Consider the following 56,728-nt stretch of genomic DNA (forward strand, 5'->3'; position numbering starts at 1 on the left):
GAAAAGGAGCCAACCAGGCGGTAGCCGCGGCAAGGCTGGGCGCGGACGTTTCCATGATCGGACGGGTCGGCGACGATTCGCTGGGGCAGACCATTTTGGACAATCTGAAACAAAACGGGGTTTGTACAGACAATGTGGAACCGGTTACACATTGTGAAAGCGGAACAGCGCATATCATTTTGGCGGAAGGCGATAACAGCATCATCGTCGTCGAAGCGGCCAACCGCCACGTAACGCCCGAATATGTGGAGAAAGCGCGCGCAGTGATCGAACAGGCCGACATCGTACTGATTCAGCAGGAGATTCCGGCCGAGACCGTGCTGCTGGTCAGCCGCATTTGCAAGCAGTCCGGCGTTCCTTTGCTGCTGAATCCCGCGCCTGCTCGCCCTGTGGAAGCGGAAGTCATCGACAACAGCGCCTATTTGACCCCGAACGAGCACGAAGCGAGCCTGTTGTTCGACGGAGCGGAGCTCGGCGAAAGTTTGCGGAAATATCCGAATCGCCTGATCGTGACGGAAGGAAGCCGCGGCGCCCGTTATTTCGACGGACAAGAAGAAGCGGTCGTGCCTTCTTATCCGGTCAAAGCCGTCGATACGACGGGGGCGGGCGATACGTTCAATGCGGCATTTGCGGTCGCTTTGGCCGAAGGGAAAAGTATCGCAGACAGCTTGCGCTTCGCCAATCGTGCAGCTTCGTTGTCCGTCACGCGCTTCGGGGCGCAGGGCGGCATGCCGAAGCGTGCCGAAGTGGAGGAGGCGCTGGCATGAAAAAACACGGCATACTGAACAGTCATATCTCCAAAGTCTTGTCTGATCTGGGGCATACCGATTATATCGTCATCGCCGACCTCGGCCTTCCGGTGCCGCCGGGCGTGCCCAAGATCGACCTGGCGTTGACCTACGGCGTTCCCGGTTTCGAGCAGGTGGTTGAAATGGTGGCTGCCGATATGGAGATCGAGAACGTCATGATCGCAGAAGAGATGATCGGGCAAAACGAAGCGGCTTACGCGTTCATGCACGAGACTTTTGAAGCATCGTCGATCGAATCATGCCGTCACGAAACGTTCAAGAAGCTGACCGCGGGCGCCAAAGCCATTATCCGTACCGGCGAAGCCAAGCCTTATGCCAACTGTATTTTATACGCCGGCGTTTGTTTTGGAAACGAAGAATAGGAGGAAGCCGCATGCATATCGAAATGCAGGGCATTCATAAAGCTTTCGGTACGAACCAGGTATTGAAAGGTGTCGATTTCGAACTCAGGGCAGGCGAAGTGCATGCGCTGATGGGCGAGAACGGCGCGGGCAAATCAACATTGATGAATATCTTGGTTGGGCTGCACGCGCTGGACGAAGGCCATATTACGGTCGACGGAAAAGAAACATATTTCCCGAATCCCGGCGAAGCCGAAAAACACGGCATCACGTTTATTCACCAAGAACTGAATATTTGGCCGGAAATGAGCGTGCTCGAGAATCTGTTTATAGGCCGGGAACTGAACCTGCCGTACGGACTGCTGGATACGCGAAAAATGAAACGCCTTGCCCGTGAGCAGCTTCAGCGCTTGTCCGTCGACCTGCCGCTGAACAAGGAAGCCGGTGCTTGTTCGGTCGGACAGCAGCAGATGATCGAAATTGCCAAAGCGTTGATGACGGAGGCCAAAGTCATCATCATGGACGAGCCGACAGCGGCATTGACCGAACGCGAGATCGTCAAGCTGTTCGAAATCATTCGTTCGCTGAGAGCCGAAGGCGTGTCCGTCGTATACATTTCGCACCGAATGGAAGAGATCTTCGCGATCTGCGACCGGATCACCGTGATGCGCGACGGCATTACGGTGGATACGCAAGAGATCCCGGCGACGAACTTTGACGAAGTCGTTCGCAAGATGGTCGGACGCGAACTGACCGAGCGTTATCCGAAGCGGAATCCGAAGCCCGGCGACGTCATACTGGAAGTGAAAAACGCGACGCGACGCGGATTGTTCGAAAATATCAGCTTCAACGTCCGGGCCGGGGAAGTCGTCGGCTTTTCGGGTCTGATGGGCGCGGGGCGCACGGAAATCATGCGGGCGATCTTCGGTCTCGACAAGCTCGACGGCGGCCAGATCGTACTGCGGGGCAAAAAGATCAATATCCGCCGCCCGGAAGACGCAGTACGGCATGGAATCGGCTTCATTACCGAAGACCGCAAAGACGAAGGTCTTGTGCTCGACTTCTCGATTCGCGAAAACATGGCGCTGCCGAACCTGTTCAGTTTTACGTCCAAAGGCTTTATCTCATCGCGCAAAGAGCGCGAGTTCGTGGATACGCTGATCAAGCGATTGCAGGTCAAAACGCAGTCTGCCGAGACGCCGGCCAGCAGCCTGTCGGGAGGCAACCAACAAAAGGTCGTCATCGCCAAATGGATCGGCATCGGACCGAGTCTGCTTATTCTCGACGAACCGACGCGCGGTGTGGACGTGGGCGCCAAGCGTGAAATCTATCAGTTGATCAACGAGCTGACGGACCGCGGCGTGGCGATCATTATGGTGTCCTCCGAGCTTCCCGAGGTACTGGGCATGAGCGATCGGATCATCGTGGTGCATGAAGGCCATATCGGCGGCGAGCTTGCGGGCAGCGAAGCGACGCAGGAAAATATTATGACTTTAGCGACAGGAGGACAATAAGATGCAAAAATCAGCTTCCGCAGCCGACTCCGGCAAACGCTTCAAATTATCGGAGGTTACGCAAAAACTCGGTCCATTGCTCGGGTTTATCATTTTGGTTGTGATCGTGTCGATATTGAACCCGGCATTTTTGGAACCGCTTAATATTTTGAATCTGTTTCGCCAGGTGGCGATTAACGCGCTGATCGCGTTCGGCATGACCTTCGTCATTTTGACCGGCGGCATCGACCTTTCGGTCGGATCGATCCTGGCCTTATCCAGCGCGTTCGTAGCCAATCTGATGCTGGCCGGCGTCGATCCGATCTTCGCGATTCTGATCGGCTGTATCGCCGGCGCGATCATGGGGGCGGTGAACGGCCTGTTGATCACAAAAGGCAAAATGGCTCCGTTTATCGCGACGCTTGCCACGATGACCGTTTTCCGGGGCTTGACGCTCGTCTACACCAACGGAAATCCGATCACGGGTCTGGGCGACGATCTCTCGTTCCAATTGTTCGGCCGCGGTTATTTCTTGGGGATTCCGGTTCCGGCGATCACCATGATGATCGTATTCGCGATCCTCTGGACGATTTTGCATAAAACGGCTTTCGGCCGCAAAACGTACGCGATCGGCGGCAACGAAAAAGCGGCCATCGTATCGGGCATTAAAGTACACCGCGTCAAGATCATGATCTACAGCCTGGCCGGTCTGCTGTCCGCCTTGGCGGGCGCCATCCTGATGTCCCGTCTGAATTCCGCGCAGCCTACGGCCGGACAATCGTACGAACTGGATGCGATCGCGGCGGTCGTACTGGGCGGAACCAGCCTGACGGGCGGACGCGGATGGATCGTCGGTACGCTGATCGGCGCGCTGATTATCGCCACGCTGAACAACGGTTTGAATCTGCTCGGCGTCTCCTCGTTTTTCCAGATGGTGGTCAAAGGCGTCGTGATCCTGATTGCCGTACTGATCGACCGCAAGCGGTCGGCTTAAAACAGAAAGAAGGTGGCCTTATGAAAAAATTAACGACTACGCTCGTCGCTTTACTGGTTGTCTTGATGCTCGGCGGCTGCTCCATGCAGCCGCCGGCATGGGCCAGAACCAATCAGGCATCCGACTCCGGCAAGATCAAAATCGGATTGTCGATCTCGACCTTGAACAATCCGTTCTTCGTCTCGCTCAAAGACGGCGTAACGGCGGAAGCGCAAAAGCTGGGGATCGAAGTGATCGTCGTCGATGCGCAAAACGATTCGGCCAAACAAAGCAACGACGTAGACGATCTGCTGCAGCAGGGCGTGAACGCGCTGCTGGTGAATCCGACCGACTCGGCCGCGATCTCTTCCGCGGTGCAGGCAGCCAACGTGCTGGATATTCCGGTTATCGCGCTTGACCGTTCCGCCGATCAAGGCGACGTGAAGGCCCTTGTCGCCTCCGACAATGCCAAAGGCGGGCAAATGGCGGCCGAGTATCTGGTGCAGCAGCTTGGCAAAGGTGCTAAAGTGATCGAGCTGCAAGGCGTGCCGGGCGCGTCCGCGACCCGTGAACGGGGACGCGGCTTCCACGAGATTGCCGATGTGCAGCTCGACGTGATCGCCAGTCAGGCAGCCGATTTCGACCGTACCAAAGGACTGACCGTCATGGAAAATCTGCTGCAAGGCAATCCGGGCGTGCAGGCCGTATTCGCGCATAACGACGAAATGGCGCTCGGCGCGATCGAAGCCATCCAAAGCTCGGGCAAAGATATTCCGGTCGTCGGCTTCGACGGAAACGACGATGCGCTGACCTCGATCCGGAACGGCAAACTGACCGCGACCGTGGCCCAGCAGCCGGATCTGATCGGCCAACTGGCCGTGAACGCCGCGCGCGACGTGCTTCAAGGCAAGGAAGTGGAGGCCTCCATTCCGGCACCTTTGAAGCTTGTGACTACAGAAGATTCGCAGCCGTAAAGCCGAACACGACCTCGCGATCTGCAGGAGAGCAGAAAACGAGGTCGTTTTTTTCGTCATGATACGGGTAGCCTGAAAACTAGAATTGAAGGAAAACGGCACGTGCAAAAGCGCGAAAGAGATTTAAAATGGTTTGGTTTTACAATTAGATAAGATAAAAAGATAAACCCGCGTCCAACGCGAGTTTTTTGTATGAGGATCAGAACGTTTGTTCCTAATTCAAAGTTGTTATGTTAAAATAATTGTAAAGGAACTCAAATCAATTATCCTGAAGAGACGTTAATTATTGGAGACTTGACTACCTGTATGAATTGTATGGAATTGGATTATAGTGAAGAGAACGATGATAGATTTAGACTAAACGTTTAGGAGAACTCTACCATGTACCCGATTATTGATATCTCTTCTTGGGAGAATGAAGAAATCTATGTTTCCGGATCAAAGGAAAAACGTTGGTACAGAAATCCTCAAACTAGAAAGCTCCATCTTTTTAAGCTGCCGGTTTCTCTTACTAATGATAATTGGAAAATTGCCGGAGAGCATACAGGAGAAATGTGGTCAGAAAAGATTTGTTCGGAATTGGGAAAAACTATAGGGTTAGATATACATGAGTGTAATATAGCTCGCTTAGAATTAAGTGAAGAATCTATAAATTATTATGGTATTAATACAGGAAAGCTTGAAGGAAAAGAGCTTTACGGAGCATTATGTACATCGTTTTTGATTGAAGAAAAAGAAAGTCTGATCGAAGGCGCGGATATGATCATGGAGATCGATCCGAGCTACGATAGAAAGACTTTGCGAGGAGAAACCGAGGTTTACAGCTATGATTTGCTTGAGCGTCTTTTTTTACAGTATGGAGAGTTGGAGTATTTGCACAGAATGATCATTTTTGATACTTTAGTCGGCAATACAGATCGTCACCAAGATAATTTTGGGATGATTAGAAACGAACTTACCAAAGAGGTGAGAATGGCCCCTCTATACGATAACTCTTCAAGTTTAGGGAGAGAGCTGCCTTTGCGTAAGGTAGAGCTTATGTTTAAAGATTCTAAAATGTTTAATTCCTATTTATTTGGGCGAAAAGCATCTTCTTTAATTAAATGGGGAAACTCAGAAAAAGTTGAAAAGCTAAATGCCTTTGAACTGTTTAAAAATGTAAAAAGTATAAATCCCCAGATCGTAACCTACATAAAAGACTTGAAGATATTGACGGATAGTCAGATAGAGTCGATAGTGAATCAGGTACCGACCCTTGTAATGGACGAAGTAAGAAAAAGGTTTGTCTCTACTGTTCTAAAGAAGAGGAGAGATCTTATCTTAAAGGAGCTCTAATATGCCGGAAAAACATACTTATCATAAATTACTGCTAGTTTGGAAAAGTCCAAGGAATAAAGCGAATTATGCAGTAGGAACGCTTGAATTAAAGGATGAGCAATATTTCTTTTATTACAACCACGAAATTTATAAACAAGCAGTCAAAGAAGGATTCGTACCTTTTGTGGGCTTGAGCGACGTCGAGACCATTTATCAAAGCAATAAACTTTTTTCTTCATTCGAAAGAAGAATTCCTAATACCGATCGAAATGATTTTAAAAGATTTTTAAAAAGCCACAAAATTAATTCTTCAAACGTTGAATGGGAATACTTGTGCATTACACAAGGACGACTTGCAACTGACCAAATCTCTTTTATTGCGCCTATTATCTATGCATCCAACTCTAATGTTGCTTTACTGAATGTTGATATTGCAGGTTGGTCTCATACTAAAGATGAAGTACAGGATTACCATATCGATGATCCAATCAGCGTGCAGTGGGATGCGTCAAATGAGAAGGATAGAGAAGCTGTAGAAGTCGTGTTAGATCATAGGGAAAAATTGAGGCTTGGTTATATTCCAAAACCTTTCAATGCATTCTTTTATAAGGTTCTAAAAGACGGGTTTGATATTCATGCGAGAATCCAAGCCAAAATTCCTGAAGAAAACCGTCCATTGATTTTGGTTGTTTGTGAGATGGATGAGAATTCTTTTGAAAAATTAAAAGAATTGCATTATATGTTTGAGGTTCGGAATTGGATCTGAGATTTGATGACGCAGAAGCAAGCGCCGTCCGCCAAAAATCATTCGGAAGGAAAGTGAAGCATGAAAGACAAGTTTTTCGAATTCGGGCGCAAGTCGGCTGTAGAACTGATCCGCACCTTGTTCTATGCGGGCACGCTGCCTATTTTGTACGCTTCTTATCGATTCGGGGAGCATTTCGCTTTGGCGCATCCGGTTCTGGGCACGGTTTTTCGGCAGGACGATTTTTATCGGGTAGGCGAGAAACCCGGCTGGATCCTGGGTTTGATGATGGGCGGCGCTGCTTTGATCATTCTGGTCACGCTGTGGAAAGCGCTCTGCGAGATGCTGCTGATTGTGCTGAGATACTTCGAGCGGGGAACAGGCGGCGCGATTGCTTCTGGCAAGCGGACACGGAGGAAGACGCGGCGCAGTCGGCCCTGAGCAGGAGCGGCTTGCTTGGGCAGCGGCCCACTTGGGCGGCGTATCGGTTCATTGGCCGGCGATGGACAAGCTGATGGATAAGCTGCACGCTGGGTTGCCTGGCGTAGGCGCCTGCTTGGAAGGTATGGACATGGAACAGGCCGGCTTGTCGATGGACAAGCCGGCCTGTTTTGGCGCGTAACGAACCGTATGATGGCTATTTGCCGCTTTTTCGCTTTTTTGAAAATCTAACGAATCGTCATAGCCTTATTGGCCGTGATCCGGTCGGTTTGAGCCGTTTTGGAGCAAATAGCGTGATGACGATTCGTTGAATTTGGAGAAAAGCGGCCTGGGAGGCAAATAGCGGGATGAGGGTTCGTTAGAGTAGGGCTCCCGCTACCGCTACCGCCATCGCTCCGCAAATTCCGCCACCTTCCCACCTTCCCTCACTCCCGGCCCCGGTTTACCCGGCGAAATCCAGCTCCGGCTGCAGCCTGCCGCGCAGCATCCACAGCAGGATGCCGCCGACGGCAAAAGCGACGACGTCCGCGATCACGAGCGACCAGACTACACCGTGGAAGCCGTATGCGGCGTTCGCGACGAACAGTACGGGAATGAGCGTGACGCCCTGAATGACGGACATGACCAGCGCGGCGGTTCCCTGGCCGGTCGCCTGGAAGATGCCCGTGAACAGGGCGGTCGCTCCCGAGACGAACAGCGACAGGAACGTCACCCGGAGGATGTAGCTGCCCATCTCGATCAGCTGCGGATCGCGGGTGAACCAGCCGATCAGGTGATCGGACGTCAGATAGACGACGAGGCCGAACAGCGCGGCCAGCAGGGCGATCGCTTTGACGGTGAAGCCGATCGCCTGCTTCATGCGCAGCCGGTTGGCGGTGAACGAGAACGCGATCAGGGGCACGACGCCTTCGCACAGCCCCATCAGGATAAACTCGGGGAACTGCAATAGGCGCGACGAGAGGCCGTAAGCCGCGGTCGCCCGGTCGCCGTATTCGATCAGGAAATGATTCAGCAGCAGCGACATGGCTCCCAGAAACACGCTCATGATAAAGACCGGAATGCCGATTTTCAGCACATTGCCGACGATTTCCCGCGTCGCTTTGAACCATTTGACGGAGATCGTCAGAAACGGGCTTTTGACTCCCATATGGAACAGGTAGAACACGCATGCAACCAGGTTGGCGACGACGGTCGCGGACGCCACGCCGATAACGCCGGCATGCAGCACGAAGACGGCCAGCGCGTCGAGCGTGATATTCACGATGACGCTCAGGATCATGCCGACCATGGAAGTGACGGCGGCGCCTTCCGAGCGCACGATATTTTCCAGCGTAAAACAGAGCACGACGACCGGCGCGCCGATCAGCATGACCGTGACGTAGTCTTTGGTGAAGCCAAAAGAACCGGGCGTCGCGCCCAGACCGTGCACGATCGGATCGATCAGCGGAAGACCGACAGCGATCACGATCAGTCCGAGCAGCAGGCTGCCGTAAACGGCGAACGCGGAGACGTGCTTGATCTGGTCGTACTTTTTCTCGCCGAGCAGGCGGGAGATAAACGTACCTGCGCCCATGCCGATCAGGTTGCCCAGCGCCATGATCAGTGCAAATAAGGGCAGTGTCAGCGCAAGCGCGGTCAGCATCGCCGTGTCGTGCAGCGTGCCGAGGAAATAGGCGTTCAGGATCGAATAGATGACGCTCATGGACATGCCGAGCATCATCGGTACGGCAAAGTGCGCAACGGCTTTCGTGATCGGTGCTTTTTCAAAATAATGGAGGTTTTCTGCATCCATGACGATCCCAACTCTCTTCGTGTATTTGGGGAAAATCTAACCGGCGAGAAACAATCTAACGGCGTTAGTTTGTACCTTACAGTGTTAGATGATATCATGGGGATACAGGATTGTAAACAACAAACTTACAGTGTTAGATGAAAATGGACGCAGAAAGGCGGAACGGAATGAAAAAGCAGCAGCCGCAAATTTCGGAAGACAAAATTTTGGAAGCTTCCTGGGAACTTTTGCGCGGGGGCGAGATCGAAAAATTCAGCATGCGCAAACTGGCCGAACGCCTGGGCATCCAGGCTCCGTCCATCTATTGGCATTTTAAAAGCAAACAGGATCTGTACCAGCGAATGGCCAATCAAATCTCCAAAACGATCGTGGACGAATTCGAGCCGGGCGGAGACTGGAAAAAACAGCTGACCGGACTTGCGCTCACGATGCGAAGCGTGCTCGGCCGGTACCCGTGCTCGGCGCAGCTCATGATGATGACGCTGCCGCACGAACCGGACACGATCCGCTTCACGAACCGGATGCTGTTCTGCGTCGAGGAGACGCCGCTCGCGGAAGAAGAGAAATTCCAGGTCATCCTGACGCTGGCCAACTATGTCTATTATTTCGTGCTGGACAACGATCAGCATCGGCGGAACATAGCGGCGCTTGCGGAAGAAGGCGCGCCGGAACCGAAAGGGCAGATCGACGGGCTGCTCGATACGATGGGCGAATCGGAAGCGGGACTGTTTCGCCGGCTGTACAAAAGCGGGATGTTCGAGGTCATGGGAACGTCCGGCGCTTTCGACTTCGGGTTGAACTTGATTCTGCTGGGCACCGAGCAGGTGATCGGGGAGCGCAGCGCTGAATCGAAGTGACACGCAGGCTTCTTATTCCCAAAAATAGCGCATTTCCTGATAGGTGATGTCCCAGGCTTTTTGCTGCCCCTCGATCGTCAGCGTCAGCTCGTGCGCTTGGTCGAAATACCACTTGAACGAGGAAGGTTCATGCGGCTGATCCTGGTCGGAACTGTAGAAAATTTCATGTCCGTCGACGGAAAGGCTTATACGGCCGTGAAACTCCGATTCATCGGGAATTCCGTACTGCAAAGCGAACCAGAGTTCTTGGCCCGTTAACTTGTACCGATACGTCCGGACTTCCTCGTCGCCGGCATCGTACACGCGGAATTGGGGCGTAATCGTGCGGCCGCCGATTTCGAAAGCGTAAGGCGGCATTCCGGCCGACGCCTGCCCGTCACTGTCCTGCCACTCGTTCAAAGCGGTCGGCGGACCGGGATGTTTGGTCGACGCTTTGTCGATGCCGCTGCCGATTCCCCATACGACGATCAGCATCGCGGCGATCGACGCGCCCGTCACGAACAAGCGGCGCCAGGCGGTCGGAGCGCGGCGTCCCATCTTGTGCGCCCCGAAGCCGATCGCCGCGCCCAACGTATTTTTGAGCACGTCGTACATATCGAAACTGCCCAAAAAAGTGAGCGCCTGCACGGTCTCCAGCACGAGAATGGACAGCAGGAACCCGATCAGGAACCGAGCGAAAGAGAGCGGGCGAAGCCGCGGAGCGAGCAGGCCGGCAGGAATAAACGCGGCGATATTGCCCACGCTGACGAGGTCCATCACGGAAGGATGGATCAGGTCGGCAGGGTCCGGAAGCTTGAAGAAATTGCCGGGCGCGAAAATAAACGTATAGCGATCGCCGTTCGCGGCATTATCGACTCGACCGAAAGCGAAAAACATGAAATAAATGATGGCGCACGCATACAGCAGGGCGGCGGTTAACAGAATCTTGCGTTGTGTGGACATGGGGTTCTCCTTTGGGATGCTTTTTTCCGAATCTCTTTTACAAGACGGACTTTGACCTTTTTTTATAGCAGGGGTCAAAGTCCGTTTTCCGAAAAAAGCCGGAGGCGTCTAGCCCAATACGTGCCGGATATAGGCCTGCGCGCTGCGTTCCACTTCCTCGTCGCTCGCCTGAAACGAAGCGCCGAACAGCGCGAAGCCGGGCAGCTCGACCGCGCCGACGTGGCGAAGGCTCGCCTTGAACGGGGCCAGAATCTCGTCGACCGTAAACGAAACGCCGCCGCCCGGCGAATAGTTCAGCCGCTTGTCGCCGATCGAAATCGCGGTGCCGAATCTTTTGCCCCGAAGCCGGTCGACGCCCGATCCGTAAGCCCAGCCGTGCGCGAACACGTCGTCGAACCATTTTTTCAAAAGCGGAGGATAGCTGTACCAGTAGAGCGGAAATTGCAAAATGACGCGGTCGTGCCGCTCCAGGTGCTCCTGTTCCCGGCGAACGTCGATTCGTCCGTCGGGATATTCGGCATACAGGTCGTGCACTTCGATCTGCCGGGGATGAAGCAGAAGTTCCTGCTGCCAGCGTCGGTTGACGCGGGACGATTCCAGATTCGGGTGAGCCAAAATAACGAGTGTACGCGGCATGATTGATTCTCCTTTTGCGTGCTTTTGTAAGGATCGCAGAGCTTGCGTCCCACGATCTCCGGCTTATTATGCACCGAATGGCTTCCCGCGCAAATACGCACAATGAAGTAAGAAGCTTACCTGGAAGTGCGTACTGTACGCGGACAAATTGTTGTGTCAAAATAGGCTTTTAGCACCTGCGCAGTTACCGAAACGGAAAGGGAAGCGATCATGAAAACCTATAACCAGGGCATCGAAGCCACGCTTGAGATCATCGGCGGCAAATGGAAAGCGCTGCTGATTTGTCTGCTCATGACCGGCGTGAAGCGAACGGGCGAGCTGCGCCGCGGCATTCCGGGCATCTCGGAAAAAGTGTTGATTCAACAGCTGCGCGAGTTGGAGCAGGACGGCCTGGTCGAGCGCAAAGCCTACGAGCAGATGCCGCCCCGGGTAGAGTACCGCCTGACCGAATACGGCGTAACCGCCAACCGGATCGTCGAAGTGATGTGTGCATGGGGAACGGACAATATTCGGATGCGGCAGCTTCGGGGAGAAGACATCCAATTGGCGGACACCGATTGAGCGCAAGCCGCCCCGGCCCGGCGATTGACGCAGCGCACTTGACTTAGAGTGAACTCCAAGGTGTACAGTGAACGAAGCAACGTTCGGAGACAGCCAAACGAAAAGGAGAGATTCACTATGGAACAGCTGTATGTGCAGACGCCGCAGCACAAATTGAACTCGGGCTTCGGTCTGCGAAGCACGGCGGAAGAAGTGCTGCGCGGGATCGACCTGTCGGGCAAACTGGCGCTCGTCACGGGCGGTTATTCGGGTCTCGGCCTCGAAACGACCCGAGCGCTCGTACGCGCCGGAGCGCGGGTCATCGTGCCGGCCCGCCGGCCGGAAGCCGCCCGGGAAGCGCTGGAAGGCGTCGAGAACGTGGAAGTGGACCGCCTCGATCTGTCGGATCTGGACAGCGTCGAAGCTTTTGCGGACCGCATGCTGGCAGACGGCCGCAGTATCGATCTGGCGATCTTGAACGCCGGTGTAATGGCGAGTCCGGAGACGCGGGTCGGTCCGGGGTGGGAGCTGCAGTTCGCGACGAATCATCTGGGCCATTTCGCGCTGATCAACCGGCTGTGGCCGCTGCTGACGGCAGGCGAAGGCGCGCGGGTCGTGGCGACTTCGTCGACCGGCCACCATTTCTCGCCGATTCGTTGGGACAATGTGAACTTCGAAGGCAATTACCACAAGTTCGAAGCGTACGGCCAATCCAAAACGGCCAATTCGCTGTTCGCGGTTGAACTGGACCGGCGCGGCGCGCGGCAGGGCGTGCGTGCGTTCGCGGCCCATCCGGGCGGTATCCTGACGCCGCTTCAGCGCCACCTCAGCCGGGAAGAGATGGTCGCGCTGCAATGGGTCGACGAAGACGGCAACGGCATCAATCCGGGCTTCAAAACGCCGGAACAAGGCGCGGCGACCCAGGTCTGGGCCGCGACTTCGCCGCAGCTCGAAGGCAAAGGCGGCGTCTACTGCGAAGACTGCGATATTGCCGAACCGGTGCCGGCGAGCGGCGAGCGCGTCGGCGTGAAGGCGTACGCGGTCGATCCGCAGGAAGCGGAGCGGTTGTGGGAGCTGTCCGTGAAGCTGACCGGAGTCAGCGGCGCGTAACGGTTATAGGGGGCGAAATGGCGCAGCTAGCGGCCGCCTTGGCGCAGCGGAGAAATGGCCGCGGTCGCTGCAATCGCGCAGCGGAGCCGCGCCGCAGAACGCACACGAAAAACGCCGTCCCGGCAGGGGACGGCGTTTTGCGATGTGCGTTTTGCGATGTGCGTTTTGCGATGTGCGTTTTGCGATGTGCGTTTTGCGATGTGCGATGTGCGATGTGCGGTCGTGCGTCGTACGGCGGGCGGGCGAAGCGCTACGCTTGCCGCAGAGATCAGGCTCCGGGCAAAATTTCGCCCGTATTTACGGTCAGGCTGGCCGGGGCTGCGTAATTGCCGGCGTCTTTGCCGCTCAGCGTGTAGACGACGGTGACCGCTTTGCCGGTTCCGACCTGCGGATCGGCGTAAGTGGCGGACGCTTGGACGAATACTTCGTCTCCGGCGACCACGTTCGTCAACGTGCCCGGCGCGACGACGGCCGTCAGCGTGCCGTCGTACGGCTTGGCCGTCAAGACGGGCGCGGAAATCGTTAACGGCCGCGCGGTAATGGCGCCCGAATCGAGAACGAAAGAAGCCGGGGGATCATAGTTGGGACCATCCACGCCGCTCACCGTGTACGAGACGGTGAGCGTTTTGCCGGTTCCGACCTGCGCATCGGCGTAAGTGCCCTGCCCTACGACGGTCGCGTCGTCGCCCGGATAGATGCCGCCTCCGCCCGGCCCGCCTGCGCGGGACCCGGCCCAGACGTCGGTCAATGGGCTGCCGTCGTACATTTTGGACGCGGCGATCACGTCGAGGATCGTGCCCATGTCCGGGTGCGATTGGACATAGACGACATAGCCGGTGTCCGCAGCGGGCGCGGCGTAGTTGGCCGCGTCGGCTCCCGCTATGTTGTACACGATCGCAAGCGGTCTTGCTTTGCCGGCGGCGGAAAGGTCGTAGAGCGCTTCCGCGCTCACCGTGACCGTCTCGCCCGCAATCGTTCCGGCCAGAGCGCCGGCCGTCACCCGGATCTCCGAGTTTCCGGCGGAAGACTCGACGACCGACACATTCGGCTTGTCGATCTTCAGCGGGGCGGGAGCGATGATGCCCTTGTCGGTGCGATAAGGCACCGGAGCGGCGTAACGCCCCGCATCGGCTCCGCTTAACGCGTAGGTCACCGTGACCGTTTTGCCGGCGCCGACCGAAGCGTCGTCGTAAGCGGCCGAAGCGGTGACGGTCACCGCATCGGTTCCGATGACGCCGATCAGCGCACCGACCGTTACGGACGCCGAAGCCGTGCCGTCATAGCTTTTGGGCGCGCTCAGACCTGTCGGCCCCGCGACGGCCAACTGCTTTTGGCCGAGGATGATCTCGTCGGAAGCCGCCGAGACGTTGCCGGAAGCGTCCACCGCGTATACGGCGTATCGGCCGAGGGCCAAGCTTCCGGTCGGAAGGCTCGCGTTTGTACCGGCGGCTGCGGACGTTTTCACGCCGAGCCGGGCTTCGACGGCTTCGTTCAAGTTCGCGAGCGAAGCCGTTGTCGTCACGGGAACGAGGTACAACGTCCCTGTCTCGCTGCTGACGGCCTGCACGTTATCCCCGAGCGGGAGAAGTCCCGTCTTGACGCCGGACAGCGCAGGAGCCGTTCGGTCGATAACGGGCGGCGTCGAAGGCGTCGAAGGCGTCGAAGGCGTCGAAGGCGACGACGGGAAAGTCGGTTCGGGCAAGATCGGCGGCGCAGGGTTCGGGTTCGGCACGGAAGGAATCGGGGTCGGAGGCAGGGGCGGAGCGGTCGGCATCGGAGGTTCGACAGGGATCGTCGGGCCGGGAGGCGTGGTCGGCGAATCGGCCAGGCTTTCTTTTACGACAACGGAGCGGTACAAGACGACGACCGCTTCCGCGCGTGTCAGAGGCTGACGGGGCTTGAATCCGCTCTGCGCGGTATAGCCGCGGATGATGCCGTTGGCGACGACCGTGGCGACGGAATCGCGGGCCCAGGCGTCGATCGAACCGGCGTCGGCCAAGCCGATAGGCGGACTGTCCGCGTCTTCGAGCTTCAACAGCCGGGTGACGACCACCGCGGCTTCCTGCCGGCTGATCGGTTTGTTCGCGCCGAACGTGCCGTTCGAATAGCCGGTGACGTAACCCGCTTTGACCGCTTTGGCTACTTCTTCATGTATCCAGCCGGAAGCGGGAATGTCACGGAAAGCGATCGGCGTCGTTTCGGTGAAGCCGTACGAACGGTTGATCAGGGCGACGAACTCGGCGCGGGAGATCGTATTGTCCGGCTTGAAGCTGCCGTCGTCGTACCCGGTGACGTATCCCCGGTCGATCCAATTGGAGATTTGGTTTTCTGCCCAGGTGCCTTGAATATCCGTTTTGGAAACGGGAGCGGCGCCGCGGGCGTGCGGAATCGATGCGGTGAGCAAAATAGCGAGGAGCGAGGTGGATACGAGGGTTTTCATGCGAATCATGGGCGTGTGCCTCCTTGTCGATCATCGTTCTTTTTGAGTCAATGCTTGCCGGCCGACGCCGTCTACGAACCCCTCTCAAAAAGATTTACCGTACGCGCCCGATGTCAAAAGTCTGTAATTCCCCTGTTAATAGGCTCTCTTACTATAGCATTACAGTGCCTTAACGCAATAGAGGGCTAAATCGATTTTGAAACAGAAAATAGAGCCTAAAAAAATAAAAATATCGCTTAATCTCTTGCCTGCTTTGTCCGATATCTATAAAGCGGTACGTACAAGCGTGCGATTAAGAAATGCCGTTCACCGACAGCGTTCTACATCAACGGGATGCACCGCAACATGAAACAACGAAAAGGACGGGGTCGGGAATGGATCGTAAAGATGTTATCCTCTGGAAACGCAACAAATTAGTGAGCTACATGATGTGGGCAATTCTCTCGATCAGCGCGACGCTGGCGATTGTCGTGCCGGAATTTTTGACGGTCGTTCTGGTCTCGATGATTTTGCCGATCGGGGTTACGCTGGCCAACATTTTCAAAAAAGGAATTCGCATCGTTCCGTGGGTCGTGACCGCATGGGTTATTCTCAGCGCGATCGTAATCAGTCTGGAGCAAATCAGCATCATTCAGGGCATCCTGATTCTGCTGCCGCTGCTGCTGTATCCGAATGTCAGGCACTATAATATCTCGTTTGGCGTCGTGCTTGCGTATTACGTCGTGCACATGCTGCTCAAGCCCGCGGCGGATACGACGGTGCTGTTCAACGATCTCGTCAACCTGAGCATGTTCGCGGTAGCCGGCATCATTCTGATCACGCTGTCGAGCGTCAACAAGAAGCTGTTCCTGAGCAGCGAGAAGCGCCGGGAAGAAGTGGAGAAATCGCAGGTGCGCGTCGAGTCCATGCTGAATCGCGTACGCGAATCGGTGGAAGGGCTGACCGAATATACGGAAGAATTGAAGCGCAAAGTCAACGACACCGTCTCGGTCTCCGACGAGATCACGCTCGGCTTCGGCGAAGTGGCGCGCGGCGTCGAGCTGCAGGCGGCAAACGTCGCGGAAATTTCCGAATCGCTGGCGATGACGGACGGGCATATCCAGGACGTGGCTTCGTATTCGCAGCAGATGAAAGGCATCTCGTCGGATATGGCCGGCAGCACGGAAATCGGCAGTTCGAAGATGGACCTGCTCAACACGCAGATGGACGACCTGTACGAGGCGATGAAGACGACAGCCGCCGACATGCAGAACTTCAACAAGGAAAGCGAATCGATGACCGAGATCCTGAACGGTATTTCGGACATTGCCCGGCAGACGAACCTGCTGGCGCTCAACGCCGCGATCGAAGCGGCGCGCGCGGGCGAACACGGCAAAGGCTTTGCCGTCGTGTCCGACGAAGTGCGCAAGCTGGCCGAGCACTCCGGCAAATCGGCGACAGACATCGCTTCGATTCTGTCCAAACTGCAGGGCCGCACGCGCGAGCTGACCGATCGGTTCGACCGCATGCAGCTTTCGCTTGAAGAAGGCCGCGAAGTGGTGCATACGGCGGAAGAAGCGTTCCGGACGATCAACGACAGTTCGCGGGAAGTGCTGCTGCAGGCTTCGAACATGCAGAGCAGCTCCGTAATCATGAAAGATTCGTCCAGCCGCGTCGTCGGCGAAGTGACGGAAATTTCGAGCCTGACCGAGCAGTCCAGCGCCGCTTCGGAAGAAATTTTGGCGGGCATGGAAGAACAGCGGAACCTCACCCGCCAGATGGTAGCCAGCTTCCGGGAACTGGAAGGGCTGATCGTCGGCCTGAACGAACTGGTAGCGGATTCGCACGACGAAGCTCCGGCCGATCTGCCGCTGGTCGGCGCACCGGCCGCGCGCACCCGTCTCTCCGGCGAACGGATGCCCGCTTAATCACACCGATTTTTCGACAGCCCGCGATTGCAGCGGGCTTTTTTTCTTTTTCAGACTGCCCAAAAAACTTCGCAAGCGGTAAGATGAATCCAAAAGGAGAGAACGCCATGATCTATACAGCCCTGCTGCGCGGAATCAACGTAGGCGGCAACAATAAGGTGAACATGAAAGAGCTGCAGGCCGCGTTCGAGTCGGCCGGCATGCGGCGCGTCAAGACGTATATCAATTCCGGCAATATCGTGTTCGCCGACGCCGATCGGCCGCAGGCGGAATTGGGACCGCTGCTGGAAACGGTAATCGAATCCGTCTTCGGGCTGCGTATCCGCGTGCTGATCCACAGTCTGGAAGAGATGCAGGCGATCTTCGACGTGCTGCCCGAGACGTGGAGCAACGACGGCGAGATGAAAAGCGACGTGTTTTTTCTCTGGGACGAGGTTGACGAGGACTCGCTTCCGGCCGCTCTGCCGCTTACGCCGGGCGTAGGGGAGCTGCGGTTCGCCCCGCGCGCGGTGCTGTTCGCGGTCGACCGGGCCGACGCCGGGCGCAGCGGCATGAACAAGCTGGTCGGCTCCGCCCTGTACGCGCGGATGACGGTGCGCAACGTCAATACGACGCGGCAGATCATGAAATTGATGCGCGAGTTGGAGCAGGCGGAAGCAGGGCAGTCGTAAGGCGAACAACGTTCCGCACGTCCGGGATCGGCCGCAATAGGGAGCATTCGGCCGCACTTGTACGGACGGGCAGGCTGAATGTCCCTCCGCGCGGGTCAGAAGTTCTCGGCCTGCGTCAGTCCGGCAGAGCCGCGTTGGGTCTGCTTCCCCTTTCCCGTATAATGATAAACGTTACGTCGGATGAGATGTTCAGGCATTCATGCGGCGTCGGAAATCCAAGCGCGAAAGGATGAAGATCAATGAGTTATACGGAAGTATTGGAACGCAAAAGCGAGATTCTGAAAAAGACCATGGAGAACTGGATTTTGAAAGAGAACCGCGACGGGCTGAACCGTCAAGAAGCGTACATTTACCGGAATATGCTCAAAGAACTTCATCAGAACGAACAGGAACTCGGCACGGCGCGCGATGAAGAAGCCGGCAGACAGGCCGATATTCCCGCGGTGTCAGCCCGCAGCTAACCCGGACCCGGCAGGGCTGCAAGCTTATTGATACGGCCTTGTCTTCGGAAAAAAGCAAAGGAAAGACCGTCCGAACTTCGCGTTTCGCGAAGCTCGGACGGTCTTTTTTTGTCGCGATCCGGCGCGCCAGCTATAGCCTGACGATCCGCCGGAACACGAGGGAGCTCAGCCATTCGTTCCAGTCCAGCTCACGTTCGAACGGATCGCGGAAAAAAGTTCCGGTCGGCAGGTAAGACGCGAACGGGCCGAATCCGCCGTGGATGTTCGAGCCGCCGTCCCCGCCTTTGCCCGTCCATCCGCCCGGCGTGCGCACCAGCTCTTTTTTGTACGGATCGCCCGGAAAGCACAGGCCGAATCCGTTCGGCCGTTCCAGGTCGTACGCGCCGGAAGCGGCGGAATGCAGATGCCGCAGCCGCATCGACGGGTCGATATCGTCGCCCCACGGGAAAAACGTCCGGCTGCCCGATCCGTACAGATATTCCCATTCGTCTTCGTTCGGAAGGTCGAAGCCGGCGCCGATATTGCCGGCGGACCATTCTTCGAAATGTTCGCTGTCGTCGAACGCATACAGCCGGATCGAATCGTGTTCGCGTTCAAGCAGATAAGCTTGATCCGATTCAAGGCTGCTGTGCGCGGACTGCCGGAAAGCTTCGACGGCTTCCAGCATGTCGGCGTCTTCCGCCGGGTCCAACTCCCCAATCGGCCATTCGTTCCACGCCGCGGACACGCAGCGGCGTTCGACCAGCATCGGACGAATCTCCGTCCGGCGCACGGGCGATACCCAGGCCCGTATCTGCGCTTCGGTCTCTTCCGGCGGCACGCCGAACTCCTGCAGCAGATGCAGCATCTGCCGGTGCGTGCCGGAAAGCGGCTTCGCCGTGTCCGGCACCGCGTCCCAACCGAGCGTCACCGTATCGCCGGGCACGAACACAAACTCCGTGTCCTCGCACGCAAACAGGCCGGTCTCCGTCGATAGGCCGAATCGCTCGAAGGTTTCGAGGCCGATCCATTCAAACCCTTCGGGCAGTCTTGTACGCAGCAGGTCCATCTGCCGCGTCTTCTCTTCAGCGGTCAACCGGCTCCAGGCCGGTCGGTTCCAGTTCTCCATGCGCATCGGCTCCTCGGTATGCGGGAATCGGGTTCGTACACGAAAATTTCTTGAATCAAAGAAAAGACTGTTCGTGCAGGGAGAGTCGCAAGCTCCGTCTTCGATCGGACAGCGGTCGAAGACTGCCCTGTCACGCGCCCGGCGGCAGGTCCCGGGCATGCGTCACCCGGTTGCGGCCGCCGGTCTTGGAGGCGTACAGCGCCAGGTCGGCCCGGTCCAGCAGCGAATCTTCGGTCTCGCCGTCTTCCGCCGAACCGGATTCCGCCGAGCCGGCCGCTGTCGTCTCGACGCCGATGCTGACCGTAATGCGATGCGGGCCGAAAGCCGTGGCTTCGATCAGGCCGCGAATATGCTCCGCCGCGGCGACCGCTTCGGAGCGGCCCCGGCCGGGCAGCAGCACGACGAATTCTTCGCCGCCGAACCGGGCGCATATGTCCTGCGGACCCGATTGTTCGCGCAGCAGGCGGGCAAGCTCGGTCAGCACGAAGTCGCCGACCGGATGCCCGTACGTGTCGTTAATTTTTTTGAAATGGTCGATATCGAGGATCAACAGGGACAGGGAGCCGCCGCCGTTCAGGCTGCCGGTCCATTCGCTGCGCAGACACGACTGGAAAAAGCGCCGGTTGTGCAGACCCGTCAGCGGATCGGTCGAAGCCAGCGTCTCCAGGCGATCGTTCATCTCCATCAGTTCCTGCTGCTTCCGCTCGTATTCGGCGTGCAGCGTCTCCAGCCGGCCGTTCAGCGCGCGGGTCTCCGTGTACAGGTCTTCGAGCTCGCGCTTGCTGCGCAGCGTGTCTTTCTCGTATTCCAGACGCTTGCGCATAAGCAGCGCGATACAGTCGATCGTCACTTCGCCGCCCTGTTCCCGGCGCATGGCATTGAGCAGGACCGGCACTTTCTGTTTGTCCGCCGCGCGGAAAGAAAAGTACATTTCGTCCACCCGGCCGTAGAGCTGGATCTGCGGGTAGAAGTACGTATGGAAAAACATTTTGTTGGTGATGGACAGGACCGATTCGAGGTGCTGTCCGACCAGTTCTTCGGCGCTGCCCAGGCCGAGCATATCGAGAAAATTCCGATTGACCGATTGCACGAATCCCGATTCGGAGATCGAGAAATATCCGCCGGGCACGCGATCCAGATGACTATCCATAATGGGTCTGCCTTTCTTCCGCTGTCCTCAGAGAACGGTCAGGTATTCGTCGATGCAAGAAAACGTTTCGTCCGGTTGGCTGAGCTGCGGATAATGGCCTTTGGCCGTCATATGATTCAGCGTGCTGCCGGCCAGACGGCGATGCAGGAAATCGCCGACTTCGAGCGGAGCGATGCTGTCTTCCGCACACTGGAGAATGAGCGTAGGCACCGTGACCTGACTCAGCATATCCCGGCAGTCGCAGTAAAACGTCACTTCGGCAAACTGCCGGGCGATCCGCGGGTCCCGGGACGCGAACTGCTGTTCGAGTTCTTCGGCCAGCTCCGCCCGTTCCGCGTTTTTCATCGCGGCCGGCGCCATATGGCTGGCCCAGCCGCTGAAATTGAGCTGCATCATCTCCAGCAGCTCCTCGATGTCTTCGCGGTCGAAGCCTCCGTAATAGTCCGGAAGATCATTGAGATAGCGAGGGGAAGGCCCGACCATGATAAGTTGGCCGAAATATTCGGGTCTGCGGATCGAAGCGAGCGCCCCGATCATACTGCTGACCGAATGGCCGACGAATACGGCATCCTTTAACTCAAGCGCCTCCATGACGTCCAGCAGATCGTCGGCATAGCCGTGCAGTTCGCCGTACTTGACCGGATCGTACTGGTCGAGGTCGGAACGTCCGGACCCGACGTAATCGAACAGCACGACGCGATACCGGTCGGCAAACCGCGGCGCGACCAACCTCCACATTTTCTGGTCGCAGCCAAAGCCATGCCCGAATACGAGGGTACGGCTGCCGCTTCCGATGACCGTCACATGATTGCGCTTCAAGATATCCATCTTGCGTCTCTCCCTTTTGTCTGTTCCCGCTGCGATTGTGCAGTCCGTCGATATTCATCTCTCAAGTGTCCCATACATTCCAAGACGCGTTAAGTGGCTTACTGCTCATTATTATAGGGGAAAATGTCGGATTGTGTAGGGACAAAGAATGGTTATGACGTCCAAGCGGGTTTATCGGCCGACATCTCTGTCGAATAAACGGGCAATCTGTCCGGCCTAGACCGGATGCTTGATCCGCACGTTCTGCGGATAGCGATCTGCCGCTGCTTCGAGCGAAGCTTCGGATCGGCCGCGCACATGCCGGTCGAAAAACGCCAGCAGCAGGTCGGACGTCAGCTGCGCCATGACGGAGCCGTCGATCGTGACCGAAGGTTCGATCGTTTTGAGCGGCGCTTCGGCCAGAACGGCCATGTCGCAGAAGAACCAGTGCGTGCTGCCCGAGACGACGGCATACGTCAGGTTCGTATCGTCCGTCCGGAAATTGCCCGGCAGGTGGTGCTCCCCGGTGGCCATGACCAGACCCGGCACCGGCATCGTCCGCTCCAGCAGGCCGGCGCCGTACTGCCAGCCGTCGAGATTGACGGCGGCGAGCACCCGCTCGTCGAGCAGCGCCGTATGCAGCGACGAAGCGCCGCCCAGCGAATGGCCGAACAGGCCGAACCCGCGCAGATCCAGTTTGCCGTGCAGGGGAGAATGCGGATCGCTTGCCATCTTTTCGATTTCGTCGAATGCGTCGATCGTATGCCGCGCCCATGCTTCGACCCGTGCGCCGAGTTCGTGCGCGGTGCGCAGATACGCCGAAATTTCTTCGGTCGTCAGCGAATCGGGGTCGCTTTTGCCGATCTCCTGCATGAAGCGCATATTGTCTTCGGTCGCGCGCCGGACGGTGTCCGGATTGATTCCGACCCGGCTGCCGTCGCGAAGCACGGTGCAGAACGCGTCGCCCGGATGCGACATCGCGAAGACGACGTAGCCGCGGCTGGCCAGTTCTTCGTGCTGGATCAGGTTCGACAGCGCAAAGGACATGTAGCCGTGCGAATAGACCAGCACGGGGAAGCGCTCGCCGTCAAGGTCCGCGACGGGCGCCTGCGCAAATCCGTGCGTCGGCATGACCGCCATTTCGTGCAGCAGCGCGCCGAACGGTTCGAACATCGGCAGGCTCGCCTGCATATCGGCCATTTGCGGATCGGGGTAGTAAGGCGCGGGACGGCCGAATTCGGACCGGGCCGGATAGAAGCAGCGGAAGCTGATTTCTTCGGCGGCGGCGCCGGGTACGGTCGACACAAACGTGCCGTCCAGGAAGCCGACGGCATAAGGGCCGGAAGGGGCCGGCAGGCACAGATGAGGCAAAGTCATGGGATCTCCTTCTTTCTTCGGTTCGGTTGGTCTCCATTATATCGGACAAAGCGGCCGCAAATCCAAAACGGAGTTTGTCATCAGACCTGATTATCTGAAAAAGCCGTGATGAGATCCCTTAAATTTCCTTTTAAGACGGTTTCGGTGTCTTTTTCGGCTTTAATGCTTCGCCCGGCTAAATAAAATCGGTTTTTGCCTGAATTTGTTCTAACAAGTTAGCGCATTTCGGGCGATAAATGAAGAAGAGTTGTAGACCATTTAATGGGGTGTAAATATGCAAAAAGTCAAATTAGCCAAGCATCTGACCTGGATTTCCGCATTGGCTTCGCTGCTGCTGCTCTCGGCATGCGGTTCCCAAGAAACGCCGACGGCTTCGGCCGCGGAACGCCCGGAAGTCGGCGTCGTATTGTCCGACGTCGGTCTCGGCGACCAGTCTTACAGCGACGCCGCTTTCCGCGGATTGGTCAAAGCGCGCGACGATCAGGGCATTTTGTTCGATTATCGCGAGATTGATCGGGCAGGCAGTTACGACGAGGCGTTCAAGCAGTTGATCGAGCAAGACAACGACTTGATTATCGGCCTCGGATACATGATCAAAGAAAGTCTGGAAGCGGCCGCCAAAGCGCATCCCGACAAGCAGTTTCTGATCGTCGACGATACGTCGGAGCTGCCGAACGTCGCTTCGCTCACGTTCAAGGAAGAAGAAGGCAGTTACCTCGCCGGCGTCGTGGCGGGCATGGCTTCCAAAAGCGGCAAAGTCGGATTTCTCGGCGGCGTTGAATCGGACCTGCTCAAAAAGTTCCAGGTCGGCTACGAGCAGGGCGTCAAAGCGGCGAATCCGGCGGCAAGCGTCAAATCGGTCTATGCCGGCGACTTCGGCGACTCGAAGCTCGGTTCGACGATCGCGTCTTCCATGATGCAAAAAGACGGGATCGACGTCGTCTATGCGGCAGCCGGACTGACGGGAGTCGGCGCGCTGCAGGAAGCGGAGCGTCAAGGCAAGTATGCGATCGGCGTCGATACGGACCAGTTCTTCATCGCGGAAAAAGCGGTCATCACGTCGATGGTCAAAAACGTCGACAACGCCATTTTTGCCGCGGTCGGCACGTTTAACGACAACAAAGGCACTTTTCCGCAAAAAGATATGGTGTTCGGCCTCAAGGAAGAAGGCGTAGGCATCGCGCCGATTCGAGCCGTCACCCTGACGCCCCAGCAGCAAGCGAAGATCGAAGAGCTGACGAAAAGCCTGATCTCGGGCAACATCGCCATTCAGCTTCCCTAAAACCGGACGGAGGAAACAGTCATGAAATTACAGGGTAAACTGCTCTTCAACGCCATGATCTCGCTCGTGGCTTCCTTGGCGCTCGTCGCCTATATTATCGTGCAGCTGCTTCAGATCAATTCCCAGAACCGGACGCTCGTGCCGGACATGCTGAATGTGCAGCAGCTGAACGCGGATCTGGAACAGTTGAGCCAGTCGCTCGACGGTTACTCGTTCTCGATGACCGAGAGCAACAAAGCCGAAGTGACCGGACATATCGCAACGGTCGAATCGACGCTCGGCGAACTGACCGACAGCGAAGGCAGCAGCCTCGATACGCCGGAACAGCTGAGCTGGTTGACTTCGATCGACGAGAAGTTCGCGGAATTGTCGGAGCAATCGCTGCAGGCGATCGGCAGCCAGAACAGTCCGGAAGCGAAGCGCCAGGCCGCGCGTATTCAGGGTATCCAGAACGACGCGTACCGGCTGGACGTGCTGACGAAGCAGCGTTACGAGACGTACACCGCCGATCTGACGGCCAGTATCCAGCTGACGTGGCAGATCGCGCTCGCGGGTGCGGTGGTGCTGCTGATCGCGCTCGGTTGGTTCAACGCCCGATTCGCCCGCAAGCTGGCCCGGCGTACCCGCACGATGAAAGACGCGGCCGTACGGATCGCGGACGGGGACCTGAGCCTGCATCTGGAAAAATCGACAGGCCGCGACGAACTGGACGAACTGAACAACGCGTTCGGCGTCATGGTCGACAATCTGCGCGGCATCGTCCGCTCGATCGAGAACAGCGGAGGCGTGCTGGATCGCGTCGCTACTGAACTCGACGGGCAGAACGACAAAATGCAGGAGATCGTCTCCCAGGTGGCGACGTCCACCGAGGAACTTGCGATCGGCAGCCAGCGCATCGCGGAAGACCTCGGCCACACGGTAGAAGTGGTCGACGGCATGCAGCGCAATTTCGAGGTGAATCTGGAAGAGACCGTCCAGTCTTCGACCGCTACCGAAGAAGCGCTGAACTTCGTCGAGCACGGCGAAGCGGTCATGCGCGAACAGCTGCGCATCACGAGCGTGAACCGTTCCGCGATGGCGGAAGTCGAGCAGACGGTGCGCGAGCTTGAGCAAAATGCCGGCCGGATCACGCTCATGACGGAGCATGTGGCCCAGATCGCCAAGCAGACGACGCTGCTGTCGCTCAACGCTTCGATCGAAGCGGCGCGTGCCGGCGAAGCGGGCAGAGGCTTCGCCGTAGTGGCGGGCGAAGTGAACAAGCTGGCGGACCAGTCCGATTCGGCCGCCCGTGAGATTTTTACCGCCGTGGAAGAGATCGCCGCTTCGATGCAGCGGGTCAAAGGTTCGGTCGGCCAGAGCCTGGACCTGTTCCGGCAGCAGGAAGAAGCTTCCGCGACGACGGAGCGGTCGTTCGGCGCGATCAGCGGCAAAGTGCGGCAGATCGCCGGCAGCGTCGGCAAGCTGTCCGACGACATGGAACAGTCGCGCCGCCTGAGCATGCAGGTGCAGCAGGCGATCGAGAATATCAGCGCCGTGACCGAGCAGTCGGCCGCCGGCAGCGAAGAGATTACCGCGTCCACCGACGAACAGAAGCGTTCGTTCGAGGAGATCGGCGGCAAAGTCAAAGAGCTGCTTCAGGTGCGCGAAGAAATGCAGCGGGAACTGAACCGTTTCCGACTGGACGCTTAGAACAGACGAACGCACAAACACACAAACGAACAAATCAAAAACCGGAATGGTCCTTGGGGACTGGTCCGGTTTTTTTGTGCTATTTTACGTGAAAAATAATTATATATAAAAAAGTAAGTAAAAACTATTGCTTAGTGAAAAAGGCTGTGCTATGATTCGTTTATAACAAAAAGTTAGTTAAAGATAAATGTAAAGCTAAAGCTAAAGAAATTCGTTAAGCCAAATAAGCAATCCAAATCAATCTACCAAATCAACCTTATGGAGGAATCAATCATGGAAAAGTTGAATATCGGCATCATTTTGGGAAGCACGCGTCAAGGTCGTCTGAGCCCGCAGGTGGGCGAATGGGTACAGCAGATCGCGAACGAACGCGGAGACGCGAATTATCAGATCGTGGACATCGCGGATTACCATCTGCCGCTGCTGGGCGAAGCCGACGCGGCCGAAGGCGCCGCAGCCTGGAACGCCAAGCTGGCCGAGCTGGACGGATTCGTCTTTATCGTTCAGGAGTATAACCACAGCCTGTCGGCTTCGCTCAAGAACGCGCTGGACTACGCCCGCGAAGCGTGGAACAACAAAGCGGCCGGCATCGTGAGCTACGGTTCCGTAGGCGGCGCACGCGCAGCCGAACATCTGCGCGGCATTTTGGGCGAATTGTCGGTAGCCGACGTCCGCGTCCATCCGGCGCTGTCGCTGTTCACCGACTTCGAGAACGGCTCGGTGTTCAAGCCCGCCGACCTGCATCTCGTGAACCTGAACGGTATGCTCGATCAAGTCCTCGCGTGGAGCGGAGCGCTCAAGCCTCTGCGCGTACCGGCTGCGCCTGCCGCCTTGTAATTCGCCGGTTTTTCCGACCGCGGCGCAACGCCGACACGAAAAAGGCCCTATCCCGTCAACGACGGGAGGGGCCTTTTGGTATGAAATCGGAAAAAGGAAAGACCGCTTAATGCGCGGCGTTTTTGCTGACGCGAATCCGGTTGATCAAGAACGTGATCGCGAATACGGCTATCAAAATGATAAAGAACGTCGCATGTCCCATATGGTAGATGTCGGCTGTGTCGAGAATCATCTTGACGCCGATAATGAAGATCAGGACGAAAGCCGCATTTTCAAGTTCCGGAATTTTGTCCATGAGCTTGAGAATGAAAGTAGCGACCAGACGCATCATCAGGATACCGAGCAGACCGCCGGCGATCAGGATCCACGGGTTCGGCGAGACGGCGAACGCGGCCAGGATCGAGTCGATCGAGAACGCGATGTCCATCATTTCGACGGTGATGATCGTGCGTACGAACAGGCTGAGGCCCGTCTTGGCAAGCATTTTCTGCAGGCCCGATTCTTCTTCGTTCTCGTCGTCGTCGCCGTCCTTGGCTCTGGCTTTATCCCAGAAATGCTTGATGGCGATCCAGAGCAGGTACGCGGCGCCGATATATTTGACCCAGGCGATCTGGACCAGATAGATGCCGACTCCGATTGCGATGATCCGGAATACGTAAGCGCCCCATAATCCGTAAAGCAGCGCTTTTTTTCTCTGCTTCTCGGGAAGCTTGTTGACGATGGCGGCGAGAACAAGCGCGTTATCGGCCGACAACAGTCCTTCGATGACGATCAGCGACAAAATGAAGCCCCAACCCTGGAGCGTGCCGAACGCTTCGAGGAAGGTGCTCATTTCGAACAAATGACTGTAGCCCATTTCCATTTCCGTTACAATCCTTTCGGGGTGATATGTTGGTAGTTACACTTGCCTGTCGGTACTACGGGAAGCGGGCGATTTCGTTTCAAATTTTTCCGGAAAAAATAAAAAAAGAACGCGAAGGCCCGACATTCCCCGCCGTTACGCGCGAAGTTTCCTCTGGCATACGTGAAAGTGTACCATATTTATCGAAAAAGGGAACAAGTATTTACATAAGGGCGGAAAGCGCCGGGAAGAAGCATCGAAGATTCGGAAAAGAGCAAGGGCGGGTAACGGGTAAGAGAGCATTCAAACAGGCGAAGAAGGGCGGAGGGTCATTCATGAATCGAACGGGCATCCATACGATCGGAGGCATCCGGTTCCATATCTCGGTGCAGGGCGAAGGCAGTCCGCTCGTGCTGCTGCACGGCGAACATTGCAATCTGGACGTCTGGGACGACCAGGTGCGGGTGCTGGCACGAAGCTTCACCGTCATTCGCTACGATCGTCGCGGGTACGGACGCAGCGAAGCTGTCACCGGACCGTTCAGCCCGTATCTCGATCTCAAAGCGATCCTCGATTATTTCGGCCTGCGCCGCGCCTCGATCATCGGGGCATGTACCGGAGGCGCGATCGCGATCGACTTTGCGCTGGCCCATCCGGAATACGTCGAGCAGCTCGTGCTCGTCTCGCCGTGGCTGAACGGCACGATTCCGCCGCCGCAGATGGTCTGGGAGCGCTTCGGCGATGCCCGCCGCGTCCGGCGCGAAGGCATCGAACGCGCAGCCGCCCGGTTTCTGCGCAGCCGCTACTGGCGCCACACCGTGCCGCGCGAACGCGGCGCGCGGGCGCGGTTCAAGGAGATGTATCTCGGCGGCGCGGTACGCTACGCCTCCCGCCCCGCGATGGAGCGCCCGCTGCTGAGCCAATCGCGCTGGCGGCTGGGCGAGATCGGCTGCCCGGTGCTCATCGTGATGGGCGAATGGGATTCGTCGTTCAACCGCAAGCTGTGCCGGTACGCGCACGAGAAGATCCTGCATTCGTCGCTGATCCGGATGGAAGGCTGCGGCCACCTGCCCCAGCTGGACCACCCGCTCGAATTTTCCGCGATCGCGCTCAGCGCGCTGAAAGCTTCGGCGGACCGGCGTTAGCGGCCGGCTGTGCGAAGCGGGCCGCTATGCGAAGTGGACTTGGCGCAAAGCCCGGCCGCTTGGGCGGGCATGAAGGAGTATGAGCGAGTGCTAGAGAGTATGAGCGAGTATAGACGGAGATGAATGGACATGCATGGAATTGATAGGATGAACGGTGACGACAGGGACGAAGAGGGACGAGCGGAATCGACAGGAATGAACAGGATGCACGAAACGCCCGGGCACCAATCGAATTACGCCCGGACGCGAATCGAATTAACTGCGTGAGAGCAATTATTTTGCCAAAAAGACGGGAGGAAAGTGAATAACTGCGTAGAAGCATTTATTTTGCGGAAAAAAGGAGTTTGGGATGCGCATATGAGGAAATAACTGCTCCTACGCAGCTATTCCGTCTAAAATAGAATAATAGAGGGAAATAGGTGCTGCTACGCAGTTATTTCGTCCAACGCGGACGAAAAGAGCGATAACAGCGGGTCTCATGCGCTTATGGGGAATTTGAACCGCTATCGGGATTTCGGATTTTTTCCGATATCCAAACGAGTCCCGTCCAAACCCGGCTCATCCCCTATTTCAAGCCCAAAGCGAAAGGAAGATCCGACACCCATGAACAACAAAAAGCTGCTTACGCTGCTGCTCGTCGCAGCCGTGCCGCTGGCCGGTCTGGCCCCGCTGCCCGCGGTTACCCCTTCGGCGCAGGCGGCTTCCGCCAAGCAAGCGCTGAAGCTGCCGTCCGGCGCAAGCTATTACGGCGAAGTCCGAAACGGACAGCCGCACGGACGCGGCACGCTCGCATGGAGCCCAAGCAAGAGCTATTCCGGCACGTTCAAGTCCGGCAAACGCAGCGGCACAGGCAAATACGTCAATACGTATCTCGATTCCGCCACGGGCCGGCTGCACAAAATCGTCTACAACGGCACATGGAGCGCCGACGAGATGAACGGCAGAGGCGTATGGACCGAGCAGGTGTACGCTCCGGACGGCCTCATGTTCTCAAACGGCATTCGTACCGGCCTGTTTGCGCAGAACAAATTGAATCAAGGTTACCAGGTGGTCCATGCCCAGGCCGACCCGGATTACAGCTTCTCGTACCGGAGCCCCGGCTTCCGGCTCGACGTGCTCGGCAGCAACGTCAGCCTGCTCGCCGATTGGCGCAGCGGGACGCTGTTCGACGTGCGCTATCGCAAAGGCTCGATCCGCCACGACTATTCGCTCTTCCAGGGGTCGACGCCCGCGGAAGAGAAGCGGCGCCTCGCGTCGCTGCGCTACCTGCTCGGCGTCACCGACGAGGTCACGCCGTATTTGCGGCAGTTCCGCGAGCTGTCGCAAGACCTGCCGCTGGACTGACAGGCGCCACGACAAAAAATTCCCTGGACGATTGTCCGGGAATGGCTGCTGTGCCGTGAACGGCCGCCGGGTGAGTGTGCCGCTGCGGCTGGCATTGTACCTTACAGGGCCAACGCTTCTTCCGTGATGCGCTTGATATCGACCGGCGAGAGCGTTTCTTCGTTGACCATTTCCGGCAAAATATGATCGAGGAAATAATCGACGCAGGCCAGCTTGATCCGTTTGATCTTGACGAGCGCGTTGCGGTACATGACGACGAACTCTTTTTCCGTATTGCCTTTTTGCAGTTCGGCGAACGCTTCGTACACCTGATCCATTTTGTCCGCGACTTCGAGAATCAGCCCTTCGATCGAATCGTCCTTGCCTTCGCGCAGCTGTCTGCGGAACGTCGGCTTGAAGTCTTCCGGAATATTTTCCTCGATAAAATGCGCGATCATGCCTTCTTCGACCTGCTGGATCAGCTGGCGGAGTTCCGGGGAAGAATGCTTGACCGGGGTTTTGATGTCTCCGATAAAAATTTCGCCGTAGTCGTGGCTGCTCGTAATTTCGTACAGCTTTTTCCAGTCGATCACGGCACCGTGCTGTTCTTCGATATCGGCGAGCGTCTTGGCGTACTGCACCACTTTCCAGGAGTGCGCGGCCACGCTGTGCTGTTCGAACTTGAATTTGCCGGGGCAGCGGATAATGCGTTCCAGCCCGTCGAGCGAGCGGAAGTAACGATGGATTCCCATGGCTTGTCCTTCTTTCCTCATCGATAGGGTAGCGTGCGGGTCTAGATAGTGCCAGTATACCTTCGGCTTGTTTGCGGGAAGTCAACGGACGGTCAAGCGGGGGTCAAAGTTAACAGGCGCGGGCAGGACCTGCGGATCGGGGCGGATAGGAAGGCAGTCCGGGAAAAGAGCGCCAAAACACGAAAAAGGTCCGACCTCGCGGTCGGGCCTTTTGCATGCTTTGGAGCGGACAGGAGGTGGATACGGACAATTCATGCTGTAGGCGATCAGGCGTCACGTGCGGTTTCTCTTCATATAATAGAACACCGGCAGTCCGATCAGCGTGATGCCGATCCCGATCAGCGAACGGCCGGGACTGTCGAGCAGCGTGCTGCCCAAAATGTACAGGCCGCCGGCGATCCCGATCATCGGGGTCAGCGGATACAGCGGCACCCGGTAGCGCCCGGGCTGCGCGGGGATGCGGCGGCGCAGCAGGAACACTCCGAACACGCCCGCCGTGAAAAAGATCCACAGCACGAACACGAGCAGATCGGTCAGCGTGTTGAACGTGCCCGAGAAAATGTAGAGAATCGCGAGCGCGGCCTGGAAGATCAGGGCGTTCGCCGGCGTGCCGAAGCGCGGATGAATGCGCCGCAGAAAAGGCGAGAACGGCGCGATGCCGCGTTCGCCCATCGCCTGCGGCACGCGGGCCGCGGTCATCAGGTAGCCGTTCAGCGCGCCAAGCACGGAGACGATGATGCCGGCGGTGATGAACGCGCCGCCCCCGCTGCCGAGCAGCGCTTCGGCCGCGTCGGCGCCCGGCGTCGGCGAGGAGACGATCTGCTCGAACGACAGCGCGCGGAAGATCGCGAGATTGAACAGCACGTAGACGACGATGACGAACGAGACGCCGATCAGGATGACTTTGGGCAGCGTCTTCGCCGGGTTCTTCATCTCGCCGGCCATATTCGTGACGCCGATCCAGCCGTCGTAAGCCCACAGCGTGCCGAGGATGGCGGCGCCGAAGCCGGCGGCTCCCGCCGCTTCCGCCGCCAGGCCGGAGACGCCGGCGAAGCCCGGCTGGCTGCCCGACAGCAGCCCGAACGCGACGATGCCGACGACCGGAACGAGCTTGCCCGCGGTCGCCAGCAGTTGAATCACGCCGCCGTACGTGGTCGAGATGACGTTCATGCCCAGAATGAACAGCAGGATGCCGACCGCGAGCGCTTTTTGCTGAAGATCGTTCATCGGCAGGAAGTAGCCCGAGTACGAAGCGAAAGCGATCGCGAGCGCCGCCACCGAAGCGGGATACGAGATGACCGCCTGCACCCAGCCGAGCAGGAAGCCGACCGTCTCGCCGTACAGCTCTTCGAGGTAGGCGTACAAGCCGCCCGCTTTCGGAATCGCGGCGGCGATCTCCGCGACGGACAGCGCGGAAGCGAGCGTGATGATGCCGCCCGCGACCCAGGCCAGCAGACTCATCCAGGGCGAGCCGGCGCTGGCGAGCACGATGCCCGGCTTCAGGAACAGGCCGGAACCGATAATCATGCCGACGACGATCGCCATCGCTTCGAGGAAGGTCACCGATTTTTTGAGGGAAGAAGACGCGGGGAGGCCGGAGTCCGGGGTTTCCGCGGCAGGTGGAACTTTTTTGGACAAGGGAATCACGTTTCCTTTCGCATACGGATCACCGGTGCGACGATGCACCGCGAAGACGCGATGCAAGGCAGAGACCGACCGAACCATTTTACCACTTTTTGCGCATCCGGGATATGAGATTCGTCTTTTCTTTTACACGGCAAGTCGAAGGGGCATCACGAAAAAACAAACATCACCCCTGAATAATTTCCATTGTATGCGTTTACAGAAAAAGCCATAATGACTTTAGCAAGAAGAAACAGACTACGAATCAAGGGGAGGAAATAGCGTGACAAAGAGAAAAACGAAATGGTTCGGCCTGGCAATGACGGGGATGCTGGCAGTCAGCCTCAGCGCGTGCGGCGGCGGAGGAGGAACGACGGCAAACAACGCGGCGGGCGGGGATGCGGCGGCCGATCCGGCCAAAACGGACAGCGCACCGGCCGGCGAGAAAGTGACGATCACGTTCCAGAACATCTATCCGGACGCAAGCGACCCGAAAAACCAGATGATGAAAAAGATCGTCGAGCAGTACGAGAGCGACAATCCGAACGTGACGATCGAACTCGATTCGCTCAACACGGACCAGCAGAAGCTGAAGCTCAAAACGCAGGCCGCTTCCAAGGAAGTGCCGGACATCACGGTCGTCAACCCGGCCGCGCAGATGCAGCCGTTCGTCGATGCCGACCTGTTCGCCCCGCTCAACGACATGGTCGAAGAGAACGGACTCAAAGACACGTTCCAATCCGGCATTCTCGATTACTACACGTTCGACGACAATCTGTACGCGCTGCCGGACGGCAACAACATCGGCGTCGTGTACTATAACAAGAAGCTGATGGAACAAGGCGGCGTGGAAGTGCCGACGACGTTCGAAGAGATGGTCGAAGCGATCAAGACGCTCAAAACCAAAGGCATCCAGCCTATGGTTATCGGCGAAAAAGACAGCTGGACCGGCTCGTTCCTCTTCATGAACATCCTGCTGAGAACGAACGGCGGACCGGGCTTCCTGCAGGACGTGCTCGACGGCAAAAAAACGTTCGAAGATCCGGCTTATGTCGAAGCGATCTCGGCGTTCCAACAGCTCGTTGACGCAGGCGCGTTCCAGGACGGAGCGACTTCGTTCGACTATAACGCGGGCGAGAACCTGTTCAAGACAGGTACCGCGGCCATGTACTTCATGGGCAGCTGGGCAACAGGCGGCATCGAGACCGCCGAAGTGAGCAAAGACGGCAACGTCGGTGTCTTCCAGTTCCCGACCGTCGGCGGCAAAGGCAACCCGGACGAATTCATGCTGGCACCGGGCAGCGCGTTCGCGATCTCCAAAGACAGCGAGCATCTGGAAGAAACGAAAGCTTTCCTCAACTACTTCATGCTGAACTTCCCCAAAGAAGCGTTTGAAGCCAAAGGCGCGGTCGGGATCGCCCAGAACGTGGACGGCGACTTCAAAGCCGCCGGTTACTCCGAGATGGCGATGAACGTACTGGACCTGTTCAAGAAGGTCAAAGGCGGAGACCTGGCGTTCGACAACACGATGAATCCGGCAACGACTCAGGTTCACCTGTCGGGTACGCAGAGTCTGTTCGTCGAACAAAAAGACGCTGCCGCGGTAGCCAAAGAGCTGCAGGCCGCCTACGAACAAAACAAAAAATAACGGCAAGCAGGCGGAAAACGAGAAGGGGACCTGCGGTCCCCTTCTCTTCGTCGGCTGCTCCCCGAGGAGGCGAACTTTCGCATGAACGTATTGAAAGTCTCCCGCTGGACGATCGCGGCTTTTATTCTGCCGTGTCTGATCGTCTATGTCGGTCTCGTGTTCGTCCCGATTCTCGTCTCGCTGTACAGCGGACTGCTGGATTGGAACGGAATCGGCCAATCGACTTTTGTCGGGCTCGATAACTACGTCAAAATGTTTACGAACGATCCCGTATTCTGGCCTTCGCTGCGCCGCACTTTCACGCTGGCCGGCTTCTCGATGCTCGTGCAGGTGCCGATCGCTTTGTTGGTCGCAATCCTGATCACCCGCTTCGTCCGGCGCCCGAACTTCCTCGTGTCCAGCTATTTCCTGCCGGTCATCCTGTCTGTCGCCATCATCGGCCAGCTGTGGAAAACGGTGTACAACCCGGCTTCGATGGGCGGCATGATCAACCAGATTCTGACGAGCGTCGGACTGGAATCGTGGACCCATTCGTGGCTGACCGAGCCGAAGATCGCCATCTACGCGATCATTCTCGTCTCGCTGTGGCAGTATCTCGGGTATCATATCCTGATTCAGTTCACGGGCATCCAGAACATCCCGGGCGAGATTTACGAAGCGGCCAAGATCGACGGCGCGGACGGCTTCAAGGCGGACCGTTACATCACGCTGCCGATGGTGCTGCCGATCCTGAAGATCTCGATCGTCCTGTCGTTTATCGGATCGCTGCAGTCGTTCGACCTGATCATGGTCATGACGGGCGGCGGCCCGGCGCACGCGACCGAAGTGCTCGCCAGCCACATGTACAATATGTCGTTCCTGACGATGCAGTACGGCTACGGCAGCTCGATCGCCAACGTCCTGATCACCGTCTGCCTGATCGCCACGATCCTGATCAATCTGCTGTTCACGCGTCTGGAAAAACGGTATACGTAGAAAGGGGGCTCCGTCCATGAGCCAGTTCGCAAGTTCCGCGGGTTCGAAGCCCGCGCTCAAAGTCCGCAGCCGGCGTATCTCGCCGAAGACGCTTATCGCGTACCTGTTCTTCGGCGTGCTGCTCGTCACGCAGCTCTATCCGCTGCTGTGGCTGCTGATCTATTCCCTCAAGACGAACGAAGAGATTTTGTCGGGCAGCTTCTTCACCCTTCCGGCCGAATGGCAGTGGAGCAATTACCAGGGCGCGATCGAAGGCGGCAGCTATTTCCGCTATCTCGGCAACAGCTTGTTCGTCACCGTCACGACGATGATCTGCGTCCTGCTGCTCGCTTCGCTGGCGGCGTTCGCGATCAGCCGTTTCCGCTGGAAATACGGCCAGTTCGTCATGCTGCTGTTCCTGCTCGGGATGATGATTCCGATGCAGGGGACGCTGCTGCCGCTGATGATCATTTTCAAAAACCTGCATGTGCTCAATACCCATCTGGCGCTTATCCTGCCGTACGTCGCGTTCCAGATGCCGATCGCCGTCTTCATCCTCAGCGGATTCCTGCGCACCATTCCGCACGAGATCGAAGAGTCCGCGATTATGGACGGCGCCGGCGCGTTCCGCATCTTCCGCAGCATCATCCTGCCGGTGTCGATCCCGCCGATGATGACCGTCTGCATCCTGACGTTCATCAACGTCTGGAACGAGTATATCCTCGCCGCGACGTTCATCTCGTCGGAACGGTTGAAGACGCTGCCGTTCGGCGTCTACAGCTTCGTCAGCCAATATTCGGTCAATTACGGCGCGATCGGAGCATTCCTCGTACTGGCCGCCCTGCCGGTCATTCTGGTCTACTTCCTGCTTGCAGAAAAAATTACCAAAGGCATGGTGGCAGGTGCGGTTAAGGGTTAAGATGAAGGCATGAGACGCGTACAGAAACGACTAAACACGATTTACGGCCGGCTGTTTCCGGTGTTCCTGTTCAGCCTGCTCGGGCTTCTGCTGATCGTCAGCCTCGTCTATTACCAGCGGGCGACCGAGCAGGTTCGGGAGCAGGTCGGAACGCTGGCCGAAAAAAACATGTCCCAGACGGTCTCCCTGTTCGAGCAGCTGCTGGACGGTTATGATAGCGTCACCAAGACGCTCAACAGCAACGGCGAATTGATGCGGCTGCTGCGCCAGTCGTATCCCGATACCGGTTCGAGCGCCCAGATCCAGGCGGAACGGCGGATTACCGATATTCTCGGCGCCATCTTCTATTCGCGCAGCGACATCGTGGGCATCCACGTGCTGGCGGACAGCGGCAAAGTATACAGCTTCGTGCGTTCGACCGGCGCTTCCGTCCAGACGTACCCGGACAAGCCGTGGTTCGCGGAGCTGCGCCGCTCCACAGGCGATATTCGCTGGCTCGGCGTCTATCCGAAGTCGCTCATGAGCGGCTGGACAGACCGGCCCGTGTTCGCGTTCGGCCGCCAGGCGTTCGAGCTGGAAGGGCTGCAATCGGTCGGCTACGTGCTGATCGAGGTAGAAGCCGAAGCGATCTCGTCGGCGGTGTCGAACGCGAGCCTCGGGCAAAATACGCAGGTGGCGATACGGGATGCGGCGGGCACGGACATCATCCGGGCGGGAACCGAACGCGAAGCGTGGAAGTCCGTTCCGGCCAACTGGCCCGGCCGGCTCGAATCCGGCAGGATCCGTTCCTACGAAGGCGGCGACTGGCTGTTGACCGCGGCGGAGGTGGAGAAGACCGGCTGGACGATTCTGCGCGCTTCGCCGCAAAACGACCTCAAGCTGGAACTGCGCGAGACGCAGCAGTTTCTGCTGACGGTCATCGTGGCGCTGATCGTGGCGGCGACGATCTTGTCGACGATCGTCTCGCGTTCGTTCTCCCTGCCGTTCAAGCGGCTGGCCCGCGAGATGAAGCAGGTCGAGACAGGCAATTTCAAAGGGCAGGTGCATATCGAGTCCTATCAGGAGATCAACGTGCTCGTCGGTTCGTTCAACCGGATGGTGCGGGAGATGGACGGGCTGATCGAAGGGATCAAGCAGGCTTCGCTCAGCGAGAAGAATGCCCAGCTTCAGGCGCTGCAATCGCAGGTCAATCCGCATTTCCTGTTCAACACGCTGGATATGATCTACTGGATGCTCGACGAACGCGAAGACGACCGGCTGGAAGGCGTCATTCTGGCGCTGTCCAAAATGTTCCGCTACAGCAGCGACTGGGAAGAAGGCGCGAAAGTGCGGCTGCGGCTTGAGCTGGAACAGCTCAAGTCGTACCTGACGATCATCGAGACGCGGCTGGGCCGCCGCGTGCTGACGCAGATCGACGTGGAAGAACGGTGGCTGGATGCGCCCGTACCGAAGATGATCCTGCAGCCGATCGTCGAGAACGCGGTCAAATACGGACTCGAACCGCTGCGCGAAGGCGGCACACTGCATCTTTATTCCGAAGCGGATGTCGACTGCCTGCATATCGTGGTGGAAGACAACGGAACGGGTATCGAAGCGGCGACGCTTGGGCGGCTGCAGCGGCTGCTGGACGATCCGTCCGCGGCCGAACGGCACGTCGAAGGCGGACGCATCGGTATCGGGCTGCTCAACGTGCAGCGCCGTATCCGCCTGACATACGGCGACGCTTATGGCATTACGATCCACAGCATCCCGGGAAGCGGGACAAAGGTCCGGGTGACCTTTCCGTTACCGGGCGAGGAGGGCTTGGTATGAACATACTCGTCGTGGACGACGAACCGATTATCCGCAGCGGAATCCAGCGTACGATCCAGCGAACTTTTCCGCAGCACAAAGTGATTCTCGCCGAAGGTCCGATCGATGCGGTCGAGCGGCTCAAAAGCGACCTGATCGACCTGGTCCTGACCGACGTGCTCATGCCGGGCATGAACGGGCTGGAACTGATGGAAGTGTCCCGCACGCTGCACCCGGATGCCAAATGGGTCGTTATCTCCGCGTACTCCGAATTCGAATATGCCAAAAAAGCGGTGCGGCTCGGCGCGCGGGATTATCTGCTCAAGCCGATCGGCAAAGACATTCTCGTCGAGCTGATCAAAAAGATGGGCGACGAAATCGAGGAAAGCAACGTGCGCGCCAAAGAAAGCCAGCTGCTCAAGCAGAACCTGCGCTTCCTGCGCGAAGCCGTCTTCGCCAGATGGGCGTCGGGCCTCGACCTCGGCGGAATCGATCTGGCTTCCTTCACCGAAGCGTATCCCGATTTCCATCTGCTGATGGTCCATGTGGAGAGCGACGCGGACACCAAACTGGAACATTTTATTGTGGAAAACGTGATGAACGAACTGATCGGCTCGTTCGGCCGGGGCTTCGTCGCGAGTATCGACGCCAAAAGCCTGCTTGGCCTCGTCAAGCTGGAGCGAAGCAGCCTCTCCGCGCTGAACGAAGAACTGCGCGGCTGCCTCAAGCGCTATCTCAAAAAGCCGTTCCAGCTGCTCGCTTCCGGCCGGATCGAAGATCCTTCGCGGGTGCCGGACGAAGTGCGTCTCATGCGCGAGACGTCCGAATATCAGGTGTACGACCATTACGCGAGCGGGGGCGAACAGGCTGTCGAAGTCGCGCTGCAGTACATCAAAGCGCGCTACGCGTCGGAACTGTCGCTGGAGAAAGTCGCTTCCGTCGTCTACCTGAACGCGGCTTACTTCAGCCAGCTGTTCAAGCAGAAGACCGGGCAGGGCTTCAAAGATTACGTCACGCAGATTCGCCTGGATCGCGCGATGGAGATGCTCGGCGAATCCGAACTGAAAGTCGGCGATATCGCCGAACGGGTCGGCTACCCCGACGTGCGCCATTTTTCCCAGGTGTTCCGCAAAAAAATAGGCAGCACGCCGTCGGAATATCGGGAGCAGATGAAAAGCCGGTGTTGATGCAGGCCGGACTGAAGGACCGAAAGGTCCTTTTTTTTATGCGTATCACTGTGTTAACATGGAAATATAAGGAGGGGATGGAATGAGTAAAATGAGAACCGAGCAAAAACGCGATATGGCTTGGACGATCGGGGGTTACTCGTTCATTTTGATCTTTTTTATCGTATTGAACCCCGGACCCAATGACACCCTGATTTTTATCATCGTCAGCAATGTCGTCGGATTGATCGTTTCTCTGGTCAAAATACGCACTGAGGAGACAAGCCGCGAGCGGTTCGTACGCAAGCGCGAGGAGAACGGACCTCCGGGCTTCTGGCGGGGAACGCTGTCGGAGAGCGGACGCGTGTTCAGTACCTTTTTCGTCGGCCTGATGGCTTTTACGCTGCTGCTGTATCTAACGGACGGGACGAATCTGCTGCGGACGCTGCTCGACCAGTCGCTGGGCACGATCGGCCGGATGACGCTTATTCTGATGATTGCGTCGTTTCTGATCGGGGCGGTATTCCACGGCAAAAGCGAGGAGCGTTACGAACGAATCAAGCAAAAATGGGAGAGCGCGGAATAGGCTCTCTTTTTTTGTGTGCACATTTAAGAGAACGCTTACACAAAAAGGCGCAGCTGTATCCCTCTTCATTTTCCAAAGCCGCCAGCCGATGAAAAGGAAAACAATACTTGGGAAAAAATGGAGGTTTGAATATGGCCGGCAATCGCAGAAAAGCGCCGTTTCGTTATGTATTGGACAAGCCGATCGAGTTCGAATTGTATATCGTCAGCCTGAATTTCACGTCCGCGCCGAAAAAGCCGGTCTTCGCGCAGATGCACGATATCAGCCGCTCGGGCTGCCTCGTCTCGCTGCCGCTGGAAATTCCCGTCGGAAAAAATCGGATTCGCGTCGCGCTCGATTTCGTGCTGAACGAGCAGCCGCTGCATTTCGAAGGACTGTTGAAATGGAACAAGGAAGAAGAAGGACGTCATTACTACGGGGTAGAAATGGAAGTGCCGGACGAAGAAAAAGATCGATTGCAGTTGGAACTGCGGGGACTGGCGGGGGCGAACCGGATTCGGGTGATGTAGGGACAGGCAGGGCTGAAGATTGGGATGTGCGTTCGCTCGGGATTACATGGGACTCGCTCCTTTCAAAAAGGCTAGAGATAAGTTGAACTACGGGATCAGGAGTGCAGCCGCGGATTTACCGCGTCGGCTTCGACAATTCGTTCGGTTCGACGGGGCGGCTCAGCCAGTGCTCGTCTGTCCGGACGTGGTTTTGGCGCACGAATTTGGCCAGGCTGCTTTTGAACTGATCATAGGCAAAAGAATTCGCTGCGCGCACGACGTATCCTTCCTGTTCGCCGCCGCAGTTCGACAGACCGGTGTGGCAGCGTCTGACTGCCTGCTCGTCCCAGATTCCCCGGTACAGCACCGGCACGGTCGGGATGCGAAGCTCGTTCGCGAGCCGCTCCGTATCGTCCCACGACAGGCAGACATTGTGTTCGTTCCAGACGGAGAAAAGCATGAAATACCCCGGCAGCGCTTCGTATTTGATCGAATGCTTCGCGTACGTATTTTCCCCGCATAACCGCCAGCCTGCCGGAATAAGGTGACGAAGGCTTCCGTGCAGCGTCTTGACGTAATGCCTGGACGAGTGGTCTTTGCTGTCAAGCGAACGGGCATGGATAAGGTCCGGGTACATCGTCGTGTTTTCCCCGTCCATTTTCTCCGTTACGACCACTTCCTGTCCGATAAAATGCGCCGTGTCCCGCAATATTTTGTCGTCGTCCGTGTAGCTTCTGGACCAGGGCAGATGCATCGTTTTCGGATATTTGATTTTCATGGAATCGCCTCGCTTCGTTGTGCTTGGTCATGCGATAAGGTTCGCGGCCGCGATTATTTGCCGAACGTATCGGCTTCCGCGAACAAGTACATGCGGGCCAGCATTTCGCCGCCCAACAGATGGTAGAGATTCGAAGCGCCGGCGTCTCCGCCGTGCAGAATCTCCATATGGGTCTCGATCCGCGCGGTCACGTCGAGCACGAAGTCGTCGCCGTATCCGAGCGCTTTCAGCAGATGGCAGCCGATCGAAGCGGATACGTGCTCGTGCCCGAAGTACGAATAATGTCCGCGGGCTTCTTTCCACACTTGGCAGAACGGTTTGCCGATGTCGTGCAGCAGCGCCGTCCACTGCATCTCGAGCCGGTCTTCTTCGCCGTAAAAAGCGTTCACGTATTCCAGCACCGCGTACGTATGCTGGGACAGCGTGCGGCTGTGATACGGATTGCCCTGATCGTAGCCGAGCATGCGGGCAAACGACGGGACAGCCGACAGTTCGGCAAACAGTTCGTCATGGCCGGCTTCCTGCCGCAGCAGCGTTTCCAGCTTGACACGCAGCTCTTCGCCCTGCGATTGCGAGCCGCTTGGGACGTTCGCGCCATCATCGGGCAGCGCCACAGCTTGTCCGTACAGCGCTTCCGCGTCCGGCATATGCACGAGACGCACTTCGGCGAAGCCTTCGCCGGGCAGCGGAAACTGCAGATTCTTCGCGTATTTGGCCAGAATCTTGTCGTCGAGCTTGCGCTTGCGGCCCGAGATGCGCCGCTGCGCTGTCTCGTACAGCGTATCGAGCACATGGCACTCGACGCGTTCATCGGCAAATCGCTTCAGAAACTTCGCGCGCCGGTCGCGATCGACGTTGGTCGCATCGAAGATGACCGTGCGCCCCGCCGCCAAAGCCGCTTCAATCTCCCGGAACGCCTCGTCAAAAATGACGTAGGTGTTTTTTTGCCGCGTTTCGCCGCCGAACAGCTTCAGCCGGACCGCGTCCGTCGAGACGATGACGCCCCGGACCGCGCTAGCCAGCTGTCGGGCGTAGACGCTTTTGCCGCTGCCGGGGATGCCGACCAGCATGTGGAGCGCTGCTTTCGGATTCATGTTCATCGGGTAGTTCACCTCCTTTCGCGGGAGGACCCGACTCCCATTATACGCCGAATCCGCCGAGCGGAACAGTCCGGGCGGCAGCGCGCTTCGAGGCGGGCCTCCTGCATTCTTTTTATAATACGATTGTGTTAATTAAAGATTTATGTTTATAATACGATTGTGTCATAAAAGAAAAGGAGGCTGTCCATGCGAGAAGGCGAGATGATGCTGACGGCAGTGAACGGGATCATCCTGCTGCTGCTTCTGTCCGGGCGCCTGCGCACGGCAGCGGCGAACATCGTGGCAGCCGCGGGCTCGGGGATCGTGCTGCTGCTGCATCTGGGGCTTGAAGGACCGAGATGGGAAATGATCCCGCTCTATGCCATGATTCTGCTGCCGTTATTAAGCTTCCGCAGGATTCGTCGTCGTCGGCGCAAAAGGATCCGGCTGTCGATCGGCGCGGCGGCGCTGCTGTATGCGGCGGGAGCGATTCTGCTGCCGATCGCGCTGCCGGTGTTCGCGTTCGAGCCGCTTGCGGGGCCTTACCGCGTAGGCACGGCGACGTATGTCTGGACGGACGTCTCGCGCAGGCAGGTGCACGCGGACGAGGCCGGCAAGCGGCGGAAGCTGTTGGTGCAGTTCTGGTACCCGGCTGAGGCAAAAGCTTCCGGCCCGGCGGCGCCGTACCTGCAGCATCCGCATCTATTCGCGCAGGCGCTGGGCGGACACGAAGGCGTGCCGGCGCTGCTGTTCGACAGTATGCGGCTGGTACGCACGCGCGCACTCGAACATGCGCCGCTGTCCGGCGCGCAGGCGCGGTATCCCGTCATCGTGTATTCGCACGGCAACCGCGGCTGGAGCGGCCAAAGCACGTTCCTGACCGAACAGCTTGCTTCGCAGGGGTATATCGTCGTCGGGATTGAGCACGCCGGCGGCACGAACGCGACCGTTTTCCCGGACGGAGAAGTGATGCCGTTCTACGCCGATGCGGGAACGACGCTCGACAACGGGGCGTTCGACCGGCTGACGGACGACGTCTGGGTGCCGGACGTGAAGTTCGTGCTGGATCGGCTGGAAGAGCTGGACGGAAGAACTGGAACGGGGAACGGACGCGGGGAGCCTGGGGAAGCGCAGGCTGGGTTGATGTCTTCTAGTGCCGCAGCGGACCGCTCCGCCGGGCAGAGCGACACCGCCGGAGCGGCGGAGCGCTTCGGCGGTCGGCTCGATCTGGAGCGGGCGGGCATCGTCGGGTATTCGCTTGGCGGCGCGGCTGCGGCGCAGCTGCTGCTGCTGGGCGACGACCGGCTGCGGGCCGGCATCGACATGGACGGCGGCTTGTACGGGTCGCTGCGCGCACCGCAGGGCTTCGACCGACCGTTTATGCTCATGAGCGCGGACCGCACATTCCGTGCGGAGGCCATGAGCGACGAAGCGTTGGCGCAAATCGGCGCTTCCCGGTCCGAATACGACGCTACCGTCGGCGAACTGCTGGAACGTCAGGCCCAGGCGGCGGCCGGCGGCAATTACAGGTTGACGCTCCAAAATACCGACCATGCCAGCTTCTCCGACGCGCCTCTGTATTCGCCGCTGCTGTCGGCCGCATCCGGTCTGGACGCGCGCGGAGCGCATGAAGTGATCCGTGTCTATACGGTGGCCTTTTTCGACAAGTATCTGAAAGGGAAAAAAGTGGAGCTGCCTGCTCTCGAAGCGGGAACAGAGGGCGATTACACGCTGATCCAAGGACCATAACGAGTCAAAACGGACGCATGACGGGAAAAAGAAAACAGCAGCAGCGCAAAAGCAGCCGGGTCCGTAAGGACGAGCGGCTGCTTTTCGGTATTTCGGCATTCCGATATTCGGACGTTCAGGTGTTCGGACATTCAGGTATTCGAATATGCGGGATGACCCCAGCTTCCGCTCAGGGCAGGATGGCAAAAGACCGTACCGGGAACCCCGACGCTTTTTCCGCTTTGGGCACGATATTGAAGATGACCGCGCCCGTAGGCGGCACAAGGTCCAGATTGTTCAGCAGCTCGACCTGATACACATCTTGGTCCAGCACGTAATATTCGCCGAGCAGCGCGCCGTTGCGGGCATAATCCGCGGCGGAGTCCGTGTCGAACGTCTCGTGGCCGACGGCCTGAACGCCGCGCTGCCGAAGCAGCAGTTCCAGTGCTTCGACCGACCAGCCCGGCGCATGGCTGCGGCCGTCCGCATCCTTGTTCTCGAACGCGGCCTGGCTCGGCCATCGCTTGCTCCAATCGGTGCGCAGGGCGACGAAGCTGCCAGGCGGAATGCGGCCGTGCTGCGCTTCGAACGCTTCGATGTCTGCCGCGCTCAGCGTATAATCGGCATCCGCCGCCGCTTCGGCCGATTTGTCGATCACGATCAGCGGCAGCACCAGCTCTTTCAGTTCCAGTTCGTCGAGATAACGCGCGTCCCGCACGAAATGGATCGGAGCGTCGAGATGCGTGCCGTACTGGCCGGGGAAGTGGAAACGCTGGGCGAAAAAGCCGTCGTCGTGCGTGAACAGCGTCTCGAACTGCGCCGGCTCGAACGCCGCGAAGCGCGGAGAGTCCGGTCCGAACGTATGGGTCAGGTCGATCCATTTCTTTTCCTTGAGCAGTTTGAGCGCGCCGAGCAGATCGTTGGTCATGGTGGCCCACCTCGTTTTCTGTTTTTAATCGTTTATTATAGAGGCAGCCGGATAGCGAAAACAAGGTTACGTTCGGAATCGGCTTATGATAACATGGGAATTAATGCTTAACGAGGAAAGAATGAAGGAGAAGTCGGCTGTACGGCAAGTTCTACAAATAAACGGCGCAAGCCTTAATCCATGTACCCGCAGAGGAGGATTTCCTGTCATGACCGAACTCGCCGGAGCTTCCAAAGTCCGCCTATCCGACACGACGACCCGCGTCTTCGAACGCCTGACGGCAGATCCGGCGGTCCGCCGCGCGTTCGAGTTTCTCGAAGCGGACAACGACCGCACGACCGACGAGCAGATTGAGCTGACCGAGATCGAAGCGCCGACGTTCGAAGAAGGGAAGAAAGGGCGCGCTTTCGCCCGCAAACTGTCCGATCTGGGCCTTGAACAGGTCAAGAGCGACGAAGTCGGCAACGTGTTCGGCGTCCGGCGCGGCCGGGGCACGGGTCCGGCGCTCGTCGTCTGCGCGCATCTCGACACGGTGTTTCCGCGCGGGACGGTCGTCAAAGCGCGGCGCGAAGGCAGCCGTATCTACGCGCCGGGCATCGCCGACGACGGCCGCGGGCTGGCGTCCGTGCTGACGCTGCTGCGCGCGCTCAACGAAGCCGGACTGGTCACCGAAGGGGACCTCGTGATCGGCGCGACCGTCGGCGAAGAAGGGCTCGGCGACCTGCGCGGCGTCAAAGCGCTGTTCGCCGCCCGCGACGATCTCGACGGATTCATCTCGATCGAGCCGGGCGCGCCGGACCGGATCACGTATCTTGCGGCCGGCAGCAAGCGCTACAAGATCGTGTTCCGCGGCCCGGGCGGGCACAGCTTCGGCAGCTTCGGCACGCCGAGCCCGATCCATGCCCTCGGCCGCGCGATAGGCAAGATCGCCGATCTGGAAGTGCCGCACGAACCGAAAACAACGTTCAATATCGGCGTGATCGAAGGCGGCACGTCGGTCAATACGATCGCCGAGACGGCGGGCATGGTCGTCGATATGCGTTCGACTTCGCAGGAGCGGCTGGAGCGGCTCGAAGCCGACGTGCTGGAGCTGGTCCGCCGCGCGGCGCAGGCTGAGAACGATCGCTGGCGGCGCCCGAACGCGATTACGACGATCGTCGAACGCGTCGGCGATCGCCCGGCGGGCTTCCAGCGGTCCGACAGCGAGATCGTGCAGGCGGCGGCCGGAGCCGGTCTTGCGATGGGCTTCCGTCCGATTCTGGAAGGAGCCAGCAGCACCGACGCCAACATCCCGATCCATCTCGGCATCCCGGCCGTGACGCTCGGCGGCGGCGGAGATTTCGGCGGCGCGCATACGCTGAACGAATACTACGACCCGACGGCTGCGCATCTCGGCGTGCAGAAGATTTTGCTGACGCTGCTCGGGCTGGTCGGACTGGCGGAGACGACCGAGCCGCTGCTGCCGCGCAGAAACGCCGATCCGGCGTGAACGCTGCCCTTTCGTGAGCGGTGTCATGTGGAGTCGAGCGGTCTGGCGGTAAAAGAAAAGGCTGCCCCGGAGTCGCGATATGCGACCGGGGCAGCCTTTTTCGGCGCGGACGGACAGAGGCGGTCGACGACCGCCTCTTCGCTTCAGTCGGCGTATCTGGCTTCGTGCCGCAGCAGCCATTCTTTGCGCCACAGGCCGCCGGCGTAGCCGGTCAGCTTGCCGCCGGAGCCGATGATGCGATGGCACGGCAGCACGATCGTCAGTTTGTTGCGGCCGTTGGCCGAGCCGACGGCGCGGACGGCGCGTTCGCTGCCGACCGCGATCGCCAGGTCTTTGTACGACCGGGACGTCGCATAGGGCACGGCGGCGAGTTCCGCCCAGACGGCGCGTTGGAACGGCGTGCCGGCGAACACGTACGGGAAATCGAACGTCTTGCGTTGGCCGCGGAAATATTCGTCGAGCTGCAGACGGCACTGCCGCAGCGCGGCGGGGATGCCGGCGTCTTCGGCATCGGACTGCGCACCCTGCAGCGGGGCGTGCGCAAACGGATTGGACTCCGGCCAGCCTTCCGGCATGGCCGTGTTGGCGAACAGGATCGAAGACACGGCTTCGTCCGTGCCTTCGATCCGGATCTCGCCGAGCGGCGATAGATAGGTCAGGCGATGCACGGCCGCGGCGGCCGGCAGAGTCATGGACGCCGGCGGCGCCAAAGCGGGTTGGGTTCTACTCATGGACGAACAGCCTCCTTACGAAATGGGATGTGACAGGGAATCGGGAATGGGATTCGGAATCTGGTCTGGTGCGGGTGTCAGCAGCGACTGCCACAAATAAAAAGTCGCGTACGCTTCATGGCCGCGCCACGGGGCGGCCGCGGCGGCGATCTCCGCCGGCAGCGGCCTGCGGCTCAGGCCGAGCCCGCGCTTCAGCGCCTGGTGCAGCCCGGCGTCTCCCGCCGGGAACGCCGAAGCGCGGCGCAGCGTTTTCATGCCGACGTAGTCCGCCGTCCAGGCGCCGACGCCGCGAATACGAAGCAGCGCTTCACGCGCTTCGGCTTCGCCCAGAGCCAGCAGTCCGCTTTTGGACAGATCGCCGGCTTCGATCAGTCGGGCGGCGCCGATGACATATTCGGCTTTGCGGACCGAGAACTGCATCGGACGCAGGTCGTCCGGGCTCAGCGCCGCGATCGCGGCCGGCTTCGGGAACAGGCGGAACGGTTCGTCCGGTTTGCCCGCTTCGCCCGCTCTGTCCGCGCTGGGCAGCGCTTCGCCGTACGCTTCGACCAAGCGCTTCTTCAGCCGATAAGCGAACGTCAGGTTGATCTGCTGGCCGATAATCGCCCAGACCAGCGCTTCGAACAGGTCGGGCAGGCCGATCAGCCTCAATCCCCGATACGCGGAGACGACCGGAGACAGCAGCGGGTCGCGCCGGGCCATGGCGTAGAACGGCTCAAGGTCGTCGCCGAGCCCGAACTTGTCGCGGACGTAAGCGGCAGCGGCTTGGCGCAGCCCGGGAGAGGGACATCCGTGCGGAAAAGCAACGACAAGCCGCTTCTCCGCGGCAGGTTCGGTCCCCGCTCCCGAGGTCGTTTCAGATAAAGCTCCCGCCACCTCTTCCGCCGCCAGCGGTGGCCCGCTTGCGCAGCCGATTTCCAGCAGCACGGCGCTGCCGTTCCATTCGAACGGCTGGATCAACCGGCCGTCCGAAATCCGGTGCATGACCTCAAGGTCCGATCGGCCCAGATAAGCGAGGCATTTCTGCCAGTCAAACGGGCCGTATACGGGAAGTTCGAGCGTGCCGGCGGCAGAACGCTCCAGGGGAACGGACAGCTTCGCGCTGCCCGGCCGAATCGGAGCAGCGGACATGGACGCGTCTCCCGTCATGGCGCGTCCGCCACGGGCGCACTTCTTCTCGCCATGTCCGCTCTCGCCATGTCCGCCTTCGGCGTATCGACTCCCGGCGCGTCCATGGCTGCGTTTCGCGGCCGGCTGCCCGCAGCTGGTGCGCGCGGCGCTTCGCGAAGCACCGGCCGGTCTTCCAGCCGGTATTGGCCGGGCGGGCACTGCCGCAGCCGGCGAAAAGCGCGGTAGAAATTGGACGGCGTATGGAAGCCGGAGGCGTACCCGACTTCCAGATTCGACAGGGTGCTGTGCTTCAGCAGGTAGGCGGCGCGGTCCACGCGAACTTTTTCCAGATAGGTGCGCGGCGTCTCCCCGGTCTCCTGCTTGAACAGCCGTTCGAAGTAATAGACGCTCAATCCGACATGGTCGGCCACGTCTTTGAGGATCAGGTTTTCCCGGTAACGGGCAACGATAAATGTCCGCGCCCGGAGCACGACGTCGTTCCACGGTGACCGTTCCACTTCCGGCTGGCATCGCTTGCACGGGCGGTAGCCGGCCGCTTCGGATTCGGGCAGGCTGCGGTAAAAGTCCACGTTCCGCTTCTTGGGCTTGCGCGATCGGCAGGAAGGGCGGCAGTAGATGCCGGTCGTCTTCACCGCCGTGAAGAACAGCCCGTCGTAGCGCGCGTCGCAGGCCAGTATTTTTTCCCACATTTCTTCGAAAGACAGCGAGATGACTTGTTCCAACGTAGATCCTCCTTTTTCCGCGTTCGGCAGCCGCTTTCGAACCGGTTCTGCTCTTATTGTACCAGCCCTTGCGCCGAAAGAACCTCCTTATTATTGCTCTCATGCTCCCCGGAATAGGCGCGGCGGCGGACGGGAGAGTTTGACAGAATCGGGGGAAAAACGTATGCTCTTTTTAATCGTAATTATTACTATTAAAAAAGTTCGGGGTGGAGAGCATGGAAGTTTTCGATTGTATTGTGGTAGGCGCGGGAGCGGCGGGGATCGGAGTGGGCTGCGTGCTTAGGGATTTGAATATTGAACGGTTCGTCATTTTGGACCGAAGCGAGATCGGGGCCTCGTTTCGCTGCTGGCCGGCGGAAATGCGGATGATCACGCCTTCTTTTACCGGCAATGCGTACGGGATACTCGATCTCAATTCGGTGTCGCTCAAGACGTCTCCGGCGTATACGCTCGGGACCGAGCATCCTTCGGGTCCGCAATACGCGGATTATCTCGAAGCGTTGGCCGCGTACAAGCAGCTGCCGGTGCGTACCGGCGTCGACGTGCGGCAGGTGCGTCCGCTCGAAGGCGGGGGATTCGAAGTGGAGACGGACGGCGGAGTGCTGCGCAGCCGCTATATGATCTGGGCTGCGGGCGAATTTCAATATCCGCACACGGCCGGTTTTCCGGGCGCGGAACACGCGATCCACAGCAGCCTGGTCCGCGAGTGGGCGCAGCTGCCGGGCGGCGAATTCGTGATCGTGGGCGGCTACGAGAGCGGGGCGGACGCGGCGATCCATCTGGCGCGCAGCGGCCGGAAGGTCACGATTATCGACCGGAGCGGCCGCTGGACGGAAAAAGGGAGCAGCGATCCGAGCCTGACGCTGTCCCCGTTCACCAAAGACCGGCTTCGGCAGGTCGAAGACGGCCGAATCAGACTGTTGGCCGGCCATGAGGTCCATTGGATCGAACGCAAGGAAGAAGGCGGCTACCTGATCTACAGCGAGACGGCCGAAGGGGAAAGCCATTTTCTGACGACCGAACAGCCGCCGATTCTGGCGACCGGATTCGCCGGCAGCCTGCGCACGGTCGAAGCGCTGTTCGAGCACGAACCGGACGGCCGCGTCCGCCTGAGCGAGCACGACGAATCGACCCGCGTGCCGGGGCTGTTTCTGGCGGGGCCGGGCGTGGCGCACGGAGGATTGATCTTCTGTTTTATCTACAAATTCCGTCAGCGCTTCGCCGTGGTCGCAAGTCAGATCGCCGAACGTCTCGGCGTCGACCTCGCGCCGCTCGAACCATACCGCCGCGAAGGGATGATGCTGACCGATCTGTCCTGCTGCGGGGAGGATTGCACATGCTGAACCGGCATCTCCGACCCGCCGCTGCTCGCCGGTCGGTCGCTCTGATCGGCTTCGAATCGGCCGGCAAATCGGCGTTGTTTCGCGGGTTGACGGGGAACGATACCGGCGGGGAAGCGAACTTTCGCGGTTCGACGGTACAAGCCCGCCGGGCTGTGCTCGGCTTCGATCATGAACTGGTCGACCTGCCCGGGCTCAAAAGCGGAGACGACAGCCGGACGACGCGGGAAGCGGTGGCGGAACTTGGCGCGGCCGACAAAGTCGTGCTCGTCGTGCGCGGCACCCATTCGGCGCTCGAACTGCTTCTGCTGCTCGAAGCCGTGCCGCTTGGGCAGCGCCCGGCGATGCTCGTGCTGACTTTTGCCGACAAAGTGTCCGGCAGCGCGCACGAATTGGAGCGGCATTACGCCGGAACGCTCGGCATTCCGGTCCATGCCGTCGATGCCCGCACGCTGGCGCCGGACCTGAAGCAGCGGCTGCTGCACTCGCTGGAAGAAGTCGCGCCTGTGCGGCGGCAGCCGACCTGCGCCGTACCGCCGCCCGGCGCCGCGCCGGCCGATGCGGGGCCCAAGGTAATCGGCTTCGATTCGCCGCATTTGGGTGCGCCGCTTGCCGGGCTCGCGGCGCTGCTGCTGTTCGCGGTGCCGGTGCTGCTCGCGTACCTGCTGTCGACGGGCCTGCAGCCGCTCCTTGAGCGCTTCGCGATCGATCCGGTCAAGAGCGGTCTGGCCGGCCTGCCGCCGCTGCTCGAAGCGGTCGCGGCCGGCGATTACGGGGTGCTGACGCTCGGGCTGTATTCTTTTTTGTGGGCGTTTCCCGTCGTGCTGCTGCTCGGCGTCAGCCTGGCGCTCACCGAAGAGAGCGGCCTCAAAGACCGCATCACCGACGCGCTCGATCCGTGGATGCGCCGGATCGGGCTCAGCGGCCGGGACCTGATCCCGGTCTTGTCGGGGTTCGGCTGCAACGTGGTCGCCGTATTCCAGAGCCGCGCGTGCGGGTCCTGCACGCGCAAATCGTGCGTATCGCTGATCGCGTTCGGCTCCGCATGCAGCTACCAGATCGGCGCTTCGCTGTCGATCTTCGGTTCCGCGGGCCGTCCGTGGCTATTCCTGCCGTATATCGCGCTGCTCGCCGGAGCCGGCGCGCTGCATACGCGAATCTGGAACCGCGGCGCGGCGGGCGTGCCCGAGCCGGGGTATGCGCCGCGGACTTTTTTGCAGCGTCCGGGTCTGCGCGCCGTCAGCTGGCGGGTACGCGCCGTCGTCAAGCAGTTTGCGCTGCAGGCGATGCCGATCTTTATCGGCATCTGCGCCGCGGCCGCCCTGCTCCAGTGGAGCGGGGCGATGAACATGCTGTCGCGCTGGGCGGCGCCTCTGCTGGGGCTGCTGAACCTGCCGGCGGAAGCGGCGGGCGGCGTCTTGTTCTCGATCTTGCGCAAAGACGGGCTGCTTGTGCTCAATCAGGGCGAAGGCCGCTTTATTGGGGAGATGAGCGCGGGTCAGACGTTCGTCCTGGTCTATCTGGCGTCGACGCTGACTGCCTGCCTCGTGACGCTGTGGACGGTGCGCCGCGAGTTGGGCTGGGCGTTCGCGGGATCGCTCGCCGGCAAGCAGGCGTCGACGTCGCTGGCCACGACGGCGGTGCTGGCGCTGCTGGTCGCCCGGATCTGACCTTGTCGCGCGGCATGACCAAGAAGCAGCCGGATCCATCCGGCTGCTTCTTTGGCGTGGGGACAAACCGCGCACGGAAGTTCAAGCACACTTTCCCTGCCCGGGATGCGGCTTCACGTTCGCGGGTCTTACGGTTTGGCGTAGCGGATTCGCGCCACCGCGTCATGCTGATGGATCGATTCTTCGTTGCGGCATTCTACCGTAAACTGCCGGATAAAAGGGCATTCCGCAAGGTCTGCCGCCGTCAGCCGGGCCAGATCTTCGACGAAGCGCGGATTTTCGTACGCGCGCTCGGTGACCGCTTTTTCGTCCGTCCGTTTGAGTACGGGATGCAGGGAGGCGCTGGCGTTCGATTCGGCCGCGTTCAGCAGCACTTCGCACCAGTTCAAGTCCAGCTGCGCCGGGTCCACTTCGGCCCGAATCCGCACGATGCCGCGCTGGTTGTGGGCGCTGTATTCGCTGATTTCTTTGGAGCAGGGGCACAGCGTCGTGACGGACACCGTAAGGCCCACGTTCAGCCGAAACGCCGGCGTCTCGTCTTCCCGATAGACCGCTTCCACGAACAGATCGGAATGAGCAAGGCCGATTCGGCCGGAAGACGGAGCGGCGCGTTCGTAGAACCACGGAAATTCCAGCGTGACGTCCGCTCCGCTCTGGTCCATCGAACGGGCCAGATCGCGGACGAAGATCTGCAGTGTCTCCGGCCGGGAGACGAAATCGATGTCCCGGTAAGCGTTCAGCTGTTCGGTCAGGCGGCTCATATTGATACCTTTGCTGCTCCAGTCGAGCGTGGTCGTCAGTTCCAGCGCGGCAATCGAAGTCTGGTGATACGGAGGCAGCGGAGAACGCAGGACAATCGGGTGTTTGACCGCCGTCACACCGACCTGCTGAATTTCGAACAAATAGTCGTCGCGGCGATTTTGCAGATCGGTCATGTCTTCTTTTCGGGTCGCTTTGCGGCCCGGAACAGCGTCCGTGGAGCCGAAACGGCGATGCCGTTCGGACTTGGAAGGCCAATTGGAAGGCAAAAAGGCTGTCATAAAAAGTCTCCCGTCTGTACGGATGTGATCCGGATGATCTTATAAATAGTAATGATTACGCATAAAAAGTCAACCGGAATCGACAAAAAAGCGGAAGCCCCCGTAAGGGCTTCCGCTTTTTCCAAGTTATTGGATTCGCCGATCCGATGACCGGGCACGCCGCTCAGTTCAGGCCCAGATACTCTTTGAGCCCGGCGACGATCGCTTCCGCGACTTTTTGCTGGAAGTCTTCCTGCACCATCAGTTTCTCTTCCTCGCTGTTGGTCAGGAAACCGATCTCCAGCAGCGCGGCCGGCATGTTCGTTTTGCGGATGACGACGTAATTGGCCTGCTTGGAACCGCGGTCCCGGAAGCCTGTCGCCGCCTGGACATGCCGTTGGATCGTGTCCGACAGCAGTTTGCTGCGCGCGGAGTCGGCGTAGAACGTCTCGGTTCCGACGGCGCTTGACGATGCCGCGTTGCCGTGAATCGACAGGAACACGTCCGCGCCGGCGTCGTTGGCAATCTTGGCCCGTCCGTCCAGCGGGATGAACGTATCGTCGCTGCGGGTCATGATCAGGTCGATCCGCGGGTCCTGCTTGAGCAGGGCCGCGACTTTGAGCCCGACTTCGAGCACCATATGCTTTTCTTTGACACCGGTGATGCCGATACCGCCCGAATCCTGATCGCCGTGTCCGGGATCGATCACGACGACTTTTTTGCCGTTCGTGCCGATCGGAGGCGCGGCGCCGCCGTCGTTCAGATCGACGATGACGAGGCTGCCCTGCGTGTACAGATTGTAGCCGACGGCCCGGTTGAGGTCGAGCACGACGCGCACGGTCGAAGGATTGTCGCTGTAGAGCGAGTAGCGTACCTGCTTGACGGCCGAAGAATTCCCGATCGGCAGCGTAGCCACCTGACCGAGCTTCAGCGGGCCGTTCTGGAGCAGGCCGCTGCCGAAATAACTGCCCGGCAGGTCGACCACGATGCGGTCCGGACCGGACAGCACGGTGCCGGTCGGCGTCACGGCCGACGCGGCGGAGATCGTCAGGCGGTTATCGCTGAAGCTGATGCCGTCGATCGAAGCGAGAGACGCCGGCGCCGGATCGACCGCAGGCTGCGCAGGCACGGCCGGAACGGCGGGAGGAGCGCTCGGCACAGCCGGAACGGTCGGAGGAGCGGCCGGCACCGGCGGGGTCGACGGACGCTCAAGCTGCGTTTGCAGATAGACCGTCCGGCTGGCCTGTTCCCATTTGACGCCCAGGCCCAACTGCGAGCCTACGAACCGCAGCGGCACGTAGGTCGTGTCGGCCTGCACGAACGGGGCCTGCTGCAGGGCGACGTCGCCGCCGCCCGAACTTGCGGTCAGGCTGCCGAGCGTGAGCACGAGCGGGGATACGGCGCTGCCGATCGTAATCCGGCCGGCCGCCTTGTTCCAGTTCACGTCGTAGCCGAGCTGCTGCGAGACGACCCGGATCGGGACCATCGTCGTCCCTTTGACGACGAGCGGCTCGGCTCCGTCGATTGCCCGGCCGTCCAGCACGATACTCGTGCCGGCTCCGGCGGCCGCGGCGGACGAATACGTGCCCGGCAGAATCAAGGCGAACAGCAGAGCGACGGCCAGCAAGGCGGCAGCCGTCTTTTTCCATGCGTGTTTTCCAAATTTCATTCTCACTTCTCCTTTGTGTCTGGTCGAGAGGAATCGGACGACTGTTTCAAGGATACGGACGCATGCGGGAGACGAAAAGTTTCTTTAGGGCAAAAAACGTTGCTTTATACAAAAATAAAGCATATGCCCGCCGAATTCAACACTTTTTACGTTTGACAGAATGGCTGCAAAGCCGTATATTCTGATTAATCGTAATAATTACTATTAAATAACGCGGCAGTCGGACTATCCGGTTCGGGCCTGCCGATGCGAAGGAAAGAGGAGAGAAGCTTGATGGATACCTGGACAGCGAAACGGCTCGAAGCGCTGCTGCGCGGCTATATTTCGGAGAAGATTCCGCCGAGCATGCGAACGGCCGTCCGCATCGTGTACCGATTGGAAGCAGACCGCGTCACGCTGACGGAAGAACGCCCCGAATCGCCGCGCGAAGGCTGGACCGGCAAAGACCTGGCCCAGTTCCGCCTGGAACGGGGAGCCTGGAGCGTGTACGCCAAACAGGGCGAGGGCCCCGAAGAATGGGTCGCCGCCCGCTCGATCGAACCGAGAATGGATTTCGAAGATCAGCTGGAGCAGTTCGAACTGGACCGTGAAGGTCTGTTCTGGAAGTGAAGAAGGTTGATCTTCGCTTTGCGCTGCACCGGGCGCTGGCCCGGGCGGGTCATCTGGGCTTTGCCCTGCTCGGCGTATCCGTCATTACGTTCGCCCTGATGCATCTCGCGCCGGGCGATCCGGCGGAGATCATGCTGCGGGCGGACGGCATCCAACCTACGCGGGCCGCGGTCGAAGCGCTGCGGGCATCGCTCGGGCTCGATGCGCCGCTCCCGTTGCAGTACGCGCATTGGCTCGGCCGCATCGTGACGCTCGATTTCGGCGTTTCGCTGATGACCGGGCGCCCGGTGCTGGGCGAACTGCTCGGCCGGCTGCCGGCCACGGCTTGGCTGGCCGTATGCGCGCTGCTGTCGGCCGCGCTGCTGGCCGTGCCGCTCGGCGTCGCTTCGGCGCTGCGTCCGAACCGGCTGCCGGACCGGATCGGACGCGCCGTCTCGCTGGCCAGCGTCTCGATGCCGTCGTATTGGCTCGGCCTGCTGCTCCTGCTGTACGGAGCCGTGAAGTTGGACTGGTTCCCGGTCGCGGGCATGCACGGTCCGTTCAGCGTCGCGCTGCCGGCGTTCACGCTCGGCTTCGGCATGGCGGGCCTCTACGTCCGCCTGATTCGGACCGGCCTGCTGGACGTGCTGCGCCAGCCGTATATCCGGGCTGCCCGGGCCCGCGGCCTGAGCGCCGGATCGATCGTCGCGGGGCATGCGCTGCGCAGCGCGGTGCTGCCGAGCCTGACGCTGCTCGGCCTGCAGATCGGCAGCCTGCTCGGCGGTTCGGTCATCGTGGAGACCGTGTTCGCGTGGCCCGGCATCGGCAAGTTCGCGGTGGAAGCGATCTACGCCAAAGACTACGTCGTGATTCAGGGCTACGTGCTGCTGACCGCGCTTACGGTCATGCTGGTCAACCGGCTCGTCGATGCGGGCTGCCGGCTGCTCGACCCGAGAATTCGGCGGGGCTGAACGCAAGCGCGGCAGACCGGGAAGCAGATCCGCAAAATGTACAGGGACAGGACAGGCAGCATGAACAGGCAGGATGAACGGAGGTTGGGACACCGGAATGGACAGAAGTCAACGCAGGCCGATCGAAGCGGGAGAATCCGCCGGGCCGCCTGCTTCAAAATGGGCCTCAAAAGCGCCGGTCTGGGCGGGAGCGGCCATCGTGCTGCTCGTGCTCGGAGCCGGCGCGTTCGCGCCGCTGCTTGCGCCGAACGATCCGCTGGCGGTGGAGATGGGTGCGCGGCTGGCTGATCCGTCCTGGCGGTATCCGCTCGGCACGGATCATCTGGGCCGCTGCGTCTTGTCGCGCCTGCTCTATGGGACGCGGCTGTCGCTGTTCCACGCGCTGATCGTTCTGGCCGCGGTATTTGCTATCAGTATCCCGGTCGGCCTGCTGGCCGGCTACGCGGGCGGCCGGACCGACCGCTTCATCATGCGGATCATCGACGTACTGCTCGCTTTTCCAAGCCTGATTCTCTCGCTCGCGGTCGCCGCGCTGCTCGGTCCGGGGGCGCTGCATCTGCTGCTGGCGTTCGCCGCGGTGTGGTGGGCCGGATATGCGAGAATCATCCGGGGACTGGTGCTTCAGCTCAAGCAGCGCGACTATATCACGGCGGCCCGCGCGGCCGGTTCGTCGCCGGGTCGGATCGTTTTCGATCATATTTTGCGCAATGCGGCCAGGCCGATCGGCGTGCTGGCTTCGATGGAGCTCGGCACGATCCTGCTGTCGCTGGCCGGATTGTCGTTTCTCGGGCTTGGGGCGCAGCCGCCGACGCCGGAATGGGGCATCATGCTTAGCGACAGCCGTCCGTACATGCAGACGGTGCCGGAATTGATGCTGTATCCGGGACTTGCGATCGCCTTGTCCGTGCTGGGGTTCAACCTGCTGGCGGAAGGGCTGCGGCGGCCGGATT

Annotated in this window: 52 protein-coding genes (2 of these 52 cut by a window edge); 33 read left to right on the forward strand and 19 right to left on the reverse strand. The window is 59.2% G+C overall.

The annotated features are described in order from the left end of the window. From rbsK to FTE24_RS10170, 8 genes are all read left to right on the forward strand, one after another. Positions 1-767 carry the 3' portion of a ribokinase gene (gene rbsK, locus FTE24_RS10135; protein ID WP_150233215.1) on the forward strand. Its footprint begins 136 nt before the window's first position, so 767 of the gene's 903 nt are visible here — the last part of the coding sequence; its start codon lies off the left edge, out of view; its stop codon occupies positions 765-767. Beyond that, positions 764-1,171: a D-ribose pyranase gene (rbsD, locus tag FTE24_RS10140; protein ID WP_150233217.1), complete on the forward strand. Its 408-nt coding sequence runs from the start codon at positions 764-766 to the stop codon at positions 1,169-1,171. Before rbsK ends, rbsD begins: the two co-directional genes overlap by 4 nt. An 11-nt stretch (positions 1,172-1,182) precedes the next feature. After that, a complete protein-coding gene (locus tag FTE24_RS10145; RefSeq protein WP_150233219.1) occupies positions 1,183-2,664 on the forward strand; it encodes a sugar ABC transporter ATP-binding protein in 1,482 nt (493 codons plus the stop codon). 1 nt (position 2,665) lies between these two features. After that, positions 2,666-3,637 (forward strand): ribose ABC transporter permease RbsC, encoded by a 972-nt coding sequence (gene rbsC / locus FTE24_RS10150; RefSeq protein ID WP_141446644.1) that lies wholly within the window; start codon positions 2,666-2,668, stop codon positions 3,635-3,637. A 20-nt stretch (positions 3,638-3,657) separates the two neighbouring features. Further along, complete coding sequence (rbsB, locus tag FTE24_RS10155) at positions 3,658-4,590, forward strand: ribose ABC transporter substrate-binding protein RbsB (protein ID WP_150233221.1); 933 nt, start codon at positions 3,658-3,660, stop codon at positions 4,588-4,590. Between the two features lie 381 nt (positions 4,591-4,971). Next, entirely contained in the window at positions 4,972-5,925 is a 954-nt protein-coding gene (locus FTE24_RS10160) for a HipA domain-containing protein (protein WP_150233223.1), read from the forward strand. Position 5,926: 1 nt separating this feature from the next. After that, positions 5,927-6,673, forward strand: coding sequence for an HIRAN domain-containing protein (locus tag FTE24_RS10165; RefSeq protein ID WP_150233225.1), 747 nt, complete (start codon positions 5,927-5,929; stop codon positions 6,671-6,673). 60 nt (positions 6,674-6,733) lie between these two features. Beyond that, positions 6,734-7,093 carry a hypothetical protein gene (locus tag FTE24_RS10170; protein WP_150233227.1) on the forward strand — a complete coding sequence of 120 codons (360 nt, stop codon included), beginning with the start codon at positions 6,734-6,736 and terminating at the stop codon, positions 7,091-7,093. Positions 7,094-7,535: 442 nt separating this feature from the next. Here FTE24_RS10170 and FTE24_RS10175 read toward each other — a convergent pair whose 3' ends face one another. After that, positions 7,536-8,885, reverse strand: coding sequence for an MATE family efflux transporter (locus FTE24_RS10175; RefSeq protein WP_150233230.1), 1,350 nt, complete (start codon positions 8,883-8,885; stop codon positions 7,536-7,538). A 167-nt stretch (positions 8,886-9,052) separates the two neighbouring features. Here FTE24_RS10175 and FTE24_RS10180 point away from each other — a divergent pair, with 167 nt between their 5' ends. Then, positions 9,053-9,742 carry a TetR/AcrR family transcriptional regulator gene (locus FTE24_RS10180; protein WP_150233232.1) on the forward strand — a complete coding sequence of 230 codons (690 nt, stop codon included), beginning with the start codon at positions 9,053-9,055 and terminating at the stop codon, positions 9,740-9,742. 12 nt (positions 9,743-9,754) lie between these two features. Here FTE24_RS10180 and FTE24_RS10185 read toward each other — a convergent pair whose 3' ends face one another. Both FTE24_RS10185 and FTE24_RS10190 read right to left on the reverse strand, forming a co-directional pair. Next, on the reverse strand, positions 9,755-10,684 hold the full coding sequence (locus tag FTE24_RS10185; protein WP_150233234.1) for a VanZ family protein: 930 nt from the start codon (positions 10,682-10,684) through the stop codon (positions 9,755-9,757). A 108-nt stretch (positions 10,685-10,792) separates the two neighbouring features. Continuing rightward, positions 10,793-11,320, reverse strand: coding sequence for an NAD(P)H-dependent oxidoreductase (locus tag FTE24_RS10190; protein WP_150233235.1), 528 nt, complete (start codon positions 11,318-11,320; stop codon positions 10,793-10,795). Between the two features lie 207 nt (positions 11,321-11,527). On the opposite strand from FTE24_RS10190, the gene FTE24_RS10195 reads away from it, so the two are divergent. After that, on the forward strand, positions 11,528-11,881 hold the full coding sequence (locus tag FTE24_RS10195; protein ID WP_415663193.1) for a winged helix-turn-helix transcriptional regulator: 354 nt from the start codon (positions 11,528-11,530) through the stop codon (positions 11,879-11,881). 117 nt (positions 11,882-11,998) lie between these two features. Continuing rightward, positions 11,999-12,970 (forward strand): SDR family NAD(P)-dependent oxidoreductase, encoded by a 972-nt coding sequence (locus tag FTE24_RS10200; RefSeq protein ID WP_150233239.1) that lies wholly within the window; start codon positions 11,999-12,001, stop codon positions 12,968-12,970. A gap of 268 nt (positions 12,971-13,238) precedes the next feature. Here the strand turns inward: FTE24_RS10200 and FTE24_RS10205 are convergent, their stop codons facing one another. Beyond that, positions 13,239-15,419, reverse strand: coding sequence for a YDG domain-containing protein (locus tag FTE24_RS10205; RefSeq protein ID WP_150233241.1), 2,181 nt, complete (start codon positions 15,417-15,419; stop codon positions 13,239-13,241). 365 nt (positions 15,420-15,784) lie between these two features. Here FTE24_RS10205 and FTE24_RS10210 point away from each other — a divergent pair, with 365 nt between their 5' ends. The 3 genes from FTE24_RS10210 to FTE24_RS10220 all read left to right on the forward strand — a co-directional run bounded on the left by FTE24_RS10210 (position 15,785) and on the right by FTE24_RS10220 (position 18,449). Further along, positions 15,785-17,317 (forward strand): methyl-accepting chemotaxis protein, encoded by a 1,533-nt coding sequence (locus tag FTE24_RS10210; RefSeq protein ID WP_160441719.1) that lies wholly within the window; start codon positions 15,785-15,787, stop codon positions 17,315-17,317. Positions 17,318-17,424: 107 nt separating this feature from the next. Further along, entirely contained in the window at positions 17,425-17,988 is a 564-nt protein-coding gene (locus FTE24_RS10215) for a DUF1697 domain-containing protein (protein ID WP_150233246.1), read from the forward strand. Positions 17,989-18,227: 239 nt separating this feature from the next. Further along, on the forward strand, positions 18,228-18,449 hold the full coding sequence (locus tag FTE24_RS10220) for a hypothetical protein (protein WP_150233248.1): 222 nt from the start codon (positions 18,228-18,230) through the stop codon (positions 18,447-18,449). Positions 18,450-18,579: 130 nt separating this feature from the next. Here the strand turns inward: FTE24_RS10220 and FTE24_RS10225 are convergent, their stop codons facing one another. The 4 genes from FTE24_RS10225 to FTE24_RS10240 form a co-directional block, all read right to left on the reverse strand. After that, on the reverse strand, positions 18,580-19,557 hold the full coding sequence (locus FTE24_RS10225; RefSeq protein WP_150233250.1) for a formylglycine-generating enzyme family protein: 978 nt from the start codon (positions 19,555-19,557) through the stop codon (positions 18,580-18,582). 130 nt (positions 19,558-19,687) lie between these two features. Continuing rightward, positions 19,688-20,707, reverse strand: a complete 1,020-nt coding sequence (locus FTE24_RS10230) for a sensor domain-containing diguanylate cyclase (protein WP_150233252.1) — start codon at positions 20,705-20,707, stop codon at positions 19,688-19,690. Positions 20,708-20,734: 27 nt separating this feature from the next. Continuing rightward, positions 20,735-21,535, reverse strand: coding sequence for an alpha/beta fold hydrolase (locus FTE24_RS10235; protein WP_150233254.1), 801 nt, complete (start codon positions 21,533-21,535; stop codon positions 20,735-20,737). Between the two features lie 216 nt (positions 21,536-21,751). Beyond that, complete coding sequence (locus FTE24_RS10240) at positions 21,752-22,891, reverse strand: alpha/beta hydrolase family protein (protein ID WP_150233256.1); 1,140 nt, start codon at positions 22,889-22,891, stop codon at positions 21,752-21,754. 274 nt (positions 22,892-23,165) lie between these two features. Here FTE24_RS10240 and FTE24_RS10245 point away from each other — a divergent pair, with 274 nt between their 5' ends. The 3 genes from FTE24_RS10245 (at position 23,166) to FTE24_RS10255 (ending at position 26,699) form a co-directional block, all read left to right on the forward strand. Next, positions 23,166-24,173: a BMP family lipoprotein gene (locus FTE24_RS10245; protein WP_150233258.1), complete on the forward strand. Its 1,008-nt coding sequence runs from the start codon at positions 23,166-23,168 to the stop codon at positions 24,171-24,173. A 21-nt stretch (positions 24,174-24,194) separates the two neighbouring features. After that, the gene (locus tag FTE24_RS10250) at positions 24,195-25,862 is read left to right on the forward strand and encodes a methyl-accepting chemotaxis protein (protein WP_150233260.1); all 1,668 of its coding nucleotides are present in this window, start codon (positions 24,195-24,197) and stop codon (positions 25,860-25,862) included. A gap of 273 nt (positions 25,863-26,135) precedes the next feature. Then, positions 26,136-26,699, forward strand: coding sequence for an NADPH-dependent FMN reductase (locus FTE24_RS10255; RefSeq protein WP_150233261.1), 564 nt, complete (start codon positions 26,136-26,138; stop codon positions 26,697-26,699). A 106-nt stretch (positions 26,700-26,805) separates the two neighbouring features. Here FTE24_RS10255 and FTE24_RS10260 read toward each other — a convergent pair whose 3' ends face one another. After that, on the reverse strand, positions 26,806-27,561 hold the full coding sequence (locus FTE24_RS10260) for a TerC family protein (RefSeq protein WP_150233263.1): 756 nt from the start codon (positions 27,559-27,561) through the stop codon (positions 26,806-26,808). A gap of 314 nt (positions 27,562-27,875) precedes the next feature. On the opposite strand from FTE24_RS10260, the gene FTE24_RS10265 reads away from it, so the two are divergent. Next, the gene (locus tag FTE24_RS10265) at positions 27,876-28,685 is read left to right on the forward strand and encodes an alpha/beta fold hydrolase (protein ID WP_160441720.1); all 810 of its coding nucleotides are present in this window, start codon (positions 27,876-27,878) and stop codon (positions 28,683-28,685) included. 603 nt (positions 28,686-29,288) lie between these two features. After that, complete coding sequence (locus tag FTE24_RS10270) at positions 29,289-30,029, forward strand: hypothetical protein (protein WP_150233267.1); 741 nt, start codon at positions 29,289-29,291, stop codon at positions 30,027-30,029. Positions 30,030-30,130: 101 nt separating this feature from the next. Here the strand turns inward: FTE24_RS10270 and FTE24_RS10275 are convergent, their stop codons facing one another. Further along, positions 30,131-30,760, reverse strand: coding sequence for a YfbR-like 5'-deoxynucleotidase (locus FTE24_RS10275; RefSeq protein WP_141446618.1), 630 nt, complete (start codon positions 30,758-30,760; stop codon positions 30,131-30,133). A gap of 273 nt (positions 30,761-31,033) precedes the next feature. Continuing rightward, positions 31,034-32,398, reverse strand: coding sequence for an APC family permease (locus tag FTE24_RS10280; protein ID WP_237401716.1), 1,365 nt, complete (start codon positions 32,396-32,398; stop codon positions 31,034-31,036). 268 nt (positions 32,399-32,666) lie between these two features. On the opposite strand from FTE24_RS10280, the gene FTE24_RS10285 reads away from it, so the two are divergent. The 7 genes from FTE24_RS10285 to FTE24_RS10315 all read left to right on the forward strand — a co-directional run bounded on the left by FTE24_RS10285 (position 32,667) and on the right by FTE24_RS10315 (position 39,956). After that, positions 32,667-34,031 carry an extracellular solute-binding protein gene (locus FTE24_RS10285; RefSeq protein WP_415663187.1) on the forward strand — a complete coding sequence of 455 codons (1,365 nt, stop codon included), beginning with the start codon at positions 32,667-32,669 and terminating at the stop codon, positions 34,029-34,031. Between the two features lie 81 nt (positions 34,032-34,112). Further along, on the forward strand, positions 34,113-35,006 hold the full coding sequence (locus tag FTE24_RS10290; protein WP_141446617.1) for a carbohydrate ABC transporter permease: 894 nt from the start codon (positions 34,113-34,115) through the stop codon (positions 35,004-35,006). 16 nt (positions 35,007-35,022) lie between these two features. Further along, entirely contained in the window at positions 35,023-35,904 is an 882-nt protein-coding gene (locus FTE24_RS10295; RefSeq protein ID WP_141446616.1) for a carbohydrate ABC transporter permease, read from the forward strand. A 9-nt stretch (positions 35,905-35,913) separates the two neighbouring features. After that, complete coding sequence (locus FTE24_RS10300; protein WP_150233268.1) at positions 35,914-37,716, forward strand: cache domain-containing sensor histidine kinase; 1,803 nt, start codon at positions 35,914-35,916, stop codon at positions 37,714-37,716. Then, entirely contained in the window at positions 37,713-38,882 is a 1,170-nt protein-coding gene (locus FTE24_RS10305) for a response regulator transcription factor (RefSeq protein WP_141446614.1), read from the forward strand. The genes FTE24_RS10300 and FTE24_RS10305 overlap by 4 nt, the downstream gene beginning before the upstream one ends. An 82-nt stretch (positions 38,883-38,964) precedes the next feature. Beyond that, positions 38,965-39,447, forward strand: a complete 483-nt coding sequence (locus tag FTE24_RS10310; protein ID WP_150233270.1) for a hypothetical protein — start codon at positions 38,965-38,967, stop codon at positions 39,445-39,447. A 131-nt stretch (positions 39,448-39,578) separates the two neighbouring features. Further along, positions 39,579-39,956, forward strand: coding sequence for a PilZ domain-containing protein (locus FTE24_RS10315; RefSeq protein ID WP_141446611.1), 378 nt, complete (start codon positions 39,579-39,581; stop codon positions 39,954-39,956). A 115-nt stretch (positions 39,957-40,071) separates the two neighbouring features. Here FTE24_RS10315 and FTE24_RS10320 read toward each other — a convergent pair whose 3' ends face one another. After that, entirely contained in the window at positions 40,072-40,713 is a 642-nt protein-coding gene (locus FTE24_RS10320; protein WP_150233272.1) for an RNA ligase family protein, read from the reverse strand. Positions 40,714-40,766: 53 nt separating this feature from the next. Next, positions 40,767-41,813, reverse strand: a complete 1,047-nt coding sequence (locus tag FTE24_RS10325; protein ID WP_237401717.1) for an AAA family ATPase — start codon at positions 41,811-41,813, stop codon at positions 40,767-40,769. Positions 41,814-41,999: 186 nt separating this feature from the next. Between FTE24_RS10325 and FTE24_RS10330 the strand changes: the two genes are divergently transcribed. Further along, the gene (locus FTE24_RS10330) at positions 42,000-43,541 is read left to right on the forward strand and encodes an alpha/beta hydrolase family protein (protein WP_150233275.1); all 1,542 of its coding nucleotides are present in this window, start codon (positions 42,000-42,002) and stop codon (positions 43,539-43,541) included. A gap of 169 nt (positions 43,542-43,710) precedes the next feature. Here the strand turns inward: FTE24_RS10330 and FTE24_RS10335 are convergent, their stop codons facing one another. Beyond that, entirely contained in the window at positions 43,711-44,448 is a 738-nt protein-coding gene (locus FTE24_RS10335; RefSeq protein ID WP_150233277.1) for a cyclase family protein, read from the reverse strand. Between the two features lie 208 nt (positions 44,449-44,656). On the opposite strand from FTE24_RS10335, the gene FTE24_RS10340 reads away from it, so the two are divergent. Then, positions 44,657-45,937 (forward strand): M20/M25/M40 family metallo-hydrolase, encoded by a 1,281-nt coding sequence (locus tag FTE24_RS10340; RefSeq protein WP_150233279.1) that lies wholly within the window; start codon positions 44,657-44,659, stop codon positions 45,935-45,937. Positions 45,938-46,080: 143 nt separating this feature from the next. Here the strand turns inward: FTE24_RS10340 and FTE24_RS10345 are convergent, their stop codons facing one another. From FTE24_RS10345 to FTE24_RS10355, 3 genes are read right to left on the reverse strand one after another with little or no spacing between them, the layout of a single operon-like run. Beyond that, complete coding sequence (locus tag FTE24_RS10345; protein WP_150233558.1) at positions 46,081-46,629, reverse strand: methylated-DNA--[protein]-cysteine S-methyltransferase; 549 nt, start codon at positions 46,627-46,629, stop codon at positions 46,081-46,083. Between the two features lie 54 nt (positions 46,630-46,683). Beyond that, the gene (locus FTE24_RS10350) at positions 46,684-47,799 is read right to left on the reverse strand and encodes a DNA-3-methyladenine glycosylase 2 (protein WP_150233281.1); all 1,116 of its coding nucleotides are present in this window, start codon (positions 47,797-47,799) and stop codon (positions 46,684-46,686) included. 14 nt (positions 47,800-47,813) lie between these two features. Beyond that, positions 47,814-48,488, reverse strand: a complete 675-nt coding sequence (locus tag FTE24_RS10355; protein WP_202111830.1) for a bifunctional transcriptional activator/DNA repair enzyme AdaA — start codon at positions 48,486-48,488, stop codon at positions 47,814-47,816. A gap of 248 nt (positions 48,489-48,736) precedes the next feature. Between FTE24_RS10355 and FTE24_RS10360 the strand changes: the two genes are divergently transcribed. Both FTE24_RS10360 and FTE24_RS10365 read left to right on the forward strand, forming a co-directional pair. Continuing rightward, positions 48,737-49,864 carry an NAD(P)/FAD-dependent oxidoreductase gene (locus tag FTE24_RS10360; RefSeq protein ID WP_150233285.1) on the forward strand — a complete coding sequence of 376 codons (1,128 nt, stop codon included), beginning with the start codon at positions 48,737-48,739 and terminating at the stop codon, positions 49,862-49,864. After that, positions 49,858-51,531 (forward strand): nucleoside recognition domain-containing protein, encoded by a 1,674-nt coding sequence (locus tag FTE24_RS10365; RefSeq protein WP_150233287.1) that lies wholly within the window; start codon positions 49,858-49,860, stop codon positions 51,529-51,531. Before FTE24_RS10360 ends, FTE24_RS10365 begins: the two co-directional genes overlap by 7 nt. A gap of 128 nt (positions 51,532-51,659) precedes the next feature. On the opposite strand, the gene folE2 is transcribed toward FTE24_RS10365, so the two are convergent. Together folE2 and FTE24_RS10375 are read right to left on the reverse strand one after the other, a co-directional pair. Continuing rightward, entirely contained in the window at positions 51,660-52,571 is a 912-nt protein-coding gene (folE2, locus tag FTE24_RS10370; RefSeq protein WP_150233289.1) for a GTP cyclohydrolase FolE2, read from the reverse strand. Positions 52,572-52,734: 163 nt separating this feature from the next. Next, the gene (locus FTE24_RS10375; protein WP_150233290.1) at positions 52,735-54,219 is read right to left on the reverse strand and encodes an N-acetylmuramoyl-L-alanine amidase family protein; all 1,485 of its coding nucleotides are present in this window, start codon (positions 54,217-54,219) and stop codon (positions 52,735-52,737) included. 273 nt (positions 54,220-54,492) lie between these two features. Between FTE24_RS10375 and FTE24_RS10380 the strand changes: the two genes are divergently transcribed. The 3 genes from FTE24_RS10380 to nikC all read left to right on the forward strand — a co-directional run. Further along, positions 54,493-54,828, forward strand: coding sequence for a DUF3024 domain-containing protein (locus FTE24_RS10380; protein ID WP_141446598.1), 336 nt, complete (start codon positions 54,493-54,495; stop codon positions 54,826-54,828). Further along, positions 54,825-55,778 carry a nickel ABC transporter permease gene (gene nikB / locus FTE24_RS10385; RefSeq protein ID WP_337190040.1) on the forward strand — a complete coding sequence of 318 codons (954 nt, stop codon included), beginning with the start codon at positions 54,825-54,827 and terminating at the stop codon, positions 55,776-55,778. The genes FTE24_RS10380 and nikB overlap by 4 nt, the downstream gene beginning before the upstream one ends. Positions 55,779-55,875: 97 nt before the next feature. Then, positions 55,876-56,728: the 5' portion of a nickel transporter permease gene (gene nikC, locus FTE24_RS10390; protein ID WP_150233293.1), read on the forward strand. It continues 2 nt past the right edge of the window; 853 of the gene's 855 nt are visible here — the first part of the coding sequence; its start codon is at positions 55,876-55,878; its stop codon straddles the right edge of the window (only 1 of its three bases is visible, at position 56,728).

The organism is Saccharibacillus sp. WB 17 (genome assembly GCF_008634075.2).
In the GTDB taxonomy this organism is placed as follows: Bacteria; Bacillota; Bacilli; order Paenibacillales; family Paenibacillaceae; genus Saccharibacillus; species Saccharibacillus brassicae.

Coding starts and splice junctions, on each gene's coding strand:
- FTE24_RS10325 (WP_237401717.1), bottom strand. CDS start 41,813: ATGAACATGAATCCGAAAGCAGCGCTCCACATGCTGGTCGGCATCCCC.
- FTE24_RS10240 (WP_150233256.1), bottom strand. CDS start 22,891: ATGACTTTGCCTCATCTGTGCCTGCCGGCCCCTTCCGGCCCTTATGCC.
- FTE24_RS10320 (WP_150233272.1), bottom strand. CDS start 40,713: ATGAAAATCAAATATCCGAAAACGATGCATCTGCCCTGGTCCAGAAGC.
- rbsC (WP_141446644.1), top strand. CDS start 2,666: ATGCAAAAATCAGCTTCCGCAGCCGACTCCGGCAAACGCTTCAAATTA.
- FTE24_RS10300 (WP_150233268.1), top strand. CDS start 35,914: ATGAGACGCGTACAGAAACGACTAAACACGATTTACGGCCGGCTGTTT.
- rbsD (WP_150233217.1), top strand. CDS start 764: ATGAAAAAACACGGCATACTGAACAGTCATATCTCCAAAGTCTTGTCT.
- FTE24_RS10180 (WP_150233232.1), top strand. CDS start 9,053: ATGAAAAAGCAGCAGCCGCAAATTTCGGAAGACAAAATTTTGGAAGCT.
- FTE24_RS10245 (WP_150233258.1), top strand. CDS start 23,166: ATGCAAAAAGTCAAATTAGCCAAGCATCTGACCTGGATTTCCGCATTG.
- FTE24_RS10315 (WP_141446611.1), top strand. CDS start 39,579: ATGGCCGGCAATCGCAGAAAAGCGCCGTTTCGTTATGTATTGGACAAG.
- FTE24_RS10255 (WP_150233261.1), top strand. CDS start 26,136: ATGGAAAAGTTGAATATCGGCATCATTTTGGGAAGCACGCGTCAAGGT.
- folE2 (WP_150233289.1), bottom strand. CDS start 52,571: ATGACAGCCTTTTTGCCTTCCAATTGGCCTTCCAAGTCCGAACGGCAT.
- FTE24_RS10335 (WP_150233277.1), bottom strand. CDS start 44,448: ATGACCAACGATCTGCTCGGCGCGCTCAAACTGCTCAAGGAAAAGAAA.
- FTE24_RS10260 (WP_150233263.1), bottom strand. CDS start 27,561: ATGGAAATGGGCTACAGTCATTTGTTCGAAATGAGCACCTTCCTCGAA.
- FTE24_RS10190 (WP_150233235.1), bottom strand. CDS start 11,320: ATGCCGCGTACACTCGTTATTTTGGCTCACCCGAATCTGGAATCGTCC.
- FTE24_RS10145 (WP_150233219.1), top strand. CDS start 1,183: ATGCATATCGAAATGCAGGGCATTCATAAAGCTTTCGGTACGAACCAG.
- FTE24_RS10365 (WP_150233287.1), top strand. CDS start 49,858: ATGCTGAACCGGCATCTCCGACCCGCCGCTGCTCGCCGGTCGGTCGCT.
- FTE24_RS10200 (WP_150233239.1), top strand. CDS start 11,999: ATGGAACAGCTGTATGTGCAGACGCCGCAGCACAAATTGAACTCGGGC.
- FTE24_RS10295 (WP_141446616.1), top strand. CDS start 35,023: ATGAGCCAGTTCGCAAGTTCCGCGGGTTCGAAGCCCGCGCTCAAAGTC.
- FTE24_RS10360 (WP_150233285.1), top strand. CDS start 48,737: ATGGAAGTTTTCGATTGTATTGTGGTAGGCGCGGGAGCGGCGGGGATC.
- FTE24_RS10270 (WP_150233267.1), top strand. CDS start 29,289: ATGAACAACAAAAAGCTGCTTACGCTGCTGCTCGTCGCAGCCGTGCCG.
- FTE24_RS10350 (WP_150233281.1), bottom strand. CDS start 47,799: ATGTCCGCTGCTCCGATTCGGCCGGGCAGCGCGAAGCTGTCCGTTCCC.
- FTE24_RS10330 (WP_150233275.1), top strand. CDS start 42,000: ATGCGAGAAGGCGAGATGATGCTGACGGCAGTGAACGGGATCATCCTG.
- FTE24_RS10265 (WP_160441720.1), top strand. CDS start 27,876: ATGAATCGAACGGGCATCCATACGATCGGAGGCATCCGGTTCCATATC.
- FTE24_RS10275 (WP_141446618.1), bottom strand. CDS start 30,760: ATGGGAATCCATCGTTACTTCCGCTCGCTCGACGGGCTGGAACGCATT.
- FTE24_RS10165 (WP_150233225.1), top strand. CDS start 5,927: ATGCCGGAAAAACATACTTATCATAAATTACTGCTAGTTTGGAAAAGT.
- FTE24_RS10170 (WP_150233227.1), top strand. CDS start 6,734: ATGAAAGACAAGTTTTTCGAATTCGGGCGCAAGTCGGCTGTAGAACTG.
- FTE24_RS10235 (WP_150233254.1), bottom strand. CDS start 21,535: ATGGATATCTTGAAGCGCAATCATGTGACGGTCATCGGAAGCGGCAGC.
- FTE24_RS10340 (WP_150233279.1), top strand. CDS start 44,657: ATGACCGAACTCGCCGGAGCTTCCAAAGTCCGCCTATCCGACACGACG.
- FTE24_RS10225 (WP_150233250.1), bottom strand. CDS start 19,557: ATGGAGAACTGGAACCGACCGGCCTGGAGCCGGTTGACCGCTGAAGAG.
- FTE24_RS10345 (WP_150233558.1), bottom strand. CDS start 46,629: ATGACTCTGCCGGCCGCCGCGGCCGTGCATCGCCTGACCTATCTATCG.
- FTE24_RS10185 (WP_150233234.1), bottom strand. CDS start 10,684: ATGTCCACACAACGCAAGATTCTGTTAACCGCCGCCCTGCTGTATGCG.
- FTE24_RS10160 (WP_150233223.1), top strand. CDS start 4,972: ATGTACCCGATTATTGATATCTCTTCTTGGGAGAATGAAGAAATCTAT.
- FTE24_RS10210 (WP_160441719.1), top strand. CDS start 15,785: ATGGATCGTAAAGATGTTATCCTCTGGAAACGCAACAAATTAGTGAGC.
- FTE24_RS10175 (WP_150233230.1), bottom strand. CDS start 8,885: ATGGATGCAGAAAACCTCCATTATTTTGAAAAAGCACCGATCACGAAA.
- FTE24_RS10250 (WP_150233260.1), top strand. CDS start 24,195: ATGAAATTACAGGGTAAACTGCTCTTCAACGCCATGATCTCGCTCGTG.
- FTE24_RS10305 (WP_141446614.1), top strand. CDS start 37,713: ATGAACATACTCGTCGTGGACGACGAACCGATTATCCGCAGCGGAATC.
- FTE24_RS10220 (WP_150233248.1), top strand. CDS start 18,228: ATGAGTTATACGGAAGTATTGGAACGCAAAAGCGAGATTCTGAAAAAG.
- FTE24_RS10375 (WP_150233290.1), bottom strand. CDS start 54,219: ATGAAATTTGGAAAACACGCATGGAAAAAGACGGCTGCCGCCTTGCTG.
- FTE24_RS10380 (WP_141446598.1), top strand. CDS start 54,493: ATGGATACCTGGACAGCGAAACGGCTCGAAGCGCTGCTGCGCGGCTAT.
- FTE24_RS10205 (WP_150233241.1), bottom strand. CDS start 15,419: ATGATTCGCATGAAAACCCTCGTATCCACCTCGCTCCTCGCTATTTTG.
- FTE24_RS10230 (WP_150233252.1), bottom strand. CDS start 20,707: ATGGATAGTCATCTGGATCGCGTGCCCGGCGGATATTTCTCGATCTCC.
- FTE24_RS10310 (WP_150233270.1), top strand. CDS start 38,965: ATGAGTAAAATGAGAACCGAGCAAAAACGCGATATGGCTTGGACGATC.
- FTE24_RS10355 (WP_202111830.1), bottom strand. CDS start 48,488: ATGTGGGAAAAAATACTGGCCTGCGACGCGCGCTACGACGGGCTGTTC.
- rbsB (WP_150233221.1), top strand. CDS start 3,658: ATGAAAAAATTAACGACTACGCTCGTCGCTTTACTGGTTGTCTTGATG.
- FTE24_RS10215 (WP_150233246.1), top strand. CDS start 17,425: ATGATCTATACAGCCCTGCTGCGCGGAATCAACGTAGGCGGCAACAAT.
- FTE24_RS10290 (WP_141446617.1), top strand. CDS start 34,113: ATGAACGTATTGAAAGTCTCCCGCTGGACGATCGCGGCTTTTATTCTG.